This is a genomic window from Acinetobacter sp. CY05, from assembly GCF_059515805.1.
In genome coordinates, this window is the sequence record NZ_JCAKMW010000014.1 from 1 (window position 1) to 57,671 (window position 57,671).

Here is a 57,671-nt window from a genome sequence, read left to right on the forward strand (position 1 = left end):
AAGAACAACTTGTTGTGGATTCTTACCGGTCGCCAATCTTTCGTTAAGGAGGTGATCCAGCCGCAGGTTCCCCTACGGCTACCTTGTTACGACTTCACCCCAGTCATCGGCCACACCGTGGTAAGCGTCCTCCTTACGGTTAGACTACCTACTTCTGGTGCAACAAACTCCCATGGTGTGACGGGCGGTGTGTACAAGGCCCGGGAACGTATTCACCGCGGCATTCTGATCCGCGATTACTAGCGATTCCGACTTCATGGAGTCGAGTTGCAGACTCCAATCCGGACTACGATCGGCTTTTTGAGATTAGCATCCTCTCGCGAGGTAGCAACCCTTTGTACCGACCATTGTAGCACGTGTGTAGCCCTGGTCGTAAGGGCCATGATGACTTGACGTCGTCCCCGCCTTCCTCCAGTTTGTCACTGGCAGTATCCTTAAAGTTCCCACCCGAAGTGCTGGCAAATAAGGAAAAGGGTTGCGCTCGTTGCGGGACTTAACCCAACATCTCACGACACGAGCTGACGACAGCCATGCAGCACCTGTATCAGAGTTCCCGAAGGCACCAATCCATCTCTGGAAAGTTCTCTGTATGTCAAGACCAGGTAAGGTTCTTCGCGTTGCATCGAATTAAACCACATGCTCCACCGCTTGTGCGGGCCCCCGTCAATTCATTTGAGTTTTAGTCTTGCGACCGTACTCCCCAGGCGGTCTACTTATCGCGTTAGCTGCGCCACTAAAGCCTCAAAGGCCCCAACGGCTAGTAGACATCGTTTACGGCATGGACTACCAGGGTATCTAATCCTGTTTGCTCCCCATGCTTTCGTACCTCAGCGTCAGTATTAGGCCAGATGGCTGCCTTCGCCATCGGTATTCCTCCAGATCTCTACGCATTTCACCGCTACACCTGGAATTCTACCATCCTCTCCCATACTCTAGCTTCCCAGTATCGAATGCAATTCCTAAGTTAAGCTCAGGGATTTCACATCCGACTTAAAAAGCCGCCTACGCACGCTTTACGCCCAGTAAATCCGATTAACGCTCGCACCCTCTGTATTACCGCGGCTGCTGGCACAGAGTTAGCCGGTGCTTATTCTGCGAGTAACGTCCACTATCCTAGAGTATTAATCTAAGTAGCCTCCTCCTCGCTTAAAGTGCTTTACAACCAAAAGGCCTTCTTCACACACGCGGCATGGCTGGATCAGGCTTTCGCCCATTGTCCAATATTCCCCACTGCTGCCTCCCGTAGGAGTCTGGGCCGTGTCTCAGTCCCAGTGTGGCGGATCATCCTCTCAGACCCGCTACAGATCGTCGCCTTGGTAGGCCTTTACCCCACCAACTAGCTAATCCGACTTAGGCTCATCCATTAACGCAAGGTCCGAAGATCCCCTGCTTTCCCCCGTAGGGCGTATGCGGTATTAGCAGTCGTTTCCAACTGTTGTCCCCCATTAATGGGCAGATTCCTAAGCATTACTCACCCGTCCGCCGCTGAATCCAGTAGCAAGCTACCTTCATCCGCTCGACTTGCATGTGTTAAGCCTGCCGCCAGCGTTCAATCTGAGCCATGATCAAACTCTTCAGTTTAAAATCAATAGTGCCTATAGGGCACCAATCTTGGCTCATCAATTACTGACAAAAAATTTGCTCAAATAAACTTCGAGAAATTCTTACCAATTATCAATGAAAATATATTCGATTGATCAACCAGTAAAAATCCACACAAGTTGTTCTTCATAATCTCTTAATGATTTTCTTGATTCTTCGTCAGAAGCAAGTAGTCGGCTATATTACTCTTATTCCCACAAGAGTCAAGCGATTTATTTCAATCACCGCCGATGGATGGGCATTATAGACAAAGTGATGCATGTTGCAAGTCATTTAGTCTTTAAATACATGAAAAATGTTTTATTTGAATATTTTTTATACATTTTGCGCTTTTTTCTGTATTTTTTGATTAAATTTGCTTTAATAACCTTCTATATAACCGATACAACGCTGTGGCTTTGCCCGATTTACCTTGATAACAGATTAATCAATAAGGATTTTATATGCGTCATTGTTCTTATCTATGGATAGGTCTTGGCAGTTTACTACTGAGCTCAGCAAGTTTTGCCATGGAAAATCAAAAACCGCCTACCGCAAGCAGTGAAGTGTCTCGGCTAGAGAGCTTAAAACAATTAAAACAATTGCGTGTTGATCAATTTAAAGTCGATGCCAATGCTGCACAAAGCGAAGAGGTCAAAGATCCTTTACAACCTTTAAATCGGCAAATTTATGCTTTTAATGATGTGTTAGATCGTACTGTGCTACGTCCTGTTGCGGTAAGCTATAGTGAAAAGGTACCTGAACAAGTACGCGGCTCCTTAACCCAAGCACGAAAAAATCTAGATGAACCTTGGAATGCGGTCAATCAATTCGCACAGGCCAAACCTTTACGTGCCATTAAAACCCTCGGACGTTTTACCATTAACACCCTAACCACCTTAGGTTTTGCTGATCCAGCTAGTCGTCTTGGTTTAGATAGTGAAGATGAGAGTCTAGGCACAACTTTAGGTTTTTATGGCGTCCCATCTGGTCCTTACTTGGTTTTACCTGTAATGGGACCAAGTACACTACGCGATGGTTTAGGTAATATTGTTGACAGCCAAGCACGACCACAAAAATATATGCTTGATGATCATGATGGCTTATATTGGGGTGAAATCGCATGGCGTGGTGTAGATACCCGTGCGCGCCTACTGGATTTAGATGGTGTATTACAAGGTGATAAATATGCAGCCATGCGTGACATTTACCTACAACGAAAGAGCTTTGAAATTGCGCAAAAACGTGATGCCGATGCTGCTGCTATCAGCTTTATTGATGATGAATTTGATGATTCAGTCGATCTAGATGAAGAAAAGCTTGAAATCAATCCGTAAATTTTAAAAAGTTTTACAAAAATTGCAGCATCATTGAATTGATGCTGCAATTGATTGCTATAGTAGTTCAACTCACTGTTATTCAGGATCATACACAGTCTTTATGTATTTCATTCAACCGACTCGCGATATCGCTTATTTAGATCAGGTCTTAGATACGCTACCCAGTGTACAAATGATTCGCATAGAAGACATTCACTTGTATGACCCTACCATTGTCGCGATTGCGGATGTGCAGGATTATTTGACCCATAAATGGAGCTTGCCGACGATTGTGCTGGCCTTTGATCAAGAAGGTAGTGCTTTATCACAAGCTTGGGAACAAGGTGCACTTGCCGGTTGGATTTGGAATCGCTTGCCTGAAAACCCTCAAGCTGCACTACTGCGTATTGATGCTAAATATAAGCGCAACCAAGATAGTCGTGATTTACCTTCCGCAGCTGAATTACAAAAACGCTTATTGCCTAATCCTATTGAATTGCAAAACTATCAAGTTGAAACCTTATTTAAGCCCTCAGCGTATTTATCAGGCGATTGGTACGACTATTGGAAAATCAGTGACAAAGAGATTATGTTCTATTTGGCGGATGTCTCAGGTCATGGCGTGACCAGTTCTTTACTGACCTCGTGGATGGCTGCTTTTCATGGACGTTCTAAAACGCCACGTGAGCTACTCAAAAAACTCAATGGCATGTTGGTGCAAGAAAATATTGAAAAACATATCACCATGCTGGCAGGAATTTTAAACCTAGAAACCCATCAAATTCGTTGGTCAAGCGCAGGACATTATCCACCTGCGATTATTTTTGAGAAAGATCAACCACCTAAAGTGTTAAATACAAGCAGTTTTCCATTGGGTTTAACTGAAGATTTAGAGGTTGAAGAGTTTGAATGCACTTTAAATCGCGACGCGCGGTTCATTATTTGTTCAGATGGTGCGCTTGAACCATTCACAGGCGGCTTAAGCGAACAATTTGAACAATTGGTATTTCATTTGCAAAATCAATCATTTCAAGCACCAGAACATGTTGCGGATGATATTGCCATCTTAAGTTTAAGACGCATGAAATAAAATATTTATCAAATAGTTACAATACTTACAAAGCTTATACGACTCATCCATACTTGAGTTATGCCTACCGCCTATGGGATAATTTTCTATCCTTCTCTGCAAATGGCATTTATATGTCAACAGGTCATGTTGAATACGCAAGTTTAGACGGAACGCATATTTTTAAGCTTATTGGCGAAGTGCGTGCCCAATCTTGCATCAGTCTCGATAAACTTCTCAATAAATTAGAACAGCATGAAAATGTTGTGGGTGCGATTGTTGATTTAACTCAAACCACTTTTATTGATAGCACTGTACTGGGTGTCTTGGCGAAACTGGGGCTTAAGCTCAAGCAAATCCACCAAATTCAAGCTGTGATGCTGTCGACCAATCCAGATATCACTACTTTAGCCAATAGTATGGGCCTAGGTCAGGTCTTTGTGATTTTAAATTACTGTGGTGATCCGCAAGTCTGTACCCGCGCTTTGGTTGAAGATAATATTACCCATCGCAATATGCTGACTACTGTACTCGATGCGCATAAGACCTTAATGAAACTCAACGAAAATAATCAAAATATGTTTGAGCCACTGGTTAAACAACTTGAAAAAGAACAACAAAATTTAGAACAATCAAATCAAAATGTATAAAATGGAGTAGCCATGACTTTTCTTTCTGTTGCACAAATGAACTCCCAAGATGATATTGAAGCTAATTTCAACGTCATTGAACAATTGATGCAGCAGAGTCAAGCAGCCGGCGCATCGTTGATTGTCTTTCCAGAAAACTTCGTCTGTTTTGCAGGTGGCAAACAACGCCAAACCGCAGAGCAGTTTGAAGTGATTCAAGCACGCCTAGAACAGCTCGCCCATCGTTACAATCTCTGGATTGTGGCGGGTACCTTACCCTGCCCATATCGTCCAGATGGTTCAATCATTCAAGATGGACGAGTACGCACTGTGAGCTTATGTATTAGCCCAGAAAAAACTGAAGCGCGTTATGACAAAATTCATTTGTTTGATGTTCAAGTGGGAGATGCAGTCGGTGGCTATCAAGAATCCAAATATTTTGAACCCGGTACAGATGTGGTGGTTGCGAAGACTCCATTTGGTAGTATTGGCCTCATGGTGTGTTATGACTTACGCTTTCCAGAACTTGCACTGCAATTGCGTCAGCAAGGTGCTCATATTTTAACTGCACCTGCGGCTTTTACCTACACCACCGGTCAAATGCACTGGCAACTATTACTGCAAGCACGCGCAATGGATAGTCAATGCCAAGTCCTAGGTGCAGCGCAGCAAGGTTGGCATGGTGAAAAACGCCAAACTTGGGGGCATACAGCTGCAACTCATTCACGTGGGCATGTTTTAGCTTTAATTGATGAAAACGGTGCAGGCCTAATTACTGTACCTTTTGATTTAGCCGAACAAGCCAAGATTCGTGAATCAATGCCTCTGATGCAGCACCGTGTTTTAGTCAATTATTAATTCTAATTTTGCGATACAAAAACAGCGCTTGCTAGAACCAATCTACCAGCGCTGTTTTTTATGGTGAATTTTTCTATAATCAAAGATTATTTGTTTAGGTTATTCCAATGCTAAAACTGGCTTTGATTACGGCAGCTTTGCTCGCCTTTTCTCCTTTGACTCAAGCTGAACTGACGATTTCTGAAAAAGTCCGTCCTGCGCTTAAATCATTGGTGAATCCTGCCTACCAACGTATGCCAATTCCCTCTACCCCCAATAACATTAACCTACCGAGTTTTGGTCAAGGAATTATTGGTTGGGGCACAGGCCCAGATGGTGCAGAAGCACGCTTAAATAATATAAGCGCAGCCGATGTAGCACAGATGAAAATCCAAGGCGTGACTTTAAATATGGCAAAGGCATGGCAAGCCTTTTATGAAAATGAAACCTTGCGCAATCCTGGCAACCCAACTGCACCGTTTCGTGCCCAGCTTATGCAGAAGATTGTCAGCCTTTGGTAATCACTCACTTGCTGCATTGGTGACACGTAATACCTCTTCTAAGGTGGTTTTACCCTGTAACACTTTGTTTAAGCCATCATTACGGATCGAGCCTGCCGACTGGCGGGCATACTGTTCTAGCTCAAATTCTGCGGCATTGCCATGGATAAGACGGCGCATTTGATCATCTACAGGCACAATTTCATAAATCGCAGTACGACCACTAAAACCGGTGTGTCCACAGTATTCACAACCTTTTGGATGAGGGAGCTGTAAGGCGTCTTGCGCTTGAACATCAGCAAAGACTTGTCGCTCAAACTCATCCGCTGCGCGCCACGTCACACAGTGATGACACAAGGTACGCACCAAACGCTGGGCAATCACCCCAATTAAAGAACTCGACAATAAAAATGGTTCAATGCCCATATCTTTTAAACGGGTCACCGCACCAATTGCGGTATTGGTATGCAAGGTAGACAAGACCAAATGACCGGTTAAGGATGCCTGTACCGCAATTTCAGCAGTTTCTAAATCACGAATTTCACCCACCATCACCACATCTGGATCTTGACGTAGCATGGCTTTTAGAGCGCGAGCAAAGGTCATATCCACTTTGGTGTTGACTTGGGTCTGACCAATGCCTTCGAGTTGATACTCAATCGGATCTTCAGCAGTTAAAATATTACGTGAACCATCATTAAGATCTGCAAGCGCCGCATACAGCGTGGTGGTTTTACCTGAACCAGTTGGGCCCGTCACTAAAATAATGCCATGCGGACGATGCACCAAAGTGCTTAAACGTGTGTAGTCCTCGTGCATGAGACCCAAATGACTCATATTCAGACGACCGGCTTGTTTATCCAATAAACGCATTACCACGCGTTCACCATGACTCGATGGCAAGGTCGAAACACGCACATCTACTTCACGTCCAGCCAAACGTAACGAAATACGACCATCTTGCGGCACACGTTTTTCGGCAATATCTAAGCGTGCCATGACTTTAATCCGTGACACCAACAGCGGGGCGAGTTCACGGCGCGGCTGGACAATCTCTCGCAATTGTCCATCGACGCGTAATCGTACCGAGAGTTTTTTCTCAAAAGATTCAATATGAATATCTGAAGCACCGACCCGAATCGCCTCAGACAGCAAGGCATTAATCAGACGCACAATCGGCGCATCATCTTCTTGATCCATCAAATCTTCAGCTTCAGGTACAGAATCGGCTAAAGACAATAAATCAGGATGATCTTCTAAACCTGCGGCAACCTGCTGCGATTCATTACTATCACCCGCAAAACTTATACTGAGTAATTGGCTAAATTGTTGTTCGTCATATAGTTCATGCTGAGCAGGCACGCCCAAAATACGTCTTGCTTCTTGAATGGCAAGTAAAGGCGTATGTTCACGGCGCACGATAATCGGCTGATCACCCGCATAACGAATTAAAATGGCATGCCGTTTAGCAAAACTATAAGGAATTTGTACATGTTTTAATGGCTGCATCACAAATTATCATGATGAAAAAAATTGTTTTGAGTGTACTCTAAGCACATGACAACGTGAAGTCAGTTTTTTGCGGACTAGGATATTAATGCACTCTAATGCCTTGAGCCCGATTGCCAAATGGTGGGGCGAATATAGTTTTGAGATTGGTCAGGCACGTGCTTGGCAATTTGGTTCTTTGCTGCTGCGTTTAACGCGTGGTTTACAGGAGTGGCGCTTAGAATATCATCGCCCACAAGTGCAATATGATTATGAACAGCAGTGGCACCCGATAGAGGATCCCGCTTTTGCTTTTCCACAGCCAGTCCATATCGAACGCTATATGTTTAAAAGCACACATGGTACTGTACAGTTGATGCCGCGTTTAGCCAATCGTTCTGTAGTAATTAAACCCGTTGATCCCATTTATATTCCCGCCAGTCAACGCGGTACTTTATATATTAGTACCCCACTTTGGATTGCAGGTTTTGTCGAAGGACAACGCGAACCCTTGTTTGATATTCCCGTGATTTTGCCTAAAGATACTTGGTTTGGTCCAAATCCACGCTTAGGTGAGATTTGTTATGCCACGTCTGTGGATGGCCGTACTGAACTCAATCAACTCAAACCGCGTTCATTTCGTGCCATTACCCCCATTGAATTTCATAACACCAGTAATCAGCAATTACGCTTTGACCGGATGAACGTACCCGTGACCGCCCTACCACTGTTTTTTAGTGAAAGTACCGGCCGTTTATGGACCTCGCAAATTCGCGTCAATCATGAAGGCTTAGATCGACCACCCCGTATTCGTATTGAAAACCGCACCCCGATTCATGCCGGAGAAGTCACCTATCTACAACCGCCACGCGAATCAGGCAGCGTGTTGTTTAATATGTTTGATTCATTCTTCTAGGGATTGTTATGTCAGATTCAAAAATTGTCGATGGTGTATTTAGCAGTCTCACCGGTACCTTTTCCGGTTGGAAGAGCGAACGCATCATTGAAATTATTATTGCCGTTGTCATTATTATCTTAGGCTTCTTTATTGCCCGATTGGTGTCCAATACCTTTATTCGCACCGTAGGCACCAAGTTTAATGCCCATCAAAGTTTGGTCTGGCGACGCGGGATTTTCTACAGTATTTTCTTGCTGTTTATGATCGCAGGCTTAAAAGAAGCCGGTTTTAAACTCAGTGTATTTTTAGGTGCGGCGGGGATTTTAACCGTTGCTTTAGGTTTTGCTTCACAAACCTCAGCCAGCAACTTAATTAGTGGTATGTTTCTAATTGGCGAAGGCTCGTTTGAAGTCGGTGATACCATTCAAATTACCCTGATTCGTGGTCATACCATTGAAGGTGAAGTAATTTCAATTGATTTACTCTCAGTCAAACTCCTTACTCAAGACAATGTTTATGTACGCTTACCCAACGAACAACTGATTCGCGCCCCAGTACAAAACTTATCTAAATTTCCTATCCGACGCATTCCAATTACCCTTGCCATCAACTTTGATGAAGACATCATTAAAGTGCGTCGGGTTTTATTAGATGTGGCACAAAAATATCCCTTGGTATTGGCTGATCCTAAACCCGCAGTAACTGTGACTTCCTTTGGTGAATCTTCGATTGAAATATTGTTTGCAGTGTGGTGTCAGCGTGAAAACTTTTTAAAAGTTAAAGATGAGCTGCATGAGCGTATTCGTAATGGTTTCGTGGATAATCAAATTGAGATTCCTGTACCCAAAATGGGCTTTGTTGATCGCCCTATTCCATCTGCTCCAACACAGCAGATGGACATAGATGAATATGCCCATAAACAAGACATACAACGTGAGCCTAAGCTTTAACACCTCGCCCAACTTAAGGTTGGGCTTTTTTAGCTGTGCTGTTCAGGCATTGGTGCAATATAAGCAATAATTAACATCAGTAAACCTGCGCCTAAAAATGACAATACTCGACTTAGGGTGCCAATATTTGCTAAATCAAATAAAGCTAATTTCAAGCTCACCAATAGCAATACACTCGCCCCGAGTATCCACACACTCTTGAGCTGCTTGCGACTCGCAAATTGCATCGTGATAAAGGCTAAAATGACCCACAGTAAGGTTAAGCTCATTTGTACTGTGGCATCTTGCCAAATGGCAATGCTGTTATAGGGCGTATCTAGATAAACATGTAAGGCACGCAATAAAATATAACTACTTAGCCACAGCACACCCAATACCCCACATACACCGAGTAAACCACGTTCCAAGCCAGATTTTTGCTGCTGTAGCAGTATCCAAATAAAGTTGGTGAGCATCGCGATACTTACTGCATCAAAGGGGTTAATCACAGGTGCAACATAAGCATCAAAACTTTCTTGGGCAAATAATTGCGAACTGAGTATCCATATCGCCATGACCACCAGGCTACTACGCGCTTGCCACCACTGTGACCAGAGTGCCTTTTGCTTGTAGCAGTACAGCGCAAAAACCAGTGGTAAAATCACCATACTCACAAAGGGCATATGCGGCAGTAAACTGCTACTGGCCAAAGCCAAACTGATTAAAGTCGTCAGACTGACCCATTCACGATCGTCATAAATGGCCTGTAATGGGCGGATACACACCGCACTCAGCAATATGAGTGCGGTAAAAAATAAGCCTTGCTCTAAGCCATTTTCCCATATGATTTGACCATGCTTTACATGGCCAAGCAGCAACCAAAAGGCATAAGTAAAAATTGGTAATAAGCCAATCCATTTAGGTAAAGCCCATGTCCATGTGGCGCGGCGATTAATTAGCCCTTCATTGATAAGCAGATAAACTAAACCAACTATGCTTAGCGTGATCACGCCTTGCAATGCCCCCTCTAAGGCATCTAATAACAATACCTGGAGCAAAATGACCGCCACAAACATTAAGCCACTTAAGAATATTACATCTAAGGTTGCAAGCTGCTGACGATAGTGTTGAGTACTATTGCTGATCACCACAACCGCTATAAACAGCAGCGCTAATACCCAATAGATATGACTGGCAAAATGGTCTAGATCAACTAAATAATAAGCCGCGCTAGCGCCTGCAAGCATCAGCAATGCCATAGCCACATAACGGCTAATAGCAGATTGGCGCTGTAAGGCCAATACAAACACCGCTGTACCCAGTACAGACCAGCCTACGACACTCCATTCCTTAGGCAGTAAAATCGCAGGGATAAATGCTATAAACAGCAGTGCTAGGCTAAAGTAACTGTGCTTAATCCAACTCATTTGCTGCTGACGTTTGGCAATAAAATATAAAATTCCGTATAGCAGCGCATAAGCTGCACTCAGCAAGGCTTGCGTTTTGATTTGTTCAAAATAAATTAAATACAACGCGCCATAAGCAAAGAGCGGTGCGCCAAATAACAAACCTAAATCAAGCGTCGGTTTTAAAGCAAAGCCCTGCACATCTTGCTGAGATAACAACTGACTAAAACGAAAAGCCAACCAAATAAACACCAGACTATGCAGCACTACATATAGTGCAATTAACTCTTGTTGGCTGTCTTGTCCAAACCAAAATACATAGGCGCCGCCAACCCACAACGTGACTAAAAAACCCACTTGATTGAGCGCTTTCCATGCGCGCCAAGTCCCAAGCCATGCAATAGCCATATTCACAACCAAATAGTAGGCTAAAAATTCTGCAGCAGTTGCTTCACGAACGGGCAAAGTAAACGGCGCCGCATAAGCAATCAACATCGCCATAAAGGCCAGCTCAATACTGTTTTGTTTTAAGCTTAAATAAATACTGACAGCCATTAAGGCTGCAAAGGCTAAACTGGCCACAACAAAGCTTGGCAAAATTTGATTGTAATAACTAAAAAATAAATCCAAACATAAGATTGCCAGCCCCAACCCTTGTAAAGCCAAGGCAAAGCTACGGTTTTTGTTGCTTAAACACAGCCCCAATAGCGTAATTGCTGTGGCAATAACCGCGAGAACTGATAATTTTAAGGTTAAGCTGATTTGCCAATATTCTGTCGCAAAGCGCAATAATAGAATAATGCCAACTATTAAAATCAGCATAGCCCCTTTAAGCACAGGGTTGCCCTGTAATAGCCATGTCATGATACTCTGCGGCAGCGAGGAGCGACTATCACTAGGTACAGGCACTGAATTAAATCTTGGTAGGGCTACTGACTCCTCTAACGATTCAGGCTGTTGTTGCAGTAAGCCAGTGATTTTTCGTTCTAACTGTTGCAACCAACTCAGTAAAAAATAAATCCACAAACTTAATGCCAAAGCAAATAGCCAAGACCACTGCAACACAGCGGCAACTACCGCAACCACTGAACATAAATACAAAGGCACACGTGAACGTGCAGGCGCTTGTGGCTCAGTTTGAGTCGCTAAAGCATTGACATATTGCATAATACTCATGACAAAGGCTAAGCCACATAACACACTGATCACCTGATGTTTAAAGACAAACCACGCAGAAAATCCTAAGATCAGCAAGCCAAGTAACCACATCATGCGCAGTTCAGATTGCTTATGGGTCATTGTTTTGTTCTCAAGTGTTTTAATGATGATACAACAGCCAATAGGATGTTGAATGGCATATGCTAAAATCAACAACAATACTATTGATGCAAAAAATTAGGATTCCTCGCATGCCACCATTTGTATTGGTCGATGGCTCATACTTTTTATTTCGTGCCTTTCACGCCCTCCCACCATTAACCACCTCCACAGGCTTGCATACCAATGCGGTGCGCGGTGCAATTTCTGCCATTCAAAAATTGATGCGTCGTACTCAGCCTACCCATATGGCGGTGATCTTTGATACCTCAGAGCCAACTTTCCGCCATCATTTATCACCCATTTATAAAGGTGACCGCCCAAGTATGCCAAGCGAACTTGCAGAGCAAATTCCGTATTTGCATGCCTTGATTCGTGCTTTAGGCATTCCATTACACTTTTTAGCCGGTGCCGAAGCTGACGATATTATTGGCACATTGGCCAAGCGTGCAGAAGCTTTAGGTCATCAAGTGTTAATTTCAACTGGTGATAAAGACATGGCGCAATTGGTCACGGAAAAAGTTACTTTAGAAGACAGCTTTAAAGAACGTCCTATGGATATTCAAGCGGTATTTGATAAGTTTGGTGTGTGGCCGCATCAAATTATCGATTACCTCACTTTAATGGGTGATGCATCTGACGGTATTATGGGTGTACCAGGGGTTGGTGCTAAAACTGCAGCGAAACTGTTAACCGAATACGGATCAATTGGCGGTATTTTAGAAAACGTCGATAAGATCAAAGGTAAAGTCGGTCAAAATATCAAAGACAGCGTTGAAGGCATTACCCTTGACCATCAATTGGCCAGTATTGTTTGCGACCTAGATTTAAACTTTGGTTATGAGGATCTTAAACTGCAAGAACCCAATGTAGACGAATTGCGCCGTTTATATACCGAGCTTGAATTCCGTAACCAATTACAGTCTTTAGACCATCCCAATAATCCCAACAGCCCACAATATAAAAAGATTAATCAAGCTTTAGATACTCAGCCGCAAAGCGTAGAGGTTATACAACAAGCTGCGCAAACGAGTACAGATGATCAACTTGGTCAAGCCAAATACCATACTGTACTGAGTCAAGCCGATTGGGACAATCTATGGGCGCGTTTAAACACTGCAACGCGTTTTGCTTTTGATACCGAAACCACCAGCCTTGATTATCGCGTGGCGGAAATTGTTGGTTTTTCAGTGGCTTTTGATGCAAGCGATGCCTACTACGTCCCATTAGCCCATGATTACGACGGTGCACCTGAACAACTTAATCGTGAGCAAATCCTCGCGCAAATCAAACCAATTCTAGAAAATCCTAATATTGATAAAATTGGTCATCACCTCAAATACGACGCGCATGTGTTAGAAAACCATGGTATTCATTTACAAGGTTGGTATTTTGATACCATGCTGGCCTCTTATGTTTTAAATTCTGTGGCGACACGGCATGGTATGGATGATGTCGCGCGGGTCTATTTAAGTCACTTTACCACTACATTTGAGCAAATCGCTGGCAAAGGTGCTAAGCAAAAAACCTTTAATCAAATTGAGATTGAAACAGCTGCCCACTATGCCGCAGAAGATGCGCATGTGACCTATCGTCTTTATGAAGTGCTCGATGAAAAGCTTAAAGCCATTCCTGAACTAAGCAATATTTTGCATCATATTGAAATGCCTACCGCGCGTGTTTTAAGCGTAATGGAAGAAAATGGCATTCAGCTTGATTTAGCTTTTTTAGAGCAGTTAGGTAATGATTTTGCCACTGCCATTGCAGCGTTAGAGCAAAAGATCACTGAAATTGCTGGTGAAAGCTTTAATGTCAGCTCACCGAAACAAGTCGGTGAAGTACTGTTTGAAAAATTGGGCTTAAAAGGTGGTAAAAAAACCTCGACGGGTCAATACAGCACCAGTGAAAGTATTTTAGAGAAAATTGAGCATCCAATCGCGGAATTGATTTTAGAATATCGCGGCTTAACTAAACTCAAAAGCACCTACACCGATGGTTTAATTAAACAAGCCAACGATGCAAGTGCCCGTGTGCATACCAGTTACCATCAAGCGTTAACCGCAACAGGTCGTTTATCTTCGACTGATCCGAACTTACAAAATATTCCAGTCCGTGAGCAAATCGGCCGTCAAATTCGTAAAGCCTTTGTGGCACCTGAAGGTCGTGTGTTACTCGCAGCCGATTACTCACAAATTGAACTGCGTTTAATGGCACATTTTTCGCAAGATGATGCCTTAGTCGACGCCTTTAACCATAATCAAGATGTGCATCGTCGTACTGCGGCAGAAGTATTGGGCATTGCTTTAGACGATGTGAGCAATGACCAACGTCGTCAAGCCAAAGCAGTGAACTTTGGTCTGCTGTATGGTATGTCGGAATTTGGTTTAACCCGTCAGCTCGGTTTTAGCCGCCAAGAATCACAAGAGTATATTAAAAAGTACTTTAACCGTTATCCAGGTATTTACGAATATATGCAGCGCACCCGCCAAGTGGCTTTAGAGCAAGGCTTTATTGAAACTATTAGCGGTCGTCGTTTATATACGCCTGATATTGATGCACGTAATATGATGGTACGTAAAGCCGCAGAACGTGCTGCCATTAATGCACCTTTACAAGGCTCAGCAGCAGATATCATTAAAATGGCGATGATTGAAGTGGATAAAATCTTACCGAAGGATCAAGCTAAATTATTACTACAAGTACACGATGAATTGGTCTTTGAAGTAGATCAAGATATTGCCGATCAACTCGCTGAGCAATTACGTGACGTCATGCAATCTGTTGTTCAACTCTCTGTACCTTTAATTGTGGAAGTTGGGAAGGGTCAAAACTGGGACCAAGCACACTAAAACGTTAAAAACAAAAAAGGACGCCACGGCGTCCTTTTTTTGAAGCTTTATTTATACAATTGAGCTGAGCATCATTTCAGCAATATATAAGGTAAAGAATGCCAAAATAGGCGATAAATCAATCATCCCCATATTAGGCATAATCTTACGAAACGGTGCTAACATCGGTTCGGCCAACTCTTGAATCAGATCAATATAAGGCGAGCGGGTTTGGCTAAACATTTGAATCCAACTACAAATAATGTAAGCAAAGAGTAAATATTTTAAAATTGAAACCAATGAATGCAACATAGACAACACAGTGCTGATAATAAAGTAACCTGCCCCACCTGTTGGCTGCGCATTTAAGTATTTAAAGCCAAAGACCTTTAGAAAATACAACAATACGGTGAGCACCAGTGCTGCTAAATTGACACGACCACCTGCAATTGTTGGCAAAATACGCCCAAACACATCCACAATTTTAGTGGCTTTGGCCGTTGACTGTACCACGGGGTTATAGGCATTTACCCCAGCCAGTTGCATTAAAAAGCGGAAGAACACCAATAAAATCGCGACATTAATAATAATGTCAAAAAATAGCGCAGAGGTTGCACCCATACTTAAACTTTCCTAAATAAAAAACTTATTTACTGCTTTCGCTTAACTCTTGCGCCAACTCTTGGCTACGGGTTTTGGCTGCTGCCAATGCCGCTTGAATATTTTGTGAAATATGCGCACGATCAAACACTTCAATTGCAGCTTGCGTTGTACCATTAGGTGAAGTGACATTTTTACGTAATTGTGCTGGCGTACTGGCACTGGTAATCGCCATTTGTGCTGCACCGAGTGCAGTCTGTAGAGTCAGCTCAGTGGCAGTTTTTTCATCCAAACCTAAGTTTTTGCCTGCACGAATCATACTTTCCATCATATAGAAAAAGTATGCAGGACCCGAACCTGATACTGCCGTCACCGCATCAATTTGCGACTCAGTTGTTACCCAAATAGTTAAACCAGTAGCCGCCAGAACTTGACTGGCTAAATGTCGATCTGCCTGATTGACAACATCAGTGGCAAATAACCCATGCGCCCCAGTTTGAACTAAAGCTGGGGTATTTGGCATGACTCGTACAACGCGCTGTGTATCTAAAAGATTTGCAATCGTTGCAACTTCTGCCCCTGCCACAATTGAAATCACCAGCTTATCTGCAAATAAACCTTTCAATGGTTTAAGCACTTGAGCAAGTACTTGGGGTTTGACAGCAAATACTACAATGTCGGCATTTAAAATTGCTGCAGCATTATCGGTGGTCACTTGTACTTTTTTTTCTGCCAGTAAGTCACGCACAGCTTCTACTGGGTCAGACACTGTAATACGCGTCGGCGCTAAACCACGAGCAATCAAGCCACCAATTAAGGCTTGAGCCATATTTCCGCCACCAATAAAACTAATATTACAATCTAAAACAGCACTCATGATTTTTTGCTCAAGGTTAATGATCAATCAATAACTTGGGTTGCCAGCCATTGCTTTGACAATAGATTGACTCGGCAAGCCAAAATCCTTTTGGGGTAAAAACGCCTAGCATAACATCATCTTTGCTTAATATTTGTATCTGATGGCGTTGCCAAGGAAAAATTTGCGCCTCCTGAATCGCTTTTTTTAACGGCCAGCGCCCCACTCTTCCATACAGATGGATCTTCTCGCCGCCTACACGCGGGCTTAACATCAGTTTTTGACCCAATAGTTTTGGGTCTAAGCCAAGTGACGCTGTTTGAAGAGCAAATTGCCCTGCGGCAACTTGAATTGTTTGTTGCTCATCAAGCTGTAAAATTTCCGTAGAAATCGGATGTTGCTGTGCCAAATAATCAGCTTTACTAACCTTATACAGCACATTTTGATAACGTAAATAATAGAATCCAGCATGATGCAGCGCCGCTTGCGCGTCAGTTTTAGCGGCAATGACTTCTGTTTGAATACGTTCCACCATAGCCAGACTTGGACGATATTGTGCCTCACCCTTGATCCAATTAGAGAGCAACTGGCGTTGCCTTGCTTTTGATAACTGTAACAGCTGAGGGATCTGTAAGTGCTGGGCATTGCCACACATTTGTAAATCTTGCGCTGCAACTTCTGCCAAAATATCAGCAGCATCTTGCATTAAATAACTGTTACGACTCACGGCTTGCTGCATTTTAGGAAAACGCGAGTTTAACAGCGGCCATAAGGTTTCACGGCACCAAGCACGGTCATAGTGGGTATCAAAGTTGGTTGGATCCTGAATAAAGGCAATGTTGTCTTGCTCAACCCAAACTGCGATTTGCTCACGTGATATATCTAAGAATGGTCGCCAGATCTTGAAGCCATCACGCTGATCCAAAGCCGACATGGCACTTAAACCACCCACGCCACTACCTGAAAATAAATTCAGCAACACAGTTTCGGCTTGATCTTGTTGATGATGCGCCAAGACTAAAATTTCGTTAGGCAAAATATGCTGCCTAAAGGCTTGATAACGAGCAATTCGTGCTTGGTTTTCTAGATTACCCTCTTGCACGTCTACATTGACCACCAGACAAGGAATGCTTAGTTTTTCGCATTCTGCGCGCACAAAATCACCCCAACTGGCACTTAAGTCTTGCAGCTGGTGATTAATATAAATGGCGCGGATTTTTTCAGGAAATACAGCAGACATCACCTGTAGCAGCAACATGGAGTCCATGCCGCCACTACACGCGATTAAAAAGCTTGACTCAGCATAAGGCCAAGTGGTTAAGAGGCGAGACCTAAGTTGTTGCTGCCAAACTTCATTAAACGTTGGTAACGTGCTTCGCATCGCTCTTCGGCACTCATTGGTTGTAATTCAGCTAAAGCTTGCTTTAACACATCTTTAAGCGCGTACATCACATTTTCAGGATCTAAATGCGCACCTTCACCTTCGTCAACCACGTACTCAACAATACCAATTTTTTGTAGTTTTTCTGCAGTTAAGGCTAAAGCTTCGCTGGCTTGTTCTGCCTTTTCAGCCGTCTTCCATAAAATAGACGCACAGCCTTCAGGTGAAATCACAGAATAAATACTATGCGACAGCATAATCACGCGATCCGCAACACCAATACCTAAAGCGCCGCCTGAGCCACCTTCACCAAGCACTGTTGCAACAACAGGCACTTTAAGGCTTGAAAGCTGTGCTAAACTTGAAGCAATCGCTTCTGCTTGACCACGCTCTTCTGCACCTACCCCTGGGTATGCGCCCATCGTATCAATAAAGGTAAATACCGGTAAGTTAAAGCGCTCTGCCATATCCAGCAAACGCTGTGATTTACGGTAGCCTTCAGGATTACACATCCCAAAGTTATGTTGTAGTTTTTCACGTGTACTACGACCACGGTGCTGACCAATCACCATCACAGGTTGACCGTCTAAGCGGGCTAAACCACCAATCATGGCACCATCATCACCAAATAAACGGTCGCCATGCAACGCGTCAAATTCAGTGAAGATTTCACCAACATAATCCAAGAATTGCGGACGCTCCGGATGACGTGCAATTTGAACCGTTGTCCATGCTTTAGATACAGCTTTATTTTTCATAGGTCGACCATTATCCCTTAATTAACCCGTTCGTTAATCGATAAATTGTTCCGACTGAATATTCAATTCAATATCCCAATGCTTAAATTGCACTTGTTCATCATGTAACTCGGCAACGAGCAGAGGCCATTGTTTGGCATCACCAGAAACGCTAAGTTGCCATTGTTGCGCATTGATCACCTGTAATTCAATGGCAGGAAGCATCTCATCGCTACGACTGTGGTTGAGCAAAACTGCAAGGCGAAGTAATAGACATAAGTAGATGAGTTTTTGCCCACCTACGCGTAAAACGTCAACTTTAGCTTCACTCCGTAGTTTACGGCGATGATGTGCGACCAAATGAGAGAGATAATTTTGGTCAATTTGTGAGAAGCCGGCAATATCAGAGTGTTGCAAAAGATATGCGCTATGACGGTGATAACCACTGTGACTAATGGCCAGACCAATTTCGTGTAAATACGCGGCACGGCGCAGTAAATCACTGTCGTCTACAGTTAAATTTAAGGCTGGCGCAACACTTTCAAATAGATGCTGTGCGGTCGCCACTACACGTTCAGCTTGTTTAGGGTCGGCATTGTAACGCCCCATTAAAGCATGTACCGAACGATCGCGAATATCTTCATGTTGGAAACGACCCAGCAAGTCATACATCACGCCTTCACGTAATGCACCATCCGAATAAACCAGCTTATCAATGTTTAATACATCAAAAACTGCATATAAAATGGCAATACCGGCTGGCAAAACTGCTCGACGATCTTCTTTTAGGCCATCAAGTTCTATGTCAGACACGTGCTTATATTTAAGCATTTTGTCTTTGATTTTTTCTAAGCCTTCACGGGTCAGTTCTTGTTTTTCATTACTCCACCCCATATTCACACAAATCTGACGACAGGCTTTGATGGTACCACTTGAACCGACCACCGTATCCCAACCTGAGTCTTTATAAGTATTGACCAAACCTGACACTTCTTTACGAGCCGCTGTCATGGCACGTTCAAATGCTTTTTGACTAATTTCACCATCAGCAAAGTAAGCCTTGGTAAATGCTACACAGCCCATTTGTACCGATTCGGTATGAATCGGTTCAAACTCTTCACCAATAATCAGCTCAGTCGAACCACCACCAATATCAATCACCAAGCGACGACCACTATTTTCCATGGTATGTGAAACGCCTAAATAAATTAAACGCGCCTCTTCACGACCCGCAATAATTTCAATCGGCTTTGGTAAAATTTCAGCGGCTTTTTGAATAAATTCATGTCCGTTTTTCGCTTGGCGCAGTGCATTGGTCGCCACAATACGTAAACGATTGGGCTGTACTGAACCTAAACGACCAACAAAACGCGCCAAACAAGCTAAACCACGTTGCTGGGCAGCTTCAGTTAGGTTCTTATTTTCATCAAGACCAGCAGCTAACTGAACCTTTTCTGACATTGAGGCAACTTTTTTTACTTCGCCATGATCAACACGCGCAATCGCCAAATGAAAGCTGTTCGATCCCATATCGATGGCAGCAAGCAACTCTTCATCAATCAAAAAGTCTGACATTATTTAAACAAATCCTTGCAGAATTGCCCCCTAGATTAATTCACATATATGCAATTTAAAAGCCATTTGTGCACTGATTTTTCTAAGATTGCTTTTTTAGCCGCTTGGTTAATTGTGTTACACGATGAATACCATCGTGATCATCCATTAGACAAACTCCATCGAAAGCCACAAAATTTAAATATTCCCCTACATTGTTACAGATGGCTATGTAATACTAATAATTATAGAGCTATCTTAAAAAATCATCTGGAGCCAAATCCATGTCTATCGTAAATACCACTGAAGCAACTTTCGCGGCTGACGTTTTAGAGTCTGATGTACCTGTTCTTGTTGACTTCTGGGCGGGCTGGTGTGCGCCATGTAAAGCCATTGCACCTGTACTTGAAGTACTTGCAACTGAATACGAAGGTAAAGTGAAAATTGTTAAAGTTGACGTAACACAATTACAATCTGTTGCTGCAGACTATAACATTCGTAACATCCCTGCTTTGCTTATGTTCAAAAATGGTGAAGTTGTCGGTACTCAAGTGGGTGCTGCACCAAAATCAAAATTAGCTGCTTTCATTGACGAAAACATCTAACTCGAACATCTGATCTATTCACCTCGTCTAGATCATGATCTTAAAAATACGTTGTGCTTATGCAACGTATTTTTTTGACTGCTAAATTGACAAAGTCTAGTTTCTCTTCTATATTGCATGTTCAAGAAATAAAGGATGTCAATCCTGTCATTTTCTTACAAGACACAACACATAACATGCCGCTCGGCAACAGCAATTGTTTTTACACAATTCTGAAACAATCGTTCCAAATTTTGAATTGTTGCTGTACAAAACAATGACGTGCATCTCTTGTCCGTTTGCGCTCGTATGTTGCTTCCTTTCTTACACTTTATCCTAGAATTTTACATTCTATCTGACCACCTATGAATTTAACAGAACTCAAGAAAAAACCGATTGGCGAACTCATCAAGATTGCCGAATTTATGGGCCTTGAAGGAATGGCACGTAATCGCAAGCAAGATATTATTTTTGCGATTTTAAAGCGCCACGCAATGAATGGTGAAGAAATCTTTGGTGACGGCGTTCTCGAAATTCTGTCAGATGGTTTCGGCTTTTTACGTTCAGCTGCGGGTTCTTATCTTGCCGGCCCAGATGACATCTACGTAAGCCCATCGCAAATCCGTCGTTTTAACTTACGTACGGGCGATACAATTACAGGCACCATTCGCCCACCAAAAGAAGGTGAACGTTATTTTGCCTTACTCAAAGTGAATCAAATTAACTATGACACGCCTGAAAACTCACGCAACAAAATTTTGTTTGAAAACCTAACGCCGCTTTTCCCAACCGAGCAATTGGTAATGGAATTGGGTAACGGTACCACTGAAGATTTAACTGCGCGTGTGGTTGACTTAGTCGCTCCGATTGGTAAAGGTCAACGTTCTATTATTGTTGCACCGCCTAAAGCGGGTAAAACCATGTTATTACAAAACATCGCGCAGTCGATTGTGCGTAATAACCCTGAATGTTTCTTAATTGTGCTTTTAATTGACGAACGTCCTGAAGAAGTTACCGAAATGGAACGTACCGTTCGCGGTGAAGTGATTGCCTCAACCTTTGATGAATCGCCTGCGCGTCACGTGCAAGTGGCTGAAATGGTGATTGAAAAAGCCAAGCGTTTAGTTGAACACAAAAAAGACGTGGTGATTTTACTTGACTCGATCACTCGTTTAGCACGTGCCTACAACACCGTGATTCCTTCATCAGGTAAAGTCTTAACCGGTGGTGTGGATGCCCATGCCCTAGAACGTCCAAAACGTTTTTTTGGTGCAGCCCGTAACATCGAAGAAGGCGGTTCACTTACCATCATTTCAACTGCTTTAATCGAAACAGGCAGTAAAATGGATGAAGTGATTTACGAGGAATTTAAAGGTACAGGTAACCAAGAAATTACCCTTGATCGTCGTATTGCAGAAAAACGTGTTTTCCCTGCGATGAACATCAAGAAATCAGGTACACGCCGTGAAGAACGTTTAATGTCTGAAGACAATCTACGTAAAGTTTGGATTTTACGTAAATTATTACATACCCAAGATGAACTTGCTGCTATGGAATTCTTGCTTGATCGTATGAAAGAAACCAAAACCAATGATGATTTCTTTGATCAAATGAAACGTAAAGCTAGCAACTAATTAAGGCTTGCTTTACGGTTTAAATAAAAGGCTGTCTCTAACGACAGCCTTTTATTTTGGTTGACATAATTTACATAACTACACAATTCATTCATTCCTTTGTAAACTTATTTTTAAATCTATGATTCTAAAAAAATAAATATAAAAAATATTAGTCTTTTTAACCAGTTATTAAGTATTTCTCCAATATAAACCTTTGCCTTGATTGTTATTTTCTGTTAAAAAATCGTCAATTTATCTGCTTTTTCGCACTTTTTTTCCAGTTGCCTAGTGGCATTTCAAAAAGCGCAGTGATAGCATATTCGCATACCAGTTAGACTGCTCCTGCATTGTTAAACCTAGTGTTAAAATTAGGTCAAATAACAGCACACAACAGGCTAACTTAGGTCTTTTTTATCTCATATTTAGAGAGTGATGCCATGTTATTCAAAAAAATCGCTATTGCTGCTGCAGTTGCTACTACTTTAGCTTTCGTTGGTTGTGCTAAAAAAACTGAAGAAGCTGCTGCTGACGCTAACGCTGCTGCATCTGAAGCTGTTGTAGCTGCATCTGAAGCAACTGCTGCTGCTGACGCTGCTTCTGTTGCTGCTCCTGCTGCTGCTTCTGAAGCTGCTGCTGCTGCTTCTGAAGCTGCTGCTGTAGCTGTTGACGCTGCATCTGAAGCGACTGTTGCTGCTTCTGAAGCTGCTGCTCAATAATCTAAACTTTAGATTATTTGAAAAAAAGGGAGCCATTTGGCTCTCTTTTTTTATGTTTATATCATTTCAATATAAAAAAACCTGAGCCAAAGCTCAGGTTTTTTAGTTGACGCTACAGGTCTTAATCGACTTGCTCAGTCCCTACACGTTGACGGAATTTTTGACCCGCACGGAACGTTACCACACGACGTGCAGAAATCGGAATTTCTTCACCCGTTTTTGGATTACGACCTGGACGCTGACGTTTATCACGTAGCTCAAAGTTACCAAACCCCGATAATTTTACTTGTTCACCTGAAATCAGTGCTTGGCTGATCTCATCAAAAAATAACTCAACCATTTGTTTCGCTTCACGACGATTTAAACTCGTGAGCTCACTTAAATGATCAGCCATTTCTGCTTTTGTTAATGCTGTCATGAAGCCCTCAATGTCGCTTGGTAAGTGTCTGCTAACACTTGTAGGATATTATCCATACCGGATTTAATTTCAGCATCTTCGAGTGTACGACTTGGATGCTGCCATAAAATAGCAAATGCCAATGAGCGTTTGCCTTCTTCTACGCCTTGTCCAGTATACACATCGAATAACCAAGTTGAGTCGAGTAACTCGCCGCCGGTTTTTTCGATAAGTTGCTGAATTTCGCTAACATTAATCTTATCATTAATTAAAAGCGCAATATCACGTCGAACTGATGGAAAACGTGATAATTCTGTAAAATTAGATACATAAGTTTGCAAAACAGCCGCTTGATCAAGCTCAGCCACCCAAGTCATGCCTAAATCTAAATCCGCTTCTAAAGATGGGTGCAAACGACCTAAGTAACCAATCGATTGACCATTCACAATAATTTCAGCAGATTGACCAGGATGTAACCAGCTACGTTCAGAACGAACAAAATCAGCTTTGACACGCGCAGCAGTCAGAATCTCTTCGACATCACCTTTAAAGTCAAAGAAATCCATTGGCTGAGGTTTACCATGCCAAGATTCTTGAGTTTTAGCACCTACAGCAATTAAAGCTAAAGTCGGAATTTGTTTGAGATCATGAATGCTTGCTGCATCTTGATAATCAAAACGTAGACCGAGCTCAAAGAAGCGTACACGGCTTTGTTGACGGTTAATATTGTGTTGTACACAAGGAATTAAGCTTGAAAGTAAGGTCGAACGCATTACCGCTAAATCGCTTGAAATTGGGTTGGCCAATGCCAATGGATTGACCAAAGGGTTCAATTGCTTTTCAAGTTTTAAATCGGCAAAGCTAAAGCTAATCGCTTCTTGATAACCTAAAGTCACCGCAGTTTGACGCAATTGCGCAAGCTCGAATTGATCTTGGTATTTTGCCAGTTTTGCTTCAATCACAGGCAAGCTGATTTGAATATTGTCGTAACCGTGAATACGCGCTACTTCTTCAATGAGGTCTTGATAGATCGCCATATCAAAACGGTGCGATGGCGGCACCACTGTCCACTCACCTTGCGCTTTTACAGTTACCGTGCAACCTAGACGAGTTAAAGCATCGGTAATAAAGTCAGATGCTACTTTATAACCCAATAATTGATCGACTTGTGCTTGGTTTAACTCAATCGCTTCACGCTTTGGCAAAAGCTCTGGTTTTTCAGCCACGGTAATTGGACCAAACTCACCACCGGCAAGCTCAGAAATCAATTGTGATGCACGATGCATGGCAACTAGCGGCAATTCAAAATCGACACCACGTTCGTAACGCTGCGATGCATCGGTATGTAAACCAAAGCTACGCGCACGACCAGCAATATGTAGTTGATCGAAGAACGCAGATTCTAAGAAAATCTCTGTGGTTGCATCAGTCACAGATGAAGATAAACCACCCATAATACCAGCAATCGCTAAGGCTTTATGGTCATCGGCAATCACCATGACGTTGTCTTGTAACTCAACTTCTTGTTCGTTGAGTAAAACCAGTTTTTCACCTGCTGTGGCTTGACGTACACGTACCGCACCATTAACTTTAGCAGCATCAAATGCATGTAACGGTTGACCAAGCTCCATTAACACATAGTTGGTGATGTCGACCAAAATGCTGTGCTGACGGATACCAGAACGCGCCAATGCACGCTCCATCCATTCAGGGGTTGCTGCTTTAGTATTGACGTTTTTAATCACACGACCTAAATAACGTGGGCAGCCATCAGTTTCAACCACAACTTGCTTTTCGTCAGCAATGCTTGCAGCGACTTCTTTAATTTCAGGTGCAGTTACAGGAAGTTGGTTAATCACACCAATTTCACGGGCGATCCCACGAATACTGAAACAATCACCACGGTTAGGCGTGATACTGATGTCAATCACGTTATCATCTAAGTGTAGATATTCACGGATATTCATACCCACAGGTGCATCACTTGGTAATTCTAATAAACCATCAATTTTGTCTTCTAAATCAATTTCAGACGCACCGCAGAGCATACCTTGTGATTCGATGCCACGCAATTTGCCTTTTTTGATTTTAAAATCGCCCGGCAATACTGCACCAATAGTCGCAACAGGGGCTTTCATCCCTGCACGTACGTTTGGCGCGCCACAGACAATTTGTAAAGGCTCAGCTGCACCAATGTTGACTGTGGTTACACGTAAACGATCTGCATCAGGGTGTTGTTCTACTGTTAACACTTCACCTACAACCACACCAGTAAATGGTTTTGCTGCTGGCGATAAATCATCAACTTCTAGACCAAGCATAGTCAGTTGGTCAGAAAGTGTATTGCTGTCGATGGCTGGGTTGACCCACGTACGTAACCAATTTTCGCTAATTTTCATACATTCAATTCCTGAATCTCCCCTAACCCCTCTTTAACAAAGAGGGGAATACCTATACGTCTATTTGTTCCGTATAAGTCCCCCTTTCTCAAAGGGGGATTTAGGGGGATTATTTAAAATCTAAAAACTAATTTATGTCCCAAACCCCAATTTATATAGGGAGAGGATTAAAAATTCTTAAGCAAACTGGCGTAAGAAACGCACGTCGTTTTGATAGAACATACGCAAGTCGTTAATGCCATAACGCAGCATGGCAAAACGCTCTACACCTAGACCAAAGGCAAAACCTTTGTATTTGTCTGGGTCGATACCTGCAGAGCGAAGTACATTTGGATGTACCATACCGCAGCCCAACACTTCTAACCATTTGCCACGCTCATCCATAATATCCACTTCGGCACTTGGCTCTGTGAATGGGAAATAAGATGGACGGAAACGCACTTTTAAGTCTTTTTCAAAGAATTCATTTAAAAGATTAACCAATAAACCTTTTAGTTCTGCAAAGCTGGTATTTTCAGCTACATATAAACCTTCGATTTGATGGAACATTGGTGAGTGAGTTTGATCCGAGTCACAGCGATAAACACGACCCGGACATACAATACGGATTGGCGGTTGCTGCGTTTCCATAGTACGAATCTGTACACCAGAAGTATGGGTACGTAGTAAATGATTCACATCAAAATAGAAGGTGTCGTGCATGGCACGCGCAGGGTGATGACCTGGAATATTGAGTGCTTCAAAGTTGTGATAATCATCTTCAACTTCAGGGCCAGTTGCAACGGTAAAGCCTGCTTTGGTAAAGAATTGGCAAATACGCTCTTGTACTTGGGTCACCGGATGGATGCTACCCACACGTTGGCCACGGCCCGGTAGACTAATGTCAATCGTTTCGCTGGCAAGTTTTGCAGCCAATGCGGCTTGTTGTAGTGCAGTTTGACGCTCAGTTAACGCAGCGTTGATTGCTTCACGTACAGCATGAATTTGGGCACCAAACTCTTTACGCTGTTCAGGGTCCATTTTGCCTAAAGACTTTGATTGCTCAGCAAGCTGGCTTTTCTTACCCGTAAATTGCACTCGTACTTGATCGAGTGTAGCAAGGTCCTCTGCTGCTGCGATGGCAGCGAGCGCTTCAGTAGTCAGGGCTTCCAGTGACATAGTAACTCTCAAAGCAACATTTAAAATATAATTAAAACCCATCATTCTAACAGTTTTTCAGTATTTTAATGAAGCAAGTCTTTAACGAAAATTTTATTGTCACTGGGTTTTTACACAGGCTAAGATAAAGTTAAATTTATTGAGACTCATCGCATGGCGCTTGACCCCATTTGGCAACAACAACTCACACTGGTCACTTACGGCAATCAATATCTGGCTCAAGACCTAAGTTTTAGCCGCTGGGTCAATCATGCTATTTTTCAGCAACATGCCTTTGCCTTTCGTGATCTGATCTCACAGCAACTCTTGGCACAACATTTTCAAATTTGGTTAGAAGGCTTAAAAAGCCAAGGGGTCACCCGTTTAAGCTTACATTGCTCTAGCTTATTGCTCGATGAAGATAATCCTAATCCAAGTGTAGAACTGGTGCCCTATGCGCATTTTATTGTTAGTCATAGTAAGAAACATACGCACGCATGGATTTGCGGGCGTGAATTAGCGGCATGGTATCGCTTAGAACAAGACTATGCAGCACCCTTAGGCCAAGAAATCCCGATTCGTTTCGAAACCCTATGGCGTTATGAACTAAACGCCAAACTAGCAAAACGCGTTGCCGCAGATTTACAACAGCCCAATTGGGATGAAATTGAGCAATTTCTGCAAACAGAGCTTTTTCAAACCCCATTGGCACAAGACTTCCAAGCGCCACAGCTGGATTTACCTTATTATGGAATTGAAGATCCACAAAATAGCAGCGTGTATTTAACCTTGATACCAACAGACGTTCAGGCCGATTATGCCCATCAAAGTTTGCATCGTTTAGATGCTTTAAGCCAATATATTGCACAGCGTCAAAAAGCGGCTTTACACACAGATGGTTCTAATTTCAGTGCCGATGAGCATCTTAAATATCGCCACTTCGCACAAAAACTTGATGATCTACAGGGTAAATTTATTGTTAAAGTCGCCAATCATTATGCGACTGCACGGTTAAGTTATGTGGCACAAGAAAGTACACCTTTAGACAGTAATATACACACGCCCTCTCGGCAATTACCTGAAAAAAGCCAAAAAAAAGCCAGTGCAGGTAACGTGATTGCCTTAATTTTTATTACTGCGCTACTGTGTGCAGCGGCTTATTATTTTGGTTTTTAAAAAATTTAAAGATGCAGTTTGCTTAAAAACAACTGCATCTGTTGTCTAGAGCAAAGACGAATAAATTCAATGCCATGCGGTTGTTGCATTAGGCTTAAATAGCGCCGTCGATTTTTTTGATGGGTTTTCATCATCCACCAAATAATCGACTCTTTAGACAGCAGCTTTGCCCACGTTTCTCGATTATTAGAATGCGGCCACAGGGGTTGTTGGCTAGACGCGCGTTGTACTGCCCGAGTGATGGCTTGTTTAAAGTTAGGCCAAAAGGGTAAATCGAGCCAAATAATGCAGTCAATATGTTGCCATTTAATGTTTTCAAGCTGGCTATAATTGCCATCAATTACGTAACCCTGTGGCGCGGCCTGCATACGCTGCTGCAATTGGCGCTTAAAATCGTCTACATCACGCTGTTGCCAATCATCCAACCAAAACAAATCATCTAATTCAATATAATCCAGTTGTAGCTTGGCTGCTAAAGCTTTGGCAAAGGTTGATTTGCCACTCGCTGAGGTACCAATCACATTGATATAACGCACAAACGCTAGACCAAAGGTTAATTAATCGGTTTTAAGGCAATTTTTATCTGCTGTGGGCTATTCGGATCAATAGTATGGGTGACTGATGCCACTTCAGCTTCAATGATGTCGTCATCTTGCTGAATTTTTAAATATTCGCCCTCACGTGGTAAAACGCTTAATTCAACCACAAGACTACCTTGCTCTAAACCTGTAATTTCAACTTGCATGTTTTTATTCCTGTATTTTTGTTTTTTTCTACTATAAACCGATTTAGAGCTTGATCTAGCACAAATATGTAAACAAAAAAAAGACCGCTAAAAGCGGTCTTTTTCTTAAGTCATAAAGACTTATGCAGCCAATGCATCTTTAGCTTTAGAAGCTAAAGCAGCAAACGCAACTGCGTCATGCATAGCGATGTCAGCAAGTACACGACGGTCGATAATCACTTGAGCTTTTTTCAAGCCAGCGATCATACGGCTGTACGATAAACCATTTTGACGAGCACCAGCATTGATACGCGCAATCCATAAAGCACGGAATTGACGTTTCTTTTGACGGCGGTCACGGTAAGCATATTGACCAGCTTTGATTACCGCTTGGAACGCTACGCGGTAAACGCGTGAACGAGCACCATAGTAACCTTTAGCGCGAGCAAGAATTTTTTTGTGACGGCGATGAGCCTGTACACCACGTTTTACACGAGCCATTTATAATCTCCTTAGATGTACGGGCACATAGCGCGAACTGCTGCAACGTCACTTACGTGAACCATTACACAGCCGCGTAATTGACGAATACGCTTAGCAGATTTTTTGGTCAAAATGTGGCGTTTGAACGCTTGTTTACGCTTAAAACCGTTTGCAGTCGCTTTGAAGCGTTTAGCTGCACCACGGCGAGTTTTCATCTTAGGCATAACAACCTCTTTTGAACACCTGTTCGGCTCGTTTGCACCATTGCAAAACGACCTGCAGGTAAGGGAGCCGATATTCTAAAGCATCTTTGTCTAAAACAAAAGCATCCTTGCTCAATATAAACTGATCTTTTTACTTGCGAGCGCATCGGTTTTTGGAAATACTTGAGCGCATTATTTTTGTCCTTTTATTAAAATATTGGTTATGAAAGCAATTCTCGCTTTAGCTGTTTTAAGTATTCCTCTGAGCTTAGCGCATAGTGCTGAGCTAAAAACCCAACAATTAACTCCACAAAAGAGTGCAGCCCTGCCCGCGCACCTCACCACACGGATTAATTGGAGTCAATTTCCCAAACCAAACTATCAAAACTAAGATTTAAATGGACAAGATCGCAGTGCGATTTTACGTATTTATGCCGATGAAACAGGCCAAGTCACCAAAGCCCAAGTTCAAGAAAGCACAGGAATTAAAAAGCTAGATGAGGTCTTAATTAAAGCGGTGTATGCAGCTCAAGTAAAGCCACATCAAATCAAAGATGTCACTTTACCTATTATTGGTTACCAAGTCTTTAATTTAAATTATCAACAAGATGGTTCTGAAGTTTGCCAATATCAATTTAATTCTAAAGCCTGGCAAGATCAGCAAAAGACTGGCTTTCGCTATATGATACAGCCGCAATTAGCACTTAACGAAAATGAACTCAATGCACATGACCGCAGCATTAAGTTTAAGCTTAAGGTCAACAACAAGGGGCAAGTTAAAAAAGTCAAAATTACCCAAGGTTCAGGTGTTTATGCAGTCGATCAAAAGCTTAAAGCCGCTGTACAATCTGCACAAGTCAAAGTAGCACGCAAATATTGGCTGTATAAACCCAATACTTTAAAAGATGAAATTACTTTTAAATTGAATGCTTGCGATTAAGATTAAATATTACCACGCTAAAAAAGCCAGATAAATAAACACATAACGTCCGATTTTTGCCACACTCACCAAGAGTAAAAATCGGATGATGTTTTCCTTCATTAAACCCGCAATTAAGGTAATTGGATCACCAATGATCGGTGTCCAACTGAGCAGCAATGACCAAAAGCCATAACGCTGATAGATTTTTTGGGCTTTTAGCAGCTTTTGATCTGAAACTGGAAACCATTTTTTATTTTTGTATTGTTCGGCTTTAACACCAAGCCACCAATTGACACAGCTGCCTAAAATATTACCAATACTTGCCACGCTAATCAGTAAAATCGGAGCATAACTGGTTTGAGCAAATAAAGTCAGTAAGACTGCTTCTGATTGCAGTGGTAATAAGGTCGCTGCACCAAAGGCACTGACAAATAATAACAATAAAGCCAAATTACAAGCCTAAACGCTTTTTAGTCAGACTATATTCAAGGCTTGACCAAATACACATTAAAATCAGCACCGCAATACGTGCCCATGTATAAAGCTGTGCAATCGGCTGAATCGCCTCACGTAATATCCCTTGATCTTTGGTCGCAAGGCTTTCGGCAATTTTTTGCACATGCACCGCTTCTGCCACAAACAGCAATAAGCACAAAGCAATACCAAAAATAATACTTAAATAGATCCGTGCGTTGTTTTCAATAATACGGGTAAGATTTAAGAAAAACTGCTGCATTGATCAAGACCATTCAAAAAAAATCCTGCGCATAGTAGCAGATTTAGGCGCTGACCTGAATGCTCAAGGCGCGTTGTACAGCTGGCCGCGCAGTTAAGCGTGTGACATAGTCTTGCACATACGGATAATCTGCTAAATCAATCTGCTGCCATTCATGCCGTAAAATCCAAGGCAAAATTGCCATATCCGCAATCGAATACTCACCTGCCACATATTTTCGCCCAGTCAGCTGTGTATTTAACACTTGATATAGACGTTTGGTTTCATTGACATAGCGCTCAGTCGCATAGGCAATTCGTTCTGGTGCAAAACGGCTAAAATGATGATTCTGACCCAGCATCGGGCCAAAACCGCCCATTTGCCACATGAGCCATTGCTCGACTTCTACGCGCTCGACTTCATCAGTTGGATAAAATAAACCCGTTTTACGGCCTAAATATTGCAAAATCGCGCCCGATTCAAAAATCGAAATCGGCTCACCGCGCGGCCCATGCTGATCAACAATGGCAGGGATTTTATTATTGGGTGAAATCTTTAAAAATTCAGGCTGAAATTGCGCATCTTTTAAAATATTGATGGGGAAAATTTGGTAGTCCAAACCCATTTCTTCTAAAGCAATACTAATTTTATGGCCGTTGGGTGTACCCCAATAATATAAATCAATCATTAGCCTGTGAAACTCCATCTCTATGTAGAACGACTTTTTTTATAGCATGCTTTTGCTTACAAAGCCGTCAACAAATTGTGTAAAACACTGCAAAAAATTGCTGAAGTAAAACTTGAAATTTTTTAGCGCATACCGATATAAAAATTACGCAAACGATCTGTGATGATGTTAAGCGTCAGGTTGTGAATTTCTATTACAGCCACTTATTTATATGACTTTGCTAACCTTAGGAGGTTTTATCAATGAGTAACATGACTCTAAGCCCATTATTCCGTCGTGGTATTGGCTTTGACCGTCTAAACGATTTCTTTGACTATGCAATGCAAAGCGATACCCCCAATTATCCACCGTATAATATCGAAAAACGCGGTGATAATACCTATCGTATTGTGGTGGCAGCGGCTGGTTTTGCCCAAGATGAACTTGCGATTCATCTTGAAAACCGTGTTTTAAGCATTAGTGCACAGCCACAAGCTCAAGACAATGAGCAAGTTGAATTTTTGCATAAAGGCATTGCACGCCGCGCCTTTAAACTGTCATTGCGTTTAGATGAGTATATTGAGGTGCAACAGGCGGACTATCAAAATGGACTTTTAGCCATTGATCTGCAACGTATTATTCCTGAAGAAAAACTTCCGCGCCAAATTCCAATTGGTCGTAAACTCGAACAGATTGAGAATGTAACGGCAGAAGTCATTTCAGAATAAGGCATAAAAAAAGCGCTGCAATTGCAGCGCTTTTTTCTCATGAGTGCTTACTTTTTCTTTTTAGGACCAAGTAGCATACCCATTTGACGGCCTTCCATTTTTGGCGCTTGTTCAACAACACCATATTCAACTACGTCAGCTTCAACTTTTTGTAGTTGCGCAAGACCCAATTGTTGGTGTGCCATTTCACGACCACGGAAGCGTAAAGTGATTTTCACCTTGTTGCCTTCTTCAAGGAACTTGATGATTGCACGTAATTTTACGTTGTAATCACCAACATCAGTACCAGGGCGGAGTTTGATTTCTTTCACCTGTACTTGATGTTGTTTTTTCTTCGCTTCTTTCTGCTTTTGTTTGAGATCAAACAAATGCTTGTTAAAGTCCATGATTTTACAAACAGGTGGCTCAGCATTGGCTACGATCTCAACCAAGTCAAGATCTACAGCTTCTGCAGCACGTACTGCATCAGCTAAGCTTACAATACCTTTTTGCTCACCATTTTCGTCTACAAGACGAACTTCTTTAGCACGAATTTCATCATTCAAAGCAGGACGGTTTGATTTACCGCCCTGTTGATTACGGTCAGGCTGTTTAATCGCTTTTACTCCACAATGTACCGGCCGCGTTCGGCAACGGCTACTTTCACTAAGTCAACGAAAGCATCGATTGACATAGTACCCAAATTTTTCCCTGAACGGGTACGTACGTTAACAGTACCTTCCTCAACTTCACGGTCACCTAGAACCAGTAAGTAAGGGATACGTTCTAAAGTACGTTCACGAATCTTAAAGCCGATTTTCTCATTTCTCAAGTCTGAAATCGCGCGGATACCGCTTTCTTTAAGTTTTGCGACGACTGACTCACATGCCTCGGCTTGTGAATCTGTAATATTCATCACACATGCTTGAATTGGCGCTAACCATGGTGGCATAAAGCCTGCATAGTGTTCAATTAAGATACCAATGAAGCGTTCGAAACTTCCTAAGATCGCACGGTGCAACATCACCGGTTGGTCACGGTCGTTATCTTCTGTGACATAAGAGGCATCTAAACGCTCTGGTAAGTTAAAGTCACATTGAATCGTACCACATTGCCATACACGGCCTAAGCAGTCTTTTAATGAGAATTCAATTTTCGGACCGTAGAACGCGCCTTCACCCGGTTGTAATTCCCATTCAAGACCTGCTGCATCTAAAGCATCTGCCAAAGATTTTTCAGCCATGTCCCAAAGTGCATCATCACCCACACGTTTTTCTGGACGTGTAGAGAGCTTCATTTGTACGTCTTCAAAGCCGAAGTCTTTGTACACATCTAAGGTCAATTTAATGAAGTTTGCCACTTCTTGACCAATTTGTTCTTTGGTACAGAAGATATGCGCGTCATCTTGGGTAAAGCCACGTACACGCATAATCCCATGTAATGAACCTGATGGTTCGTTACGGTGACAAGAACCAAACTCAGCTAGACGTACTGGCAAATCACGGTACGATTTTAAACCTTGGTTGAACACTTGTACGTGACAAGGACAGTTCATTGGTTTAACCGCGTAGTTACGGTTTTCAGAATGGGTGGTAAACATGTTGTCTGCATAGTTTGCAGCATGGCCTGATTTTTCCCATAACGTGAAGTCAACCACTTGCGGTGTGCGAATTTCTTCATAACCGTTGTCTTGTTGCACTTTACGCATGTATTGTTCAAGCACTTGGTAAATGGTCCAACCATTTGGATGCCAGAATACCATACCTGGTGCTTCTTCTTGCATATGGAACAAATCAAGCGCTTTACCAATTTTACGGTGATCGCGCTTTTCTGCTTCTTCAATACGTTTTACATACGCTGCAAGCTGTTTCTTGTCTGCCCACGCGGTACCGTAAATACGTTGAAGCTGTTCGTTTTTCGCATCACCACGCCAGTAAGCGCCCGACATTTTGGTTAGTTTGAATGCTTTTAAGAATTTAGTGTTAGGTACGTGCGGACCACGGCACATATCTAAATAATCTTGATGGTAGTACAAGCCCATTTGTGTCTCGTTGGGCATGTCTTCGATCAAACGTAATTTATAGTCTTCGCCACGTTTGGTGAATTCTGCAATGACTTCATCACGCGGCGTCATTTTTTTAATCACGTCGTAATCTTGATCGATAAGCTTTTTCATACGCTCTTCGATTAAGGCCATATCATCTGGGGTAAATGGCTTTTCACTGAAGATATCGTAGTAAAAACCATCTTCAATGACCGGACCAATCACCATTTTTGCTTCTGGGAACAATTGCTTAACCGCGTGACCCACTAAGTGCGCGCAAGAGTGACGGATGATATGCACACCATCTTCGTCTTTAGGCGTGATGATTTGTAAGGTTGCGTCTTCAGTGATTAAGTCAGATGCATCAACCAGCTGACCGTTCACACGGCCTGCAACTGTATTTTTTGCAAGACCCGGACCGATGCTCAGCGCAACATCCATCACAGATACGGCTTGATCAAATTGTTTTTGATCGCCATTTGGCAAAGTGATAATTGGCATAAAAAATCCTTAAGGAGTGATGCCCCGTACAATAGAGCATATCACCGCGAGATTATGATCGAGGGAAACCCTCAAAAGATAAAAACGGTGGATAAATAAAAATCGTGTAAAATTTTACACGGCTTCGCACTTTTAATAAACCGTTAAATCAGTATCAATGCGCGCCAATTGCTGATTCTGCCTTACATATTTAATTACATCTGCCGGCTGTTTTTGCTTACAAAACTGATTATGTTGGTCAAGAACCTTTTTATTCGGGTTTATTTTTTCACATATCAAAACAAAAAGACCCCATCCTATTTAATTTAATTTAGGCAGGTCATTATGCAAAAACAATCCTTACTTTGTTGGTCTTCCCTTGCTGTTTTAACACCCACCTATGCTTTGGCTGCCAATGTGGATTTGGTGGTACTACGTTTACCCGATGATGATCCTGAACAGGTCATTGTGATGTATGGTCGTTGTCAGCATCGTGGTGCTTTAATGTCTGATGCGCATATTCAAGGCAATAAGATTGTCTGTGGCCTACATGGCTCGCACTACGTGTATAAAACTGGCATTAACCCACGTTATTTAAATAAAAACTTACAAAAATTTAAGGCATGGATTGAAAACGATCAGGTCATGGTCGATGTTGAAGAAATTGCTGCATGGGAACAGCGTAATCCACAGCAGTTTAACCGTGAACGTTACCAAGGTTTATATGCTGACTCACAAGCAGCACCTGAAGAACCGCATAACCGTTTTATTTTAGATTTGGCCCGTCATGGCTTAAAAAATTACGGTCATCATGGACCAACTGCTGCCATGGGCGTGGCTTTTGACAAGCTGCCAAAATGGGAAGATATTCAACTGGTCACAGCCCAGCTTTGGAAAGTACCCTTGTTGGATGATGCTCCTGTTAAAACTCAAGTGGTGATTGGCCCCAATGCCAAAAAACCTGTGCTTCTTGATATTCCTTTATTTGTTTCAGATATGAGCTTTGGCGCTTTATCACAAGAGGCCAAAACGGCTTTGGCCATCGGTGCTGAGATAGCAGGTACAGGCATCTGCTCAGGTGAAGGTGGCATGTTAGAAGATGAACAAGCCGCTAACTCACGCTACTTCTATGAATTGGCTTCAGGTCGCTTTGGTTATGACATCGAGAAAGTGAAAAAATGCCAAGCCTTCCATTTCAAAGGTGGTCAAGCCGCCAAAACCGGCACAGGTGGGCACTTACCGGGGCATAAAGTGGTCGGTAAAATTGCCGAAGTGCGTGGCTTAACAGCAGGTCAAGCTGCGATTTCCCCTGCAACCTTCCCAGATTGGAGTGAACTGTCGCAGTATAAAGAGTTTGCAGCTTATATACGTGAAGAAACGGGTGGCATTCCGATTGGCTTTAAACTCTCCGCTCAGCATATCGAAAAAGATATTGATGCCGCGCTTGCCATTGGCGTGGACTATATTATTTTAGATGGTCGTGGCGGTGGTACAGGCGCAGCTCCAACCTTGTTCCGTGATAATATTTCAGTCCCAACCATTCCAGCGCTGGCACGTGCACGGCGCCATTTAGACCGTTTAGGTCGTCGTGATGTCAGTTTAGTCATTACAGGTGGTTTACGTGTCCCTGCCGACTTTATTAAGGCTTTAGCACTGGGTGCAGATGCGATTGCCATTGCCAACTCTGCTATGCAAGCGATTGGCTGCTTAGGCATGCGCGCTTGTCAAAGCAATGACTGTCCTGTAGGTATTGCGACACAGCAAGAGCATTTACGTCAACGCCTTGAAATTGAAAAGTCAGCACAACAGTTGGCCAATTTTTTACATGCCTCAGTAGAACTGATGCAAGTGATGGCACGTGCTTGTGGTCATCATCATTTAAATCAATTTAGCTTGGCAGATTTAAGTACATTTAAACACGAGATCAGTGCGTTAACAGGCATTGAATATGGCGGTATACGATAAAAAAGCGGCCAAAGCCGCTTTTTTTAATTATCTGAAATCAGCGCCACTTGCTGAATATAGTTAAATAATTTTAACTTTGAAGCCGCAAGTTCTTCTGCAGAGACTTGTTTTGCCATATCACGATGAATACGCAAAATATGCTGACGGATTGGATGATGCTCCGCCGCATTATGGGCTTTCATAAACTCTTTAATCACCGGTTCGCCTTGGTTAATCATACGATCAACCCAGCGCTGTAATTGCGCAGTTTTCTTAGCACCTTGTTGCGGGGTTAAATAAGACAAAATCATGCTTTCATCTTCATTACGCAACAATTTACCAATACGTAAAAACTGACGACGACGTGCCTCGCCTGAAGTAATCGCACGTACGTCTAGCAGTGCGTCAATTAAGCGTTCTTCAACTGGGAGGTTATTGATCTGCTTAACATTAAGCTGTGCAAGCTGCTCACCTAAAGCGGCCATACGTTGTACGGCTTTTTTCTGTTCGGTTTTACTTGCACGTCCTTCCAAAGACTCAAAGTCGTCTTCGGTAAAACGGGATGGTCGACGTGCCACGATTAATCTGCCTCGTAAAATTTTGCTGCAAACAGTGCTTGAATTTCAGATAAAGCTTTTTCTTCATCTGCACCTTCAATCACTAAGCGTAAAGTTGTGCCCTTGCCCGCACCAAGCATCAGCAAAGACATAATATTTTTTGCATCTACTAATTTATCACCTTTGCCAATTTGAATCGACGAACGAAATTTGGTGGTGACTTCAATCAGCTTACCAGATGCACGCGCATGTAAACCTAGTTTATTAATTACGTCAACAGTTGTGTCGATCATGACCAGTGCTTCATTTCTCGGTGGAGGACTTGAATAGACCATTTTGCCTCAAGGGCTTGCCTTAGTCTATCTACTATATATACAGAACGGTGTTGACCACCGGTACAACCAATGGATACGGTCATATAATGGCGATGCCCTTCTGCAAAGGTGGGCAACCACTTTTCTAAAAACTGATAAATATCATTAAACATCTCATGTACTTGATCACTTTGTACTAAAAAATCTTGTACCGGTTGATCAAGTCCTGAGTATTGACGTAATTCTAAATCCCAATGCGGATTGGGTAAATGGCGTACGTCAAAAACATAGTCGGCATCCAATGGAATACCATGTTTATAGCCAAAGGATTGTAAAATTAAAACCAAGCGTTCGTTTTGTCCAAGTTTAGACAACAATACATGCTTTAAATCATGGACGCTTTTATCTGTGGTATCAATGCTCACCGTGGCGCGCATTTGGATAGGAAGAAGAAGATTTTTTTCCTCTTGAATACAAAGACTTAAACTTTGGAAGCGGTTGGATAAAGGGTGCGGACGCCGTGAAGCACTAAAACGGGCAAACAGTTCTTTGTCTTGCGTGCTTAAAAAGATGACTTCCACTTCACCATGTTGTTGCAACAAAGCGAACACATCATCAAATTCTTGCAAGTCAGCACGGGTGCTACGTACATCCACACCCAATGCTAACAGTTCAAGATTATTTTCATAATCGAGTTTTGCGACAATTTCAGGTAACAGTGCCAAAGGCAAATTATCAATACAGTAATAGCCCAAATCCTCCAATACCTGTAAGGCAGATGATTTACCTGAGCCTGATTGTCCTGTAACGATTAAAATCCGTTTCATGGCAATGTTCCCTTTAAAATTAAGCGCTATGTTTAACCTGTAAATTATCGATTAAACGAGTTTCACCTAATTTTGCCGCAACAAACAATACAATATCTTGTTCAAATTGTTCGATTTTGTGAAGTTCAGGCGTACGTGCTTCAACATAATCCACAATAAAACCGGCATCAGTTAAAGTTTGAGCTAGAACCTCTAACACTTGAGCCAAAGCCACACCTTCATGGAGCTGACTTTGGGCTGCTTTTAAGCTCTGATAGATGGTTGGGGCAATCGCGCGGTGTTCTGGACTTAAATACCCATTACGCGAACTTAAGGCTAAACCATCTTCTGCACGAGCAATCGGCACCCCAATGACTTCAAGCGGAATATTTAAATCACGCACAAACTGACGAATCACTGCCAACTGTTGGTAATCTTTTTCACCAAAGAATGCATATTTTGGCTGTACCATATTAAACAATTTGGTCACCACAACCGCCACGCCATCAAAATGCCCTGGACGTTGTAAACCGCATAGATCTTCTGTAATGCCAGCGACTGAAATATTGGTCAAACGCGGCTGAGTACCATACATTTGTTCAACAGTTGGCGCAAAGACAATGTCACAGCCCACTTCAGCCAATAAACGCTGATCTTGCTCGAGCGTACGCGGATAGCTGTCAAAATCTTCATTAGGTCCAAATTGAATAGGATTCACAAAGATACTTACGACCACCACGTCACATAATTTTTTCGCTTCACGAACGAGGTTTAAGTGACCTTGATGTAGGTTACCCATCGTTGGTACAAAGCCAATGATTTTGCGTGCTGCACGTGCTGGGCTTAATGATGCGCTTAAACCCTGAATTGTGGTTTCTGTTTTCATTGTTTACAGTTCTACCTGAAAGGTTTGTTCTTTCGCTGGGAAAGATCCGTCTAATACTGCAGCATGATAGGCTTTAAAAGCATCTAAAATGGCAGTTTCCCCTGCTTGCTCTTTCATAAAGTTACGTACAAATTTTGCCACGCGACCAAATGTTAAACCAAGCATGTCTTGTACAACCAAAACTTGTCCGTCTGTGGCATTGCCCGCGCCAATTCCAATTACAGGGGTATTTGGGAATAATTGGCTAATTTCTTGCCCCAACTGTGCCGGTACACATTCAAGTAATAAAACTGCAGCACCTGCCTCAACCACCGCTTTACAATCTGCAATCAGTTGATCAGCAGCTTCACGGGTACGCGCTTGTAACTTATAACCACCTAACACATGCACTGATTGTGGGGTTAAACCCAAATGTACACATACCGGAATACCATTACGGGTTAAAACTTCAACGGTTTCAGAAAGCCAAGCACCGCCTTCCATTTTGACCATTTGCGCGCCTGCTTGCATCACGGTACGTGAGTTTTGCAAAGCATCATTTAAAGTGGCATAGCTCATAAATGGCAAGTCAGTCATAATGAATGCATGACTGTTACCGCGGCGTACCGCAGCTGTATGATAGGCCATATCGTCTACGGTCACAGGTAAAGTCGAATCACGCCCTTGAATCGACATGCCCAACGAATCACCAATCAAAATACTATCGATTTGGGCAATTTCCATGGCTTTGGCCATGCTGGCGTCATAACAAGTAAGACATGAAAATTTACGTGCTTCAGCTTTGAACTTACGCAAATCGCTTAGACTGATCATGTAGCTATTCCTCTATGGAAGTAAAAAGGACTTCCCTCAAAAAATCTTAAAGTTGAGCCCAGTTATGCTCTGCACACACAGTTAAGGTGGCATGTTGAACTCGGCTTAAATGTTGTAGTGTTTGACCGTGAACTTGTAAAAATGGGTCAAGATCTAACAGCGGCAATAAAACAAATTCACGCTCAAGTACACCCACATGCGGCACAGTTAAACGTTCATGTTGAATCTGCTCATCGCCATAAAGTAACAAGTCCAGATCTAAAGTCCGCTCACCCCAATGGCGTAAACGTACTCGACCCGCTTCTTGTTCAAAGCGTTGTAATTGATCTAATAAATCTAAAGGTGCAAGATCAGTAGTCAGTTGTACCACTGCATTCAAATAATCCGGTTGATCTTGCGGTCCCATCGGTGGACTTTGATACAGCTTTGAGGTTTTAACATTACCCAAGCTGGATAACTTGGCTACTGCTTCAGCTAAAATCTCGCGTGAATCCCCTAGGTTACTGCCTAAGCCAATATAAGTGACAATCATTGCGTTGGTCCAAAAATCACTTGGCTTAAATCACGCTGTACGCGTTTACGCTTTAAAATTGGATGATCTGAACCAATGCTACCGTCGGTTGAACCTGACGCCACAGAACGTTCCACTTTGGCTTGTACTTCTTGTTTGGCCTTACGCTGACGACGGCTACGTGATTCAGGCTCTTGTACCAATGGCTCAAGTTCTTGTAGTTGAACTTTAGCCACCACCTCTTCTTGACCCTTGCTACGACGGCTTTTGGCACGCTGACGGTTATATTGACTGATGGCACGTTCTTTTTGGTCACCGCTCATCACTTGATAAGCATCCCACCATTCGCCCATCCCTTGCGTGCTATGATCACCTGATTTTTCACGTAACAATAGGAAGTCAAAACCAGCACGGAAACGTGCATGCCCCGATAAGGCCTCAATTTGCTGTGGCTTTGGATTGAGTAAGCGGGTTTGCATTTCCCATACTTCACGAATAAAGGTTTCAGCAAAACGCGGAATAACCGTACGCGTGCTTTGACGTTTGAGCACGTCTAGACCTGCTTGCGCGCGTGCTTCTGCGGCAACAACACCTTTATGCTGATAAAAATCACAGCGCTCTTGGAATTGCTCCCACAGCAATACAGCATAGAAAAAGGCAGGATTGATGGTTTTACCGATTGAAATCCGTTGATCAGTATTCTTTGCCGCACGTTCAATAAATGGGCTAATACGCGGTTTAATATCAGCAAATAATTGTTGCCAAATACCAAATTCGATCAGCATAGGCATCACTCGATTTAAGTGGCCCATAGTAAATAATTTTTGTGATTCATCGTATAAACGATGCGGTGACACATCACGTAATAATTGTGTTAATTCTGGTGTAAAGACATCCAAAATTTCAGGCGCAATATTAAAGTTTAATTTGGCGGCAAAACGTAGTGTACGCAGCATACGCACAGGATCTTCTTCAAAACGCGTTTGCGGATCGCCCAGTAGACGTAAAGTTTTATGTTTAATATCGTCGACCGCATTACAAAAGTCTAAGACAATGCCTTTACGCGGTTGGTAGTACATCGCGTTAATTGAAAAGTCACGGCGCGCAAAATCTTGCTCAATCGTACCCCAATTGTTGTCACGTAAAATCATGCCTTGAGCAGAGGTGACCGCTTTTTTAGGTGGCGCACGGAAAGTCGCGACCTCAACTAGCTCACGACCAGAATAGACATGAGCCAACTCAAAACGACGACCGATAATTCGGCAACGACGACCGAATACTTCTTTAACTTGGCTTGGGGTCGCATTAGTGACAGCGTCAAAATCCTTTGGATTAAGACCAAGCATTAAGTCACGAACACCACCGCCCACAATATAGGCCTCATAACCCGCTTTAGTTAAAGCATCGATGACATCTAAAATATAAGAAGGTAATTGTGCGGTAGATAAACCGCATTTTGACGCGCGCAAGGTTTGCAAAAGACGCTGTCTCCTACGTCTGAACGTAATGTATTAAGATGTCGCTAATCATATCGCTTACACCATCAAAGGGCAATTTGATAATCGAACAGAAATTATCGAAGCGGGCCTAGATCAGCATTTTTTTTGCAAATTCTGTTATAAAGCCAAGCGTGCACGATTTTTCTCCAATAATTTTGGCCCAATGCCTTTGACATTTTGTAAATCATTGACGTTTTTAAAGCGCCCATTTTGCTCACGATATTGAATAATCGCTTCGGCTTTTTTCTGACCCACGCCAGAGAGTTGCTGTAACTCTGTAACGGAAGCACTATTGATGTTGACCTTAGGTCCAGTGGCGCCCGATTGAGATAAACTCGGTTTTGATAAATAATAATTCGGATCTTGGCCAGCTTTTTGCGCTTTTAAACGTGCATCAATGGCCTGTTGCTGCGCTTGCCATTTGGCATAGTCTTGATCAAATTTTTGATTGGCGTGTGCTACAGCAGCAACACACAATACCATCAGCATGCAAATGATTCGCATCATTTATCTCCTTTGCTGCTTGGCTGCCTCCCATAATTGATCCATTTCTTCTAAGCTCATGTCGTCTATGCTTTTGCCTTGTAGTTCAGCGTGTTGTTCAATATAGGCAAAACGTGTGCGGAACTTATGGATAGTGCCAAGTAATGCAGTTTCACTTGATACTCCTAGTTTACGCCCAACATTGACCAGTGAGAATAAACAATCGCCAAACTCATCCTGAATTTCATCGGAATTTTGGTTGAGCATGGCTTGCTTTAGCTCACCGAGTTCTTCCTCTAATTTGTCATAAGCGTCTTGCACATTGGCAAAATCAAAACCAATTTTTGCAGCATTTTTTTGAATATATTCAGCTTGTTGTAAACTTGGGCCAGGTTTAATTTCATCTAAACGCGCGTGCAGCTTGCCTTGTTTTTCTTGGGCTTTAATTTGCTGCCATAACTCAGAGACTTGCGCAGGGCTCAGCTGCTCAAATTGTTCTGCCTCAAAAACATGCGGATGACGACGAATCAACTTTTGGCTAATGGCATTGACTACATCATTAAAATCAAAGGCACCTTGTTCACTATACATTTGCGCTTGAAACACCACTTGTAACAATAAATCGCCCAGTTCATCGCGGATGTCATCGAGCTGACCACTGCGCACAGCATCTTCGACCTCATAGGCTTCTTCAATGGCGTAACGGGTCAGGCTAAGTGGCGTTTGCTCACGATCCCAAGGGCATTTTTCGCGTAATTCACGCATAATCTCTAACAGTTGTTGCATCAAAATGTACTCATCTATTTTGTGTTTATTGTAAAGAAAAAACCCAGTCATCTAGACTGGGCTTAAGCTCAAGCAAAAGAAAAACTTAGCGTTTAAATTTCTTCTCAGCTTTCTTAAATTTCTGTACATAACGACGTTTACGCGCAGCAGCACGCTCGTCCATTTGTGACTTACGACCTTCAAATGGGTTTTCTGAGGTTTTAAATTCAATTTTTACTGGCGTACCTTCAAGTTTATACACTTTACGGAACACGTTTTCTAAATAACGACGATAATCCGCAGGCGTTTTATCTACCTTGTTACCATGAATCACAATCGTTGGTGGGTTTTGACCGCCAATATGCGCATAACGCATTTTAATACGACGACCTTGAACCATACCCGGTTGGTGTGCTTCGGTGGCATCTTGCAAAATTTGTGTAATTTTGGCAGGAGAAACTTTTAAGCGTGATGAATCATAAGCACGGTGAATTGAAGGATAAAGATCACCTACACCTGTACCATGCAGTGCAGAAATTAAATGCACTTTGGCCCATGGAATAAAGTCAAAGCGACGCTCCACGTCCAATTTACATTGTTTACGATCATATTCAGACATGTTGTCCCATTTGTTGATCGCAATCACCATGGCACGACCTGCTTCTAGGGCATAACCAATTAAGTGTAAATCCTGCTCTACAATACCGTCACGCGCATCAATCACCACCACAATCACATTGGCATCTTTAATTGCTTGTAAAGTTTTCACAATCGAGAACTTCTCGATCATTTCGTCGACTTTACCTTTACGACGTACACCCGCAGTATCAATTAAAGTATATTTACGGCCATCACGTTCAAATGGAATATAGACAGAGTCACGCGTTGTACCCGGTTGGTCAAATGCCACTACACGCTCTTCACCCAGTAGACGGTTCACCAATGTTGATTTACCCACATTTGGACGACCAATAATGGCTAAACGTAAACCGGTGTCTTTATCGTGATCTTCTGGATTTTCGTCTTCAGGTACATCTTGTAACACATCTTCAAGCATTTGCTGTACGCCGCGGCCGTGGCTGGCTGCCACTTGCATCGGTTCGCCCATACCCAACTTATAGAATTCAACCAAAGCCGCTTCAGCGTGTACGCCATCGACTTTGTTGGCCACAAGATAAACTTTTTTACCTAAAGTACGTAATTCACGGGCAATTTGCTCATCAGATGCAAGTAAGCCTGCGCGCGCATCAACCACAAAGATAATGATGTCTGCTTCGTTAATGGCAGTTTTAGATTGCTCTGCCATGTATGAGTCAATACCGCCTTCACTCTCACCAATACCGCCGGTATCTACCACGATGAAAGATTTATTTTGGTAAGTTGCATCACCATATTTACGGTCACGTGTCAGACCTGCGAAGTCTGCCACCAATGCGTCACGGCTCTTGGTAATCTGGTTGAACAGCGTTGATTTTCCGACGTTCGGACGACCAATGAGCGCAATTACGGGTTTCATAGATTAACCTTATAGTTAAGATCAGCCAGTACAAGTGGCCTGAACATCAGAAACAATGGGAAGAAAAATGAGTCAAAGACTAAATAAAACACGGGGGCATTGCGATGTATGTCCCCGTGTAAAAAATACGATTGTGCTTAGTTTACCACAAGCGTGCAAAAAATTAACGATTCTGCCAAATGCTATATGTGCCCTTTTGACTAGAAACATAAAGTTGTTGGTCAATTGTGCGCAATGAACGCACTTCACCTGAAGTTTTAGCACGCCCAACCAAGTTGCCTGTGTTTGGGTCAATTAAATGCAACACACCATCTAAATCACCCACAACCAACTGATTGCCCAGTACAGCAGGGTTACTTAAATGACGGTTAAGTAACTGTTCATTCTGCCAAAGCTGCTGACCTGTCGTAATGTCATGCGCGGTGATTTTACCTGTACTTTGAGTCACAAAAACTTTGTTATCAAATATAACAGGGCTACGTAGACTGGATGCGTCTTCGCTCCAAATCACACGCTGTGAGGCCAAATCTAATGCGGTCACTTGACCTTGGTAACTGGTGCTAATTAAATAGCGACCCGCAACCACAGGTTCACCATCAATATCATTAAGACGCTGAATATCAGAACGACCATCATTGACCGATACACGGCGCTGCATGTGTGGAATACCTGTTACAGTATCAATTACATAAACATAACTATTGGCCCAAGCGACCAATACAGTACGCGGATCTACAGCGACAGGTGCTGCTGTGCCACGCATGCTAAAGTCAACTTTAGGTAAATTATAGGTCCAAATTTGCTGACCTGTGACCACATCATGCGCAAAGACCGTGCCATCATTGGCAAGAGTAATCACTCGCCCGGCTTGAATTAAAGATGGAGCTAGCACTGCACTGGTCAGTTGGCTTTGCCATTTTTGAGCACCTGTAGCCTGATCTAGCGCAAACAGTTGGCCTTTTTTATTGGCCACCACCACAATCCCTTCGCCTACTGCGGTACCTGCACTAATGCCGGCTTTTGACACACTGCTTTGCCACACACGTTGCTTGCCTTGATAAGCACTGATTTCGCCTTTAGGATCAGCAGCAAATACCAGTCCATCAGCCACTCCGAGCTGTAAACGCAATGGGTCAACTTTATCAGTTGCTGCCACGCTATAGCTTGCCACAGGTGCAATACTTTGCGATGCAGAAATCTTAGGTAATGGATTGGGTTTTATTTGTTCTACTTTGACTGCTTTACTCGAACAGCCTACAAGTGCAAGGCTTAGAACGGTAAAAGCCAAAGGAATTTTATAATTCATTTTCATTAAGACTCATCCATTTGTGTCTCTAAAACTGGGCGTTCGATTTCTGGATCATCTACTAAAACGCCGACGCTTTCGAGTTTAATTTGTAAAATTTGGCGTTCTTGTTTACGTTCTAACAACGCATCCCATGCGCTCATATAGGCTTTTTTGGCATTGGCAATATCATTTTTGGCCATATACACATCACCCATGGCCTCATCAACTGTAGCTTTAAAGGCAGGCTCTGTGACTGCGCTTAAGCTTTTTAAGGAATCATCATATTTATTTTGTGCCAATTGACTGTATGCCAAACGTAATTTAACCAATTGCGTTAAGCCTTGGTCATCGACTTTTGCGTTTTCAACTTTCTTTAAGGCTTTTTCAGCGGCTGCATAATTGCCTTGATCATAAGCTAATTTTGCCAGCATAAACTGAGTTTGAATGGCCTGAGCCGAATCCGGATATTTTTTTACAATTTCATCTGCAGTTTTGGTCAAGTTATTCCATGCAGTGCTATCAGTTGCATCAATGGTTGCCGCTTGATCCATTAACTGCTGGACTTTGGCAGTTTCCAACTGTGCTTGTGCCAGTTGGTTATTCTGCCAATAGGTCCAACCGAAATAGGCAATCAGCGCAACCAACACCCCAGAAACCACGGCTGAACCGTATTTCTTGGTATTATTTTTTAAGCTATTGAGTTGTTCATCATCACTTAGTGCGCTCATGTGATTACCCTTTTCCTTATATATTATTGTGAAGACAGTTGTTCAAGCATAAATGGTACGATCTGAGTAAAAGCAACGTCACTTTGCTCAGCAGTGGCTAATTTTTTCAGCAACACTTGACCGCTTTCCCATTCACGTTCACCACAAATCAAGGCATAGATCGCCCCTGATTGATCGGCTTTTTTCATCTGTGATTTCATTGAACCTTGCGAACCCACTTTAAGACGAATAGCACTGCCTGCAGCTTCTAATTGATCACGTAGCTGCTCAGCCAATACTAAAGCTTTACCTTGTGCACTAGGCTCTGAAACCAAGAATACTTCACAATCACGTACTGGCTCAGCTTCGCCAACTTGCTCTAGTAGAAGCAATAAACGCTCCATACCCATCGCAAAACCTACCGCAGGCACAGATTGATCTGCTTTACCTTTAAGCTGACCGACTAAGCCGTCATAACGACCACCGGCACAGACTGTACCTTGTGAACCTAAATGTGTGGTGGTCCATTCAAATACACTTTTGTTGTAGTAGTCTAAACCTCGAACCAATTTTTGGTTAATGACAAAGCTCACCCCAGCATCTGTTAAATACTGCTGCAATTGATTGAAATGTGCGAGTGTTTCTTCGCCCATAAAATCATGCAATTTTGGTGCATTTTCTAAAATGCTTTGGGTTTTGGCATCTTTAGAATCTAAAATACGCAGTGGATTGGTGGTCAAGCGGCGCTGAGAATCTTCATCTAAATCTGTTTTGTGTGCTTCTAAGAAATCCACCAATGCTGCACGATAGTTCGCACGTTCATCAGACTCACCTAAAGTATTCAGTTCTAATTGAACTTTATCCGATACGCCCATACGCTTCCACAGACGTGCCGTCATTAAAATCAGTTCAGCATCCATATCTGGCGTTGCCACACCAAAGGTTTCCACACCAAATTGATGGAACTGACGGTAACGGCCTTTTTGCGGCTTTTCATAACGGAACATTGGACCGATATACCACACACGCGGTGTCGCACCACGCAGTAAGTTATGCTCAAGCATAGCACGTACGCAGCCGGCAGTGCCTTCAGGACGTAAGGTCAAAGACTCAGGTGGATTACCTTTATCTAAAAAGGTATACATTTCCTTTTCAACGATATCGGTTGCGTCACCAATGGAACGTTTAAACAAATTGGTTTGTTCAACGATCGGCAAACGGATTTGTTGGTAGCCGTAAGCATCCATCAAGCCAGATAGATGCTGTTCTAGACGTCGCCACGCTGGAGTTTGCGTTGGAAGACAGTCATTAAAACCTTTAATTGCGACGATTGAACTCATGATCTACTCAGGAAAACTTGTACGAATAATTTCTTTAGATTTAGCTTCTTCAAGCTCAGTAACACGTTGACGAACCATGCTTTCGATTTCATCAACTAAGGTGTTGGTATCAATTAAATGGCTCTTTTCACCATTTTTATACACCAATGAACGTGGTGCAGCACCCACAACACCAATATCTGCTTCTTTGGCTTCGCCTGGACCATTGACTTTACAGCCAATGACAGAGACATCCATTGGCGTACGGATATCCTCTAAGCGCTCTTCAAGCTGTTGCATGACTTTAATCACGTTAAATTCTTGACGTGAACAGCTTGGACAAGCAATAAAGTTAATGCCGTTTGAGCGTAGACCGAGTGATTTTAAAATATCAAAACCAATCTTCACTTCTTCTTCAGGTTCAGCCGCCAAAGAAATACGCATGGTGTCACCAATGCCTTCCATAAGCAAACCGCCCAAAGCAATGGCAGATTTGACTGAACCAGTACGGTAAATACCCGCTTCGGTTACACCTAAATGCAGTGGATTATCAATTTGTTGTGATAACAAACGATACGCGTCCATGGTTAAAAATACATTGGACGCTTTGACCGAAATTTTAAATTCTTGGAAATCTAAACGATCTAAAATATCAATATGGCGCATGGCAGATTCAAGCAAGGCTTGGCCTGTGGGTTCGCCGTATTTTTTTTGAATGTCTTTTTCGAGTGAACCCGCATTCACACCAATACGCATTGAAATATCGTTATGACGTGCCGCAGCTACCACTTCACGAATTTTGGCTTCAGAGCCGATATTACCTGGGTTAATACGTAAACAGTCCGCGCCTAGGTCAGCCACTGCTAAAGCAATTTTGTAGTCAAAATGAATGTCAGCCACAAGCGGTACAGAGACTTGCTTGCGGATTTCACCAAAAGCGGCGGCTGCTTCCATAGTCGGCACAGACACGCGCATGATATCCGCACCTGCATCCACGCAGCGCTGAATTTGCGCTACCGTTGCCGCCACATCACAGGTTTCTGTATTGGTCATACTTTGAATACTAATCGGCGCATCACCACCGACATACACCGAACCCACACGAATTTTGCGTGTTGGACGGCGTTGAATTGGATTTACGATCATAAGAATACTCTTAGGCCATTAGCGTGACAAACGGAATTCGGCTTTGCCATTCACAGTGTATGGGCTCAATGAAATATTTTCATTGTTTAAGTTTAATGACACCGCAGTGGCATCATCAAGGCGAATTTGGAATGGTGCTTCACCGCTGACTGTAGTGCTGCTCGCTTGACGGCCTGTTAGCAACACTTTGCCAGTGGCATCTACGATATGCACTGAAGTTGGACGATTAAAACTTAAAGCCAACTGATCGCCTGTGGTGGCCACAGTTGAACCATCCATTGACAACACTTCCACAGCCTCTTCAGCAGGTACAGGCGCTTCTTCATCCGAACGGCTCTTAAGTGCCGCAATTGCTGCCCAAAGTAGCAACAATACCGCCATAGTGATGGCCGCGCGTTTTAACCATTTTTTATTGCGGTCACGATTAGAACCTGGCAATTTACCCATAATTTTAATGGGTGAATTGTTTAGGGCATGATTCGGCAAAAGCCCCGTGTCATTGGCATAAATTTCGTCAAAACGCTGAATAATATTGCTGGCATCTACCTGCAAAAATTTAGCATAGCTACGGTAGTAGCCCTTAATAAAGGTGGCTTCTGGTAGCGCTTTATAATCATCCTGCTCAAGTGCAGTTAAAGTTTTTTCAGGAATATTTAACGCTTTAGCCACATCAGCTAAATCACGTTTTTGATTCATACGAACTTGACGTAAGTACTCACCTGGACGTTGTACATTTCCTAATGCGTTTGGAGCTGTGCTTGAACCAGTCGATTGCGATGAATTAGGATTTATTTCCATACGGCCTCAGTACTGTACTGTAATTGCAGATAACGTTGGTATTCTTGACTATTGGGGAATAAGGCACGCAATTGATTGACCAAGGCATTTTGCCCGAGCTGATCTTGATTGGCACGTGCAATACGTATTCCTAGCCAAAGCGCACGTGAACTTTGATTATGTGAACCCACTCGATGCACAAATTGTTCATACAACTGAGTAGCGCCCGCATATTGTTCGCGTAAATAAAAAATTTCAGCTAACTCTAACATTGAAATTGTTGAATCGCGATTTACTGATAAGGCCTGTTTGAATGTTTTTTCAGCATTCAACACATCGCCTTGCTTTAAGTAAACTCGACCTAAATTTTCCAGTGCTAGGTAGCGCTGCTCATAACCGAGCGCAGCGCCTGCAATTGTCAGCTGTTCAATTGCATCATTATAACGTTCTAGACGATATAAGTAGGTGCCATAATTATTGCGTGCTTGTGAGTTATTTGGATCACTACTAATCGCACGCTTAAAATAACTTTCCGCCTTATCTAAATTGATTTTACTGCCCTCTTGCTGCAGTAAAATACCCATCATCATATTGGCATTACTGTCACGCCAGTCATGCTCTAAGGCCTGATCAAGCGAGCGTTTGGCGGCATCTAAATCACCATTGCGTAAATGTTCAGCCGCCAATTGGGTGCGGACCTGCAACGATTTGGTCGGATCTTTTTTATAAGGGGTGGAAGAGGAAGTGGTTTGACAGCCACTGACTAACAGTGCCGTCGCAACAAAGAACCCTACAGCAAGCTGTTTTACTATTGCCTGTTGCACCAAAGTCTTCCTCCTTATTCAGTTATCCTTGCGAACGCATAATTTCGTTTTGCGCTGCAACTTTCTTTTTCCACTGTTCCGCACGGCGAGTACGGTCAGCCACTTGTCCCACCAATTGACCACATGCCGCATCAATATCATCACCACGAGTCTGACGAATCGTACACACAAAACCAGCATCAGACAAAGTTTTTTGGAAAGAAATAATGCGGTTACGGCTTGAACGACCATATGGCGCGTGTGGGAATGGGTTAAACGGAATTAAATTGATTTTGCTTGGTAAGTCTTTTAGCAATTTAATCATTTGCTGCGCATGTTCAGGTTTGTCATTCACGCCATCCAGCATCACATATTCAATAGTGACGTGTTTACGTGAACTTTCGTTGCCATCTTTGGCGATATAACGCTGACATGCAGCAATCAATTGCTCAAGTGGATATTTCTTGTTGATTGGCACCAACTCATCACGCAGCTCATTATTGGTGGCGTGTAATGAAATAGCTAAAGCCACATCAATATCCTGCGCCAATTGATCAATTTTAGGCACCACACCTGAAGTTGACAGGGTGACACGGCGTTTAGACATGCCATAAGCAAAGTCATCTAACATAATACGCATGGAGTGCAGTACCGCGTCGTAGTTAAGGAGGGGTTCGCCCATACCCATCATCACCACGTTAGTCACAGAACGCTCACGCTCTGCCACTGGTACATCTTCCATATACGAGTAGTTGGCCATCCATAACTGACCAATGATTTCCGCTTGCGATAAGTCACGTTGGAAACCTTGTTTACCCGTTGAGCAGAATGAACAATCCAGTGCACAGCCAACCTGTGATGAAATACATAAGGTTTTACGTAAACCAGTTTTGTCTTCAGCAGGAATCAGGACAGTTTCAACCAATGAACCTGCACCATCCCCAACACGGAACACCCACTTACGCGTGCCGTCTTTCGAATAGTTTTTATGCACCACTTCTGGCGCTTTAATTTCAGCGATTTTTTCTAGTTTTTCACGTAATTTGCCAGAAATATTGGTCATCTCGGCAAAATCAGTCACAAAAAATTGATGAATCCATTTCATGACCTGACCGGCACGAAACTTCTTCTCTCCCATGTCCTCAAAGAATTTTTCCATTTGCGGACGTGACATGCCAAGTAAGTTCACTTTTGCCACCGGTGTATGCGTCTGAACAGACGTAGATTGTTGCTTTTCATCAGAATGTGCAGATGAAGCGACCACTTCAGTACTCATGTGTAATTACCTAGACCATGCTTTCAATAGAGAAGGAGATGTTCAATAAGTGAACAAATTAAATTTCAGGAATAAAAAAACCAGATAAGTATAATAACACTTATCTGGTTTGAATACTGCGTATTAACGAGTACGTGGAGCAATCTCAGTTTGAGCGAAGAAGTAGTTTACTTCACGATCAGCAGATGCTACAGAGTCAGAACCGTGAGCAGCGTTTTCGTCGATGCTTACAGCGAAGTCAGCGCGGATTGTACCAGGAGCAGCTTCTTTAGGATTCGTTGCGCCAAGGATTTCGCGGTGAGCAAGAACAGCGTTTTCGCCTTCAAGAACAGATACAACAACTGGACCAGAAGTCATGAAAGCAACTAAGTCAGCAAAGAAACCACGTTCTTTGTGCTCAGCGTAGAAGCCTTCAGCTTCAGCTTGAGTCAAGTGTTTCATTTTAGTTGCAACGATTTGAAGACCAGCTTTCTCGAAACGAGCAAAGATTTCGCCTACAACGTTTTTAGCAACTGCATCTGGTTTTACGATAGATAATGTACGTTCAATCGCCATGATAGGCTCCTTAAGTCAAATTGACATGAAATTTTGCCGCATTATACCGAATAATGGGCTTTTTTCTGCTTTTGATGTGTAAAAAAATTGCTTTTTTTCGTGGCAATTAGCTTGCTTCATCAATCCATGCCATTTGAATGGCTTCTAATAAACCTTCAGTTGACTTCTCAGGGTTGTCTTCAAAGTCAGGTAGCGCGCATACCCATGCATGTAAATCAGTAAAACGAATCCACTGTGGATCTACATCTGGGTGCGCCTCGTACAATTCGATGGCAATATCAATGGTGTCCGTCCAACGTAAGCCCATAACTATTCCTAAATCAATATGTCTGACTACTTTAGCAAATTTTAGCTGTTATAACAGCACATCAAAATAGGGCGCACAGAGGATAATTAAACTGCCCACAGCAGCACCAATTAATGCCCCAACCATCACATCACTCGGATAGTGCAAACCTAAAATCATACGCGACAGTGCCACCAAAAGCGTAAATGGCAACATCAACACCAATAATAACGGTTCGATATAACCGAGTACCACCGTTGCCAGTACCGCATGCAAGGTATGCCCTGATGGGAAACTAAAATGATCCAGCGGCCGTTCACCCAAATGAATCACCTGATGCACTTGATAAGGCCGTGGACGGATGGTTTTGGTTTTTAAAATTTTATAGATGGCTGTGCCAACCAAGGTACCCAATAACACATACAGCACACTGGCTTTAAAGTCCCAACCGCGCACCCACCAAGCCAGACCGAGCATGGCATACCAAAATGGCCCATCGCCCATACGACTAATAGCGCGAAAGGTATAACAAATACGCTGTGAATGTGAAAAATGATTTAAATAGACACAGCCTTTTAAATCGAGTGCCAATATTCTTATTTTTGCGCGTTTTATTTTTAAATTCATCTGCGTCTCCTTGCAATCAAGGATGGCTAGGTGTGCATCACGCTCTCCCGAGCCACACGATAAAGAGCATTCTCAAGCTGCGCCACTGGATAATCCCAACCAATTTGGCTGGCCATTTGGCGTGCTTGCTGCCCCATTTTTTGTAACGTTTTTTGATGTGGAAGCTGTTGCATATACTGTGCAAAGCCGTTTTGATCACCTCTTGGGGCTAACCATCCCATATGCTTATGTTTGACATATAAATGTGCTGCAGCATAGTCATAAGCAATGACAGCTAAACCACTGGCCATGGCCTCAAGTACCACATTGCCAAAGGTTTCAACTTGGCTTGCAAACACAAAGACATCACAACTTGCATAAACCGTTGCAAGTTCTATACCGCTTAAACTGCCTGTAAAAATAATGTTACGGTTTTCATTCAGCGCCAATAACGCATTACGTTGTGGTCCATCACCTACAATCACCAATTTAAGTGCTTGCCCTGCAGCCCGCATCTGCTGATAGGTTTCAATAATGAAAGGAATTTCTTTTTCAGGCGATAAACGTCCTACATAAAGCATAACGCGATCATGAGCAGTTACACCCCACTGCTGTCTTAATACTTCAGAACGGCGTTCGGGACTAAATAGCTCTATATCTACACCACGCCCCACCACAGTTAAGGGACAGGTCACCCCAAACTCACGCAAGGCACGTTCTGTGTCACGACTTGGCACACAAGTAAGTGCGGTATGATTATGAAACCAACGTAAATAGCTTTGAATGGGTTTGACTAAAAAAGCTAAATCAAAGAATCGACTAAAATCTTGAAAAGGTGAATGAAAGCCGCTAGAGACTGGTAGACCTTTGGCCTTAGCGGCATGCAGTACTGCAAAACCTAATGGCCCTTCGGTGACAATATGCACCACATCGGGCATAAACTCATCTAAGGCTTGGTTGACTTTGAGCATTTGCGGCCAACCAAACTGTAGGCTTGGATAACGTGGAACTTGTTGTGCCTTAACTAAACATTCTTGATTTGGAGTAAAGCTTGGACAACGACCACGTTGCTCTGGTCGAATCAGTAAGATTTTATGGCCATTTTTTTGTAGACCTTGGCTTAAATGCAATAAGGAATGCGCCACACCGTTAATTTCGGGTGGCCATGTTTCTGTGACAATCGCGATTTTAAGGCGCGGTCGCACTAAGGCTTCTAAAACAGTGATTTCATCCGTGAAATTAACATGTTGATTTTTTAAATAAAATTTAAAACTATCCGGAAAATCTTGTTGTTTAAGGAGGCCGCCAATATTGATATTGTCCATCACGCAGCTCGCTGTGTTTTTATTTTTAGTTCAGCATAGCTGCGTTGTGTGACAGTTTAATGTCCTTAGCCGTTTATAGTGGTCGCAATAAACCCTGTTCGACTTTAAAAGTTTGCTCACCAAAACTCACTTGTCGTGTTAAGCCATCAATTTTAGGCTGCCCTGCCAATTTTTCTAATTGCGGTGCGCGTTGGAACTGGGCAGTTTTTGGGTTATACATCCAATAAATATAACGATCTGCTTCACGCGCATTTACAAACACAAGATCATAATAACCATCAAAGTTAAGATCCATATAATCCATACGTTCAGGGCTGGCGTTAAAACCTGTTAAGTTTTGTACTACACGTTGGCTAGTGCGATCTGTAACACTCACCTGTTGAATAGTTGCACCACCATAGAATTTAAAGCTAAAACTTGGGCGATTTTGCAGTTTAATTAAAGGTTGAAAGTTAACGTTTTTATCAGCGCTGCTAGTGATGATTTGGCTATTTAGATTGCCGCTACTAATATTTACATCTGCATTGATTTTATGGGTATGGGTTTCTGTACCTGCAAGCAACTGATTTACCGAGTATAAGCTCAGATTATTGCCTTTTTGTGTGCCATTAAAATACACAGTGGTGTTATTAATACGATCAAACAGGGTAGCTTGTGGATTCCAAACGCCTGTAGTGACTTGTAATAAGTAGCGTTGTTCCGCTGATTCTAAGACACGATGGACAGGTACATAGACGTTATTGATTTGTGGCAAGTTGCTATTGGCAGTTGCCATTGAAGTTAAACCTAAAACAGGTAAAGCAAGTACAAGTGACTGTATAAGCAAATGTTTTTTCATGATTTAACCTCAAAATAGTTAGATTGGGAGGAAGTTAATTTAGCATATGAATAGTGTAATAATATGAAGTAAAAATTAATCTTTTTAATGTATTACTTAACTTTTAAGTAACAACATTAGTCAATTTACTTTTTAATCTCCACTTCTCAATATCTAGATCAACGTTATAAAACTTTATATGATTCTCTGCGCAAATTTTCTTTAGCTCTTCAACTTTTGGTACGATGTGATCTTTAATCTGCTCGCCTAAGGATTCATATTTTCTTCGTTGATCAATATAAGTGTTTTTACCCACATATACTTCCACAAAAGCTTCTTGAGGGATTTCCAACGTATAAATAGGACGAGTGGGTAACTGAACTCTTTTCCAAAGTTGATTATCAATCATAGCCTCAGTTTTGGTTGAATAGTGATATGAAAATTGAGCAGCACTAATATTTTTTACAATGCGTACTTCTTCTTCATATGCCCATTCTTGCATTTTATATAGGAGAGCATGCTTTAATAAGCTTTCCTCGTTTTCCCAATTTGAAACATTAGAGTCTCCTACTGACATCAATTGTTCAGCAGACACTTTATTTACTTTATTAGGTGCAGTTTTTAAATATCGAATCTCCCCTTTTATGGATGGAATTATGAATTTTTTTCTATCATCAAAACCTGCTTTTTGAACATCAATACCAATCACAACACCTTTATAACTGTCGCCATAATGTGACCACATTAAAGGATTTAAAGCAGTTCTCGTTAAGCTTAAGATTGCATATTTTCTAGAAAATTTATTACGAAAGGCACCAGTAGCCACATTTAAAGGCACATCTAAATCATATAAGCCTAAACCAGTACATTCAAAAGGATCATTAAAATCCTCTAAATGAGAAAACCCCAAAGACCTAGTTTTTAAAATAGTTAAAGCTGCTTCAAAACTTACATATTTATATAAAATCATTTTTCTTATCCAATAAAAAAAACCCTCGTTTTCACGAGGGTCTTTTTAGCATTTAAAATCTGCTAAATCAAAGAATTAGTTCTTTTCTTTGTCTACGATTTTGTTTGCTTGAATCCAAGGTACGCAAAAATAGAAAAGCATGCTTTTCTATTTTTAAGGCCGTAATATTAGCCATTAAAAAACCCACTCAAATTGAGTGGGTTTTTGCATTCAAATCAATTAATTCGAGAAATTAGTTTTTCTCTTTATCAACGATTTTGTTTGCTTGAATCCAAGGCATCATTGCACGAAGTTTGTTACCAGTTACTTCGATACCGTGAGCAGCATTTTGACGACGACGAGCAGTCATAGAAGGATAGTTTAAAGCACCTTCTTGGATGAACATCTTCGCGTATTCGCCAGATTGAATACGTTTAAGCGCATTACGCATAGCTTCACGAGATTGTTCATTGATTACTTCAGTACCAGTTACATATTCGCCATATTCAGCGTTGTTAGATACAGAGTAGTTCATGTCCGCGATACCGCCTTCGAACATTAAGTCAACGATCAATTTAAGTTCGTGTAGACATTCGAAGTAAGCCATCTCTGGTGCATAACCAGCTTCAACTAAAGTTTCGAAGCCCATTTTAACAAGTTCAACAGCACCACCACAAAGAACTGCTTGCTCACCAAAAAGGTCAGTTTCAGTTTCTTCACGGAATGAAGTTTCGATAATACCTGTACGGCCGCCACCTACGCCAGAAGCATAAGATAAGGCTACGTTACGCGCGTTACCAGAAGCATCTTGGTGAATCGCGATT

General features: G+C 42.4%; 57 protein-coding genes, 1 rRNA gene and 1 pseudogene (1 of these 59 running past the window's edge). 15 read left to right on the forward strand and 44 right to left on the reverse strand.

What is annotated here, in order from left to right; all coding sequences use genetic code 11:
• Positions 1 to 44: 44 nt before the first annotated feature.
• Positions 45 to 1,581: ribosomal RNA gene (locus tag AC5YCD_RS10590) — 16S ribosomal RNA — on the reverse strand.
• Between the two features lie 464 nt (positions 1,582 to 2,045).
• On the opposite strand from AC5YCD_RS10590, the gene AC5YCD_RS10595 reads away from it, so the two are divergent.
• The 5 genes from AC5YCD_RS10595 to AC5YCD_RS10615 all read left to right on the forward strand — a co-directional run bounded on the left by AC5YCD_RS10595 (position 2,046) and on the right by AC5YCD_RS10615 (position 5,956).
• Positions 2,046 to 2,918: an MlaA family lipoprotein gene (locus AC5YCD_RS10595; RefSeq protein WP_496130003.1), complete on the forward strand. Its 873-nt coding sequence runs from the start codon at positions 2,046 to 2,048 to the stop codon at positions 2,916 to 2,918.
• 103 nt (positions 2,919 to 3,021) lie between these two features.
• Positions 3,022 to 3,990 (forward strand): RsbU family protein phosphatase GigA, encoded by a 969-nt coding sequence (gene gigA, locus AC5YCD_RS10600; RefSeq protein ID WP_496130004.1) that lies wholly within the window; start codon positions 3,022 to 3,024, stop codon positions 3,988 to 3,990.
• A gap of 113 nt (positions 3,991 to 4,103) precedes the next feature.
• Positions 4,104 to 4,619, forward strand: coding sequence for an anti-anti-sigma factor GigB (gene gigB, locus AC5YCD_RS10605; RefSeq protein ID WP_496130005.1), 516 nt, complete (start codon positions 4,104 to 4,106; stop codon positions 4,617 to 4,619).
• A 12-nt stretch (positions 4,620 to 4,631) separates the two neighbouring features.
• Positions 4,632 to 5,456: a carbon-nitrogen hydrolase family protein gene (locus AC5YCD_RS10610; protein ID WP_496130006.1), complete on the forward strand. Its 825-nt coding sequence runs from the start codon at positions 4,632 to 4,634 to the stop codon at positions 5,454 to 5,456.
• A gap of 107 nt (positions 5,457 to 5,563) precedes the next feature.
• Complete coding sequence (locus AC5YCD_RS10615) at positions 5,564 to 5,956, forward strand: DUF4951 domain-containing protein (protein ID WP_496130007.1); 393 nt, start codon at positions 5,564 to 5,566, stop codon at positions 5,954 to 5,956.
• Here AC5YCD_RS10615 and gspE read toward each other — a convergent pair whose 3' ends face one another.
• Positions 5,957 to 7,444: a type II secretion system ATPase GspE gene (gene gspE, locus AC5YCD_RS10620; RefSeq protein WP_496130008.1), complete on the reverse strand. Its 1,488-nt coding sequence runs from the start codon at positions 7,442 to 7,444 to the stop codon at positions 5,957 to 5,959.
• Positions 7,445 to 7,532: 88 nt separating this feature from the next.
• Here gspE and AC5YCD_RS10625 point away from each other — a divergent pair, with 88 nt between their 5' ends.
• Positions 7,533 to 8,339: a DUF432 domain-containing protein gene (locus AC5YCD_RS10625; protein WP_496130009.1), complete on the forward strand. Its 807-nt coding sequence runs from the start codon at positions 7,533 to 7,535 to the stop codon at positions 8,337 to 8,339.
• Between the two features lie 8 nt (positions 8,340 to 8,347).
• Positions 8,348 to 9,271 (forward strand): mechanosensitive ion channel family protein, encoded by a 924-nt coding sequence (locus AC5YCD_RS10630; RefSeq protein ID WP_496130010.1) that lies wholly within the window; start codon positions 8,348 to 8,350, stop codon positions 9,269 to 9,271.
• Positions 9,272 to 9,300: 29 nt separating this feature from the next.
• On the opposite strand, the gene AC5YCD_RS10635 is transcribed toward AC5YCD_RS10630, so the two are convergent.
• Positions 9,301 to 11,955, reverse strand: a complete 2,655-nt coding sequence (locus AC5YCD_RS10635; RefSeq protein ID WP_496130011.1) for a DUF2339 domain-containing protein — start codon at positions 11,953 to 11,955, stop codon at positions 9,301 to 9,303.
• 110 nt (positions 11,956 to 12,065) lie between these two features.
• Here AC5YCD_RS10635 and polA point away from each other — a divergent pair, with 110 nt between their 5' ends.
• Positions 12,066 to 14,822: a DNA polymerase I gene (gene polA, locus AC5YCD_RS10640; protein WP_496130012.1), complete on the forward strand. Its 2,757-nt coding sequence runs from the start codon at positions 12,066 to 12,068 to the stop codon at positions 14,820 to 14,822.
• A 51-nt stretch (positions 14,823 to 14,873) separates the two neighbouring features.
• On the opposite strand, the gene AC5YCD_RS10645 is transcribed toward polA, so the two are convergent.
• The 5 genes from AC5YCD_RS10645 to ppx are packed head-to-tail and all read right to left on the reverse strand — an operon-like array spanning position 14,874 to position 19,950.
• Positions 14,874 to 15,422, reverse strand: a complete 549-nt coding sequence (locus AC5YCD_RS10645) for a YggT family protein (protein ID WP_496130013.1) — start codon at positions 15,420 to 15,422, stop codon at positions 14,874 to 14,876.
• 25 nt (positions 15,423 to 15,447) lie between these two features.
• Positions 15,448 to 16,278 (reverse strand): pyrroline-5-carboxylate reductase, encoded by an 831-nt coding sequence (gene proC, locus AC5YCD_RS10650; protein ID WP_496130014.1) that lies wholly within the window; start codon positions 16,276 to 16,278, stop codon positions 15,448 to 15,450.
• Positions 16,279 to 16,294: 16 nt separating this feature from the next.
• Positions 16,295 to 17,638 (reverse strand): tRNA lysidine(34) synthetase TilS, encoded by a 1,344-nt coding sequence (gene tilS, locus AC5YCD_RS10655; protein ID WP_496130015.1) that lies wholly within the window; start codon positions 17,636 to 17,638, stop codon positions 16,295 to 16,297.
• On the reverse strand, positions 17,575 to 18,396 hold the full coding sequence (locus tag AC5YCD_RS10660) for an acetyl-CoA carboxylase carboxyltransferase subunit alpha (protein WP_496130016.1): 822 nt from the start codon (positions 18,394 to 18,396) through the stop codon (positions 17,575 to 17,577). Before AC5YCD_RS10660 ends, tilS begins: the two co-directional genes overlap by 64 nt.
• Before the next feature lie 33 nt (positions 18,397 to 18,429).
• Complete coding sequence (gene ppx, locus AC5YCD_RS10665) at positions 18,430 to 19,950, reverse strand: exopolyphosphatase (RefSeq protein WP_496130017.1); 1,521 nt, start codon at positions 19,948 to 19,950, stop codon at positions 18,430 to 18,432.
• Positions 19,951 to 20,213: 263 nt separating this feature from the next.
• Here ppx and trxA point away from each other — a divergent pair, with 263 nt between their 5' ends.
• The 3 genes from trxA (at position 20,214) to AC5YCD_RS10680 (ending at position 22,845) form a co-directional block, all read left to right on the forward strand.
• Positions 20,214 to 20,534: a thioredoxin gene (gene trxA, locus AC5YCD_RS10670; RefSeq protein ID WP_122900211.1), complete on the forward strand. Its 321-nt coding sequence runs from the start codon at positions 20,214 to 20,216 to the stop codon at positions 20,532 to 20,534.
• Positions 20,535 to 20,878: 344 nt separating this feature from the next.
• A complete protein-coding gene (gene rho, locus AC5YCD_RS10675; protein WP_004812998.1) occupies positions 20,879 to 22,147 on the forward strand; it encodes a transcription termination factor Rho in 1,269 nt (422 codons plus the stop codon).
• 419 nt (positions 22,148 to 22,566) lie between these two features.
• Positions 22,567 to 22,845 carry a hypothetical protein gene (locus AC5YCD_RS10680; RefSeq protein ID WP_496130018.1) on the forward strand — a complete coding sequence of 93 codons (279 nt, stop codon included), beginning with the start codon at positions 22,567 to 22,569 and terminating at the stop codon, positions 22,843 to 22,845.
• A 121-nt stretch (positions 22,846 to 22,966) separates the two neighbouring features.
• Here the strand turns inward: AC5YCD_RS10680 and AC5YCD_RS10685 are convergent, their stop codons facing one another.
• The 3 genes from AC5YCD_RS10685 to pheS all read right to left on the reverse strand — a co-directional run bounded on the left by AC5YCD_RS10685 (position 22,967) and on the right by pheS (position 26,799).
• Positions 22,967 to 23,263, reverse strand: a complete 297-nt coding sequence (locus AC5YCD_RS10685; RefSeq protein ID WP_067731076.1) for an integration host factor subunit alpha — start codon at positions 23,261 to 23,263, stop codon at positions 22,967 to 22,969.
• Positions 23,260 to 25,641 (reverse strand): phenylalanine--tRNA ligase subunit beta, encoded by a 2,382-nt coding sequence (gene pheT, locus AC5YCD_RS10690; protein ID WP_496130019.1) that lies wholly within the window; start codon positions 25,639 to 25,641, stop codon positions 23,260 to 23,262. The genes AC5YCD_RS10685 and pheT overlap by 4 nt, the downstream gene beginning before the upstream one ends.
• A gap of 177 nt (positions 25,642 to 25,818) precedes the next feature.
• Positions 25,819 to 26,799 carry a phenylalanine--tRNA ligase subunit alpha gene (gene pheS / locus AC5YCD_RS10695; protein WP_122900217.1) on the reverse strand — a complete coding sequence of 327 codons (981 nt, stop codon included), beginning with the start codon at positions 26,797 to 26,799 and terminating at the stop codon, positions 25,819 to 25,821.
• Positions 26,800 to 26,952: 153 nt separating this feature from the next.
• Between pheS and AC5YCD_RS10700 the strand changes: the two genes are divergently transcribed.
• Entirely contained in the window at positions 26,953 to 27,954 is a 1,002-nt protein-coding gene (locus tag AC5YCD_RS10700) for a hypothetical protein (RefSeq protein WP_496130020.1), read from the forward strand.
• A 5-nt stretch (positions 27,955 to 27,959) separates the two neighbouring features.
• Here the strand turns inward: AC5YCD_RS10700 and AC5YCD_RS10705 are convergent, their stop codons facing one another.
• The 4 genes from AC5YCD_RS10705 to rpmI form a co-directional block, all read right to left on the reverse strand.
• Complete coding sequence (locus tag AC5YCD_RS10705; RefSeq protein ID WP_496130021.1) at positions 27,960 to 28,490, reverse strand: P-loop NTPase family protein; 531 nt, start codon at positions 28,488 to 28,490, stop codon at positions 27,960 to 27,962.
• A gap of 17 nt (positions 28,491 to 28,507) precedes the next feature.
• A complete protein-coding gene (locus AC5YCD_RS10710) occupies positions 28,508 to 28,699 on the reverse strand; it encodes a hypothetical protein (RefSeq protein ID WP_496130022.1) in 192 nt (63 codons plus the stop codon).
• 120 nt (positions 28,700 to 28,819) lie between these two features.
• Entirely contained in the window at positions 28,820 to 29,179 is a 360-nt protein-coding gene (rplT, locus tag AC5YCD_RS10715; protein ID WP_004647525.1) for a 50S ribosomal protein L20, read from the reverse strand.
• 11 nt (positions 29,180 to 29,190) lie between these two features.
• Positions 29,191 to 29,385 carry a 50S ribosomal protein L35 gene (rpmI, locus tag AC5YCD_RS10720; RefSeq protein WP_122900225.1) on the reverse strand — a complete coding sequence of 65 codons (195 nt, stop codon included), beginning with the start codon at positions 29,383 to 29,385 and terminating at the stop codon, positions 29,191 to 29,193.
• Between the two features lie 202 nt (positions 29,386 to 29,587).
• On the opposite strand from rpmI, the pseudogene AC5YCD_RS10725 reads away from it, so the two are divergent.
• Positions 29,588 to 30,304, forward strand: a pseudogene (locus AC5YCD_RS10725) (energy transducer TonB family protein).
• Positions 30,305 to 30,313: 9 nt separating this feature from the next.
• Here the strand turns inward: AC5YCD_RS10725 and AC5YCD_RS10730 are convergent.
• Genes AC5YCD_RS10730 through AC5YCD_RS10740 form a run of 3 tightly spaced genes read right to left on the reverse strand, consistent with a single transcriptional unit; the run spans position 30,314 to position 31,689 of the window.
• Positions 30,314 to 30,736: a YqaA family protein gene (locus AC5YCD_RS10730; RefSeq protein ID WP_496130023.1), complete on the reverse strand. Its 423-nt coding sequence runs from the start codon at positions 30,734 to 30,736 to the stop codon at positions 30,314 to 30,316.
• Between the two features lies 1 nt (position 30,737).
• The gene (locus AC5YCD_RS10735; protein WP_496130024.1) at positions 30,738 to 31,022 is read right to left on the reverse strand and encodes a hypothetical protein; all 285 of its coding nucleotides are present in this window, start codon (positions 31,020 to 31,022) and stop codon (positions 30,738 to 30,740) included.
• A 43-nt stretch (positions 31,023 to 31,065) separates the two neighbouring features.
• A complete protein-coding gene (locus AC5YCD_RS10740) occupies positions 31,066 to 31,689 on the reverse strand; it encodes a glutathione S-transferase N-terminal domain-containing protein (RefSeq protein WP_496130025.1) in 624 nt (207 codons plus the stop codon).
• A 242-nt stretch (positions 31,690 to 31,931) separates the two neighbouring features.
• On the opposite strand from AC5YCD_RS10740, the gene AC5YCD_RS10745 reads away from it, so the two are divergent.
• A complete protein-coding gene (locus AC5YCD_RS10745) occupies positions 31,932 to 32,396 on the forward strand; it encodes an Hsp20 family protein (RefSeq protein WP_496130026.1) in 465 nt (154 codons plus the stop codon).
• 47 nt (positions 32,397 to 32,443) lie between these two features.
• Here the strand turns inward: AC5YCD_RS10745 and infC are convergent, their stop codons facing one another.
• Positions 32,444 to 32,992, reverse strand: coding sequence for a translation initiation factor IF-3 (gene infC, locus AC5YCD_RS10750; protein WP_168401791.1), 549 nt, complete (start codon positions 32,990 to 32,992; stop codon positions 32,444 to 32,446).
• Positions 32,993 to 32,997: 5 nt separating this feature from the next.
• Complete coding sequence (gene thrS / locus AC5YCD_RS10755) at positions 32,998 to 34,920, reverse strand: threonine--tRNA ligase (protein ID WP_496130027.1); 1,923 nt, start codon at positions 34,918 to 34,920, stop codon at positions 32,998 to 33,000.
• A gap of 324 nt (positions 34,921 to 35,244) precedes the next feature.
• Between thrS and AC5YCD_RS10760 the strand changes: the two genes are divergently transcribed.
• Complete coding sequence (locus AC5YCD_RS10760; protein ID WP_496130028.1) at positions 35,245 to 36,864, forward strand: glutamate synthase-related protein; 1,620 nt, start codon at positions 35,245 to 35,247, stop codon at positions 36,862 to 36,864.
• 23 nt (positions 36,865 to 36,887) lie between these two features.
• On the opposite strand, the gene yjgA is transcribed toward AC5YCD_RS10760, so the two are convergent.
• From yjgA to ilvC, 24 genes are all read right to left on the reverse strand, one after another.
• Entirely contained in the window at positions 36,888 to 37,421 is a 534-nt protein-coding gene (yjgA, locus tag AC5YCD_RS10765) for a ribosome biogenesis factor YjgA (protein ID WP_496130029.1), read from the reverse strand.
• 2 nt (positions 37,422 to 37,423) lie between these two features.
• Entirely contained in the window at positions 37,424 to 37,693 is a 270-nt protein-coding gene (locus AC5YCD_RS10770; protein WP_154772117.1) for an HPr family phosphocarrier protein, read from the reverse strand.
• A complete protein-coding gene (gene rapZ / locus AC5YCD_RS10775) occupies positions 37,690 to 38,541 on the reverse strand; it encodes an RNase adapter RapZ (RefSeq protein ID WP_496130030.1) in 852 nt (283 codons plus the stop codon). Before rapZ ends, AC5YCD_RS10770 begins: the two co-directional genes overlap by 4 nt.
• Before the next feature lie 19 nt (positions 38,542 to 38,560).
• Positions 38,561 to 39,406 (reverse strand): pantoate--beta-alanine ligase, encoded by an 846-nt coding sequence (panC, locus tag AC5YCD_RS10780; RefSeq protein WP_496130031.1) that lies wholly within the window; start codon positions 39,404 to 39,406, stop codon positions 38,561 to 38,563.
• A 3-nt stretch (positions 39,407 to 39,409) separates the two neighbouring features.
• The gene (gene panB, locus AC5YCD_RS10785) at positions 39,410 to 40,219 is read right to left on the reverse strand and encodes a 3-methyl-2-oxobutanoate hydroxymethyltransferase (protein WP_496130032.1); all 810 of its coding nucleotides are present in this window, start codon (positions 40,217 to 40,219) and stop codon (positions 39,410 to 39,412) included.
• 46 nt (positions 40,220 to 40,265) lie between these two features.
• On the reverse strand, positions 40,266 to 40,751 hold the full coding sequence (folK, locus tag AC5YCD_RS10790) for a 2-amino-4-hydroxy-6-hydroxymethyldihydropteridine diphosphokinase (RefSeq protein ID WP_496130033.1): 486 nt from the start codon (positions 40,749 to 40,751) through the stop codon (positions 40,266 to 40,268).
• Positions 40,748 to 42,208, reverse strand: coding sequence for a polynucleotide adenylyltransferase PcnB (pcnB, locus tag AC5YCD_RS10795; protein ID WP_496130034.1), 1,461 nt, complete (start codon positions 42,206 to 42,208; stop codon positions 40,748 to 40,750). The genes folK and pcnB overlap by 4 nt, the downstream gene beginning before the upstream one ends.
• Positions 42,209 to 42,346: 138 nt before the next feature.
• A complete protein-coding gene (locus AC5YCD_RS10800; RefSeq protein WP_496130035.1) occupies positions 42,347 to 42,733 on the reverse strand; it encodes a ComEA family DNA-binding protein in 387 nt (128 codons plus the stop codon).
• A gap of 3 nt (positions 42,734 to 42,736) precedes the next feature.
• Positions 42,737 to 43,498, reverse strand: coding sequence for a nucleoside triphosphate pyrophosphohydrolase (gene mazG, locus AC5YCD_RS10805; protein ID WP_496130036.1), 762 nt, complete (start codon positions 43,496 to 43,498; stop codon positions 42,737 to 42,739).
• Between the two features lie 85 nt (positions 43,499 to 43,583).
• Complete coding sequence (der, locus tag AC5YCD_RS10810) at positions 43,584 to 44,993, reverse strand: ribosome biogenesis GTPase Der (protein ID WP_496130037.1); 1,410 nt, start codon at positions 44,991 to 44,993, stop codon at positions 43,584 to 43,586.
• Between the two features lie 163 nt (positions 44,994 to 45,156).
• The gene (gene bamB / locus AC5YCD_RS10815) at positions 45,157 to 46,305 is read right to left on the reverse strand and encodes an outer membrane protein assembly factor BamB (protein ID WP_496130038.1); all 1,149 of its coding nucleotides are present in this window, start codon (positions 46,303 to 46,305) and stop codon (positions 45,157 to 45,159) included.
• Positions 46,305 to 47,009: a YfgM family protein gene (locus tag AC5YCD_RS10820; protein WP_496130039.1), complete on the reverse strand. Its 705-nt coding sequence runs from the start codon at positions 47,007 to 47,009 to the stop codon at positions 46,305 to 46,307. The genes bamB and AC5YCD_RS10820 overlap by 1 nt, the downstream gene beginning before the upstream one ends.
• A 23-nt stretch (positions 47,010 to 47,032) precedes the next feature.
• On the reverse strand, positions 47,033 to 48,328 hold the full coding sequence (gene hisS, locus AC5YCD_RS10825; protein WP_496130040.1) for a histidine--tRNA ligase: 1,296 nt from the start codon (positions 48,326 to 48,328) through the stop codon (positions 47,033 to 47,035).
• Positions 48,329 to 48,331: 3 nt separating this feature from the next.
• A complete protein-coding gene (gene ispG / locus AC5YCD_RS10830; RefSeq protein ID WP_496130041.1) occupies positions 48,332 to 49,453 on the reverse strand; it encodes a flavodoxin-dependent (E)-4-hydroxy-3-methylbut-2-enyl-diphosphate synthase in 1,122 nt (373 codons plus the stop codon).
• A gap of 18 nt (positions 49,454 to 49,471) precedes the next feature.
• Positions 49,472 to 50,251, reverse strand: coding sequence for a helix-turn-helix domain-containing protein (locus AC5YCD_RS10835; protein WP_496130042.1), 780 nt, complete (start codon positions 50,249 to 50,251; stop codon positions 49,472 to 49,474).
• Complete coding sequence (gene pilW / locus AC5YCD_RS10840; protein ID WP_496130043.1) at positions 50,242 to 51,057, reverse strand: type IV pilus biogenesis/stability protein PilW; 816 nt, start codon at positions 51,055 to 51,057, stop codon at positions 50,242 to 50,244. Before pilW ends, AC5YCD_RS10835 begins: the two co-directional genes overlap by 10 nt.
• 19 nt (positions 51,058 to 51,076) lie before the next feature.
• On the reverse strand, positions 51,077 to 52,309 hold the full coding sequence (rlmN, locus tag AC5YCD_RS10845) for a dual-specificity RNA methyltransferase RlmN (RefSeq protein ID WP_496130044.1): 1,233 nt from the start codon (positions 52,307 to 52,309) through the stop codon (positions 51,077 to 51,079).
• Positions 52,310 to 52,432: 123 nt separating this feature from the next.
• Positions 52,433 to 52,864, reverse strand: coding sequence for a nucleoside-diphosphate kinase (gene ndk / locus AC5YCD_RS10850; RefSeq protein ID WP_122900270.1), 432 nt, complete (start codon positions 52,862 to 52,864; stop codon positions 52,433 to 52,435).
• Between the two features lie 106 nt (positions 52,865 to 52,970).
• Positions 52,971 to 53,171: a Fe-S cluster assembly protein IscX gene (iscX, locus tag AC5YCD_RS10855; RefSeq protein ID WP_496130045.1), complete on the reverse strand. Its 201-nt coding sequence runs from the start codon at positions 53,169 to 53,171 to the stop codon at positions 52,971 to 52,973.
• 48 nt (positions 53,172 to 53,219) lie between these two features.
• A complete protein-coding gene (locus tag AC5YCD_RS10860; protein WP_496130046.1) occupies positions 53,220 to 53,777 on the reverse strand; it encodes a phosphatase PAP2 family protein in 558 nt (185 codons plus the stop codon).
• Between the two features lie 26 nt (positions 53,778 to 53,803).
• Complete coding sequence (locus AC5YCD_RS10865; protein ID WP_496130047.1) at positions 53,804 to 55,081, reverse strand: glycosyltransferase family 4 protein; 1,278 nt, start codon at positions 55,079 to 55,081, stop codon at positions 53,804 to 53,806.
• A gap of 73 nt (positions 55,082 to 55,154) precedes the next feature.
• Positions 55,155 to 55,919, reverse strand: coding sequence for an XAC2610-related protein (locus AC5YCD_RS10870; protein WP_496130048.1), 765 nt, complete (start codon positions 55,917 to 55,919; stop codon positions 55,155 to 55,157).
• Positions 55,920 to 56,022: 103 nt separating this feature from the next.
• Positions 56,023 to 56,868, reverse strand: coding sequence for a DUF2971 domain-containing protein (locus AC5YCD_RS10875; RefSeq protein ID WP_496130049.1), 846 nt, complete (start codon positions 56,866 to 56,868; stop codon positions 56,023 to 56,025).
• Between the two features lie 232 nt (positions 56,869 to 57,100).
• Positions 57,101 to 57,671, reverse strand: partial view of a ketol-acid reductoisomerase gene (ilvC, locus tag AC5YCD_RS10880; RefSeq protein ID WP_496130050.1) — the 3' portion only. The gene runs 446 nt beyond the window's last position; the window shows 571 of its 1,017 coding nt (coding positions 447-1,017); its start codon lies beyond the right edge, outside the window; its stop codon occupies positions 57,101 to 57,103.

Coding starts and splice junctions, on each gene's coding strand:
- AC5YCD_RS10700 (WP_496130020.1), top strand. CDS start 26,953: ATGGCGCTTGACCCCATTTGGCAACAACAACTCACACTGGTCACTTAC.
- ndk (WP_122900270.1), bottom strand. CDS start 52,864: ATGGCGATTGAACGTACATTATCTATCGTAAAACCAGATGCAGTTGCT.
- AC5YCD_RS10630 (WP_496130010.1), top strand. CDS start 8,348: ATGTCAGATTCAAAAATTGTCGATGGTGTATTTAGCAGTCTCACCGGT.
- der (WP_496130037.1), bottom strand. CDS start 44,993: ATGAAACCCGTAATTGCGCTCATTGGTCGTCCGAACGTCGGAAAATCA.
- AC5YCD_RS10615 (WP_496130007.1), top strand. CDS start 5,564: ATGCTAAAACTGGCTTTGATTACGGCAGCTTTGCTCGCCTTTTCTCCT.
- AC5YCD_RS10625 (WP_496130009.1), top strand. CDS start 7,533: ATGCACTCTAATGCCTTGAGCCCGATTGCCAAATGGTGGGGCGAATAT.
- proC (WP_496130014.1), bottom strand. CDS start 16,278: ATGAGTGCTGTTTTAGATTGTAATATTAGTTTTATTGGTGGCGGAAAT.
- gigA (WP_496130004.1), top strand. CDS start 3,022: ATGTATTTCATTCAACCGACTCGCGATATCGCTTATTTAGATCAGGTC.
- rho (WP_004812998.1), top strand. CDS start 20,879: ATGAATTTAACAGAACTCAAGAAAAAACCGATTGGCGAACTCATCAAG.
- ispG (WP_496130041.1), bottom strand. CDS start 49,453: ATGATCGTAAATCCAATTCAACGCCGTCCAACACGCAAAATTCGTGTG.
- pheT (WP_496130019.1), bottom strand. CDS start 25,641: ATGAAAATTAGCGAAAATTGGTTACGTACGTGGGTCAACCCAGCCATC.
- pheS (WP_122900217.1), bottom strand. CDS start 26,799: ATGTCACTGGAAGCCCTGACTACTGAAGCGCTCGCTGCCATCGCAGCA.
- tilS (WP_496130015.1), bottom strand. CDS start 17,638: ATGCGAAGCACGTTACCAACGTTTAATGAAGTTTGGCAGCAACAACTT.
- AC5YCD_RS10635 (WP_496130011.1), bottom strand. CDS start 11,955: ATGACCCATAAGCAATCTGAACTGCGCATGATGTGGTTACTTGGCTTG.
- iscX (WP_496130045.1), bottom strand. CDS start 53,171: ATGGGCTTACGTTGGACGGACACCATTGATATTGCCATCGAATTGTAC.
- AC5YCD_RS10770 (WP_154772117.1), bottom strand. CDS start 37,693: ATGATCGACACAACTGTTGACGTAATTAATAAACTAGGTTTACATGCG.
- hisS (WP_496130040.1), bottom strand. CDS start 48,328: ATGAGTTCAATCGTCGCAATTAAAGGTTTTAATGACTGTCTTCCAACG.
- trxA (WP_122900211.1), top strand. CDS start 20,214: ATGTCTATCGTAAATACCACTGAAGCAACTTTCGCGGCTGACGTTTTA.
- AC5YCD_RS10740 (WP_496130025.1), bottom strand. CDS start 31,689: ATGATTGATTTATATTATTGGGGTACACCCAACGGCCATAAAATTAGT.
- rlmN (WP_496130044.1), bottom strand. CDS start 52,309: ATGAGTACTGAAGTGGTCGCTTCATCTGCACATTCTGATGAAAAGCAA.
- AC5YCD_RS10800 (WP_496130035.1), bottom strand. CDS start 42,733: ATGCGAATCATTTGCATGCTGATGGTATTGTGTGTTGCTGCTGTAGCA.
- AC5YCD_RS10745 (WP_496130026.1), top strand. CDS start 31,932: ATGAGTAACATGACTCTAAGCCCATTATTCCGTCGTGGTATTGGCTTT.
- polA (WP_496130012.1), top strand. CDS start 12,066: ATGCCACCATTTGTATTGGTCGATGGCTCATACTTTTTATTTCGTGCC.
- rapZ (WP_496130030.1), bottom strand. CDS start 38,541: ATGAAACGGATTTTAATCGTTACAGGACAATCAGGCTCAGGTAAATCA.
- AC5YCD_RS10870 (WP_496130048.1), bottom strand. CDS start 55,919: ATGAAAAAACATTTGCTTATACAGTCACTTGTACTTGCTTTACCTGTT.
- AC5YCD_RS10680 (WP_496130018.1), top strand. CDS start 22,567: ATGTTATTCAAAAAAATCGCTATTGCTGCTGCAGTTGCTACTACTTTA.
- AC5YCD_RS10595 (WP_496130003.1), top strand. CDS start 2,046: ATGCGTCATTGTTCTTATCTATGGATAGGTCTTGGCAGTTTACTACTG.
- folK (WP_496130033.1), bottom strand. CDS start 40,751: ATGATTGTCACTTATATTGGCTTAGGCAGTAACCTAGGGGATTCACGC.
- ppx (WP_496130017.1), bottom strand. CDS start 19,950: ATGTCAGACTTTTTGATTGATGAAGAGTTGCTTGCTGCCATCGATATG.
- AC5YCD_RS10660 (WP_496130016.1), bottom strand. CDS start 18,396: ATGAAAAATAAAGCTGTATCTAAAGCATGGACAACGGTTCAAATTGCA.
- panB (WP_496130032.1), bottom strand. CDS start 40,219: ATGATCAGTCTAAGCGATTTGCGTAAGTTCAAAGCTGAAGCACGTAAA.
- AC5YCD_RS10875 (WP_496130049.1), bottom strand. CDS start 56,868: ATGATTTTATATAAATATGTAAGTTTTGAAGCAGCTTTAACTATTTTA.
- AC5YCD_RS10610 (WP_496130006.1), top strand. CDS start 4,632: ATGACTTTTCTTTCTGTTGCACAAATGAACTCCCAAGATGATATTGAA.
- AC5YCD_RS10865 (WP_496130047.1), bottom strand. CDS start 55,081: ATGGACAATATCAATATTGGCGGCCTCCTTAAACAACAAGATTTTCCG.
- AC5YCD_RS10645 (WP_496130013.1), bottom strand. CDS start 15,422: ATGGGTGCAACCTCTGCGCTATTTTTTGACATTATTATTAATGTCGCG.
- thrS (WP_496130027.1), bottom strand. CDS start 34,920: ATGCCAATTATCACTTTGCCAAATGGCGATCAAAAACAATTTGATCAA.
- AC5YCD_RS10820 (WP_496130039.1), bottom strand. CDS start 47,009: ATGAGCGCACTAAGTGATGATGAACAACTCAATAGCTTAAAAAATAAT.
- rpmI (WP_122900225.1), bottom strand. CDS start 29,385: ATGCCTAAGATGAAAACTCGCCGTGGTGCAGCTAAACGCTTCAAAGCG.
- AC5YCD_RS10685 (WP_067731076.1), bottom strand. CDS start 23,263: ATGACAGCATTAACAAAAGCAGAAATGGCTGATCATTTAAGTGAGCTC.
- bamB (WP_496130038.1), bottom strand. CDS start 46,305: ATGAAAATGAATTATAAAATTCCTTTGGCTTTTACCGTTCTAAGCCTT.
- AC5YCD_RS10760 (WP_496130028.1), top strand. CDS start 35,245: ATGCAAAAACAATCCTTACTTTGTTGGTCTTCCCTTGCTGTTTTAACA.
- AC5YCD_RS10735 (WP_496130024.1), bottom strand. CDS start 31,022: ATGCAGCAGTTTTTCTTAAATCTTACCCGTATTATTGAAAACAACGCA.
- gspE (WP_496130008.1), bottom strand. CDS start 7,444: ATGCAGCCATTAAAACATGTACAAATTCCTTATAGTTTTGCTAAACGG.
- AC5YCD_RS10710 (WP_496130022.1), bottom strand. CDS start 28,699: ATGCAAGTTGAAATTACAGGTTTAGAGCAAGGTAGTCTTGTGGTTGAA.
- rplT (WP_004647525.1), bottom strand. CDS start 29,179: ATGGCTCGTGTAAAACGTGGTGTACAGGCTCATCGCCGTCACAAAAAA.
- gigB (WP_496130005.1), top strand. CDS start 4,104: ATGTCAACAGGTCATGTTGAATACGCAAGTTTAGACGGAACGCATATT.
- AC5YCD_RS10835 (WP_496130042.1), bottom strand. CDS start 50,251: ATGGAAATAAATCCTAATTCATCGCAATCGACTGGTTCAAGCACAGCT.
- panC (WP_496130031.1), bottom strand. CDS start 39,406: ATGAAAACAGAAACCACAATTCAGGGTTTAAGCGCATCATTAAGCCCA.
- mazG (WP_496130036.1), bottom strand. CDS start 43,498: ATGCAACAACTGTTAGAGATTATGCGTGAATTACGCGAAAAATGCCCT.
- AC5YCD_RS10860 (WP_496130046.1), bottom strand. CDS start 53,777: ATGAATTTAAAAATAAAACGCGCAAAAATAAGAATATTGGCACTCGAT.